Raw genomic sequence first — 57,671 nt, forward strand, 5'->3', positions numbered from 1 at the left:
GATGACCAATACGAATTTCGAAAGTTTAAAAGATTATCAAGATATTGAGTCGCTTAACGCATATCATGAACTGGTAGAACAAACTAAGCTTGTAGATAGTCAAACAATGCTCAGATATCTGCAAGCGCGTTCGCGCGATAACGCTCGGACTCCGATGCAGTGGGACACGAGTATAAATGCAGGCTTCAGTGAGCATACTCCGTGGTTAAAAGTTAACCAAAATTATAAGAAAATCAATGCGGAAGCTGCTTTACAAGATTCAAACTCAGTTTTCTACTTCTATCAACATTTAATTGAATTAAGACATAAGCTGCCCATTATCATAGAAGGTGATTTTGAGTTGATGTCAGGAAATGAAAAAGATGAGGCGGTATTTGCTTACACACGTAAATTAAAAGAACGGACAATATTGGTCATAGCTAACTTCACGGCGCAGAATGTTGAACGTGTTTATGACATACCGAGTTCCAATGAATTATTGGTTAAGAACTATGAGGATGACTGCGGTAAAAAATTGCGGCCTTACGAAGTAAAAGTATATATGTATTAGTAATCTGGGCAGATTGGTGGACAGAAGAAGTTACTGTCCAAAAAGATATGTCTTTTTGGATGTTTTTTGAGGAGGGTTAAAAATGGTAAGAAATGCAAGGACCGAAAGAAAGAAAGCTGCAGCGTACGACTTGGGTTGTGTTTTCAGATCGAGGCTATCAAATGGCAAATATGAATGATGTTTCACGTTTGGCCGGTGTTTCACGGGGGACAGTTTCAAACTATATAAATGGTCTTAAAGTACGCCCAGCGGCCCAAGAAAGAATTGAAAACGCAATTAAGAAATTGAATTATGTGCCGAATGCTGCAGCGCGGACTTTAAAGACAAATCGATCAAGCTATGTTGTGCTTATTATTCCAAGAGTAGACACACCGTTCTTCTCTGAATTGAGTTATTGCATGCAGCAAGTTTTAAAGGAAAATGGCTATAAAATGATTCTTTGTAACTCCAATAGCCGTCCGCAAGAGGAATTTGAGTATATCCAAATGGCAAAAACACAAAAAGTGGCAGGAATCATAACGATGTCGTATGCAGATATTCGAGAATTGGTTCCGCCCGATATTCCCTTAGTAGCACTTGAAAACAAAGTGGCTGATTTTTTTCCATTAATTACATCAGATAATTATCATGGTGGCAGTTTGGCAGCGTCAAAGTTATACAGTTTAGGTGCAAGAAAATTGCTATTTATTTCGAAAGCACCCGTGAAGGATGTTTCCCAGATTAGGGAACAGGGTTTCAGGGATTACTGTGAGGATAATAAAATCGAGCATGATCGTTTTGTTGCGCAAAACAAGGCTAATTTTGTAGATGATTTTCGTTACTTTATTGAAAGTGAAGTGACAGATAAAAAATTCAAATATGATGGTGTTTTTTCAGATTCTGATGAATATGTCAGTGACTTTTGGTATTTGCTGCAGCAAAGGAAGATTGCAGTACCTGAAGAGGTTCAGCTCATTGGTTTTGATGGAGCTAGAGTCTATCCACGGCAGCAGGTTGTGGTCTCATCAATTAAACAGCCTGTCACCGAAATCACAAGACAGGCATTCAAAAGCTTGCAGCAACAGTTGATTGGCAAAAATAATACACAAAATGAGATGTATGAACCTTTAGTATTGCCAGTTTCCTTTATACAGGGGCAAACGACTAAGCAGGCTGAATCCTGATATTTATTTTAGAATACAGATTCGATAAATATAATTGAAGTAAAAATATAACTTAATAACAAGGGAGCTGGGTTAAAAGACAAATTTTAACTTAACTCTTTTTTTATTCCGCATAAACGTGTTTCATAAGTCAAAATCCTCCGTTTTACTCAACTCGCTATATTCATAATTTCGCGTTAGTACTTAATTTTTAAAAAGATCCAGCCTGACAACTTTAATGAAGGTGGGTTGTCGCTGGCCGTTAGGTTTTGAGCACTAACTACACTTTACGAACATGGTCTGATTTTGACTATGCATAATCTTGTGGTTAAGTACTAAAAGGGTAATTGAAACATATAGTATAGGCAGAATTTGACCTTTTTTAAATTTAAAATTTATATATAATTGACATATGAGTCAAGGAGGTCTTTATCTGTATGAAGAAAGTAGAAAAATGTATCAAGAATGGACGCATATTGAATGTTTTTAGTCGTCAATTTGAAAGTAAAACGCTATGGATCGATCATGGAATGATCGTTGCTTCTGGCAATGCTGCATTGGAAGCTGTTGAAATCATTGATGTGCACAATGCCTATATTGTCCCAGGGATGATTGATGCACATGTTCATATCGAAAGTTCAATGGTTGCCCCTAGTGAGTTAGGTAAAGTCCTTCTAAAAAAAGGTATTACAGCAATCGTGACTGATCCGCATGAGATTGCAAATGTTTGCGGTGTTGCTGGAATAAAATATATGCTTGATGACGCGGCACAAACACCGTTAGACATCTTTTTTATGTTACCATCCTCGGTTCCGTGCACACCTTTTGAACATAATGGTGCAACTCTAGAGGCACAGGATTTATACCCTCTTTATCAGTATAAGGAGGTCAATGGATTAGCTGAGGTAATGGACTATCCAGCAGTTGCCAGACGCGACCCCAAGATGATGCGCAAGATTCATGATGCACAACATTTAGGATATCATGTTGATGGGCATGGTTCCGGCTTGAATTCCGCTCAACTAGATGTCTATCGTCAAGTTGGTATTGATACAGATCATGAATGTACGAGTGCTGAGGATGCCCAGCGAAGACTTACGGCAGGGTTTTATGTTTTTCTCAGAGAGGGATCTGTTGAACGCGATCTGCAGCATACGATCGAAATTGTAAACGAGGGAAATGCGCAAAGATTTGCTCTATGTACAGATGACAAATTGATAAACGATATTGTAGCGGAAGGCTCCGTTGATTATTGTGTAAGGCTAGCAATCGCAAAGGGAATCAGGGCCGAAACTGCATATACAATGGCAAGCTACAATGCAGCTTGTGCGCACAAATTGGATACCTTAGGCGCCTTAAGCACCGGATATCAAGCGGATCTTCTTGTTGTTGAGGATTTACAAAAGGCAATCGTGAAGAAGACAATGAAGAAGGGGAGGTGGGTAGCGGAGAGTTCAAGTGCCCCCTTGCCATTTAAACGAAATACGGTACGGCATCATTTAAAATTATCAGATTTAAAACTGCCTCTTTCAAATCCTTACTGCAACGTTATTGGAATAAAGCCTAATCATATTGTAACCGAGCACTTAAAACAAAAGGTTTCTTGTACCAATGGATTTTTTGTAGATGATCCACAGCAAGACATTGCCAAGATGGTCGTGGTTGAACGCCATCATGATTTGGGGACATTTGGGATAGGACTGGTTCGTGGATTCTCACTTCAAAGTGGAGCCATTGCAACTACTGTTGCACATGATTCTCATAACATTGTTGCTGTCGGAACTGATGATGCTTCTATCTATGCTGCTATAGAGGAAATTACCGTTTGTGGTGGCGGGATTGCTGTTGCATCTCAAGGTAGTATTAGTGCCTGTATGCCTTTGAAGCTTGCAGGATTGATGTCCGATAAACCATATACGGAAGCCGCACGTGATCTTGAAAATATCATGAATGCTTACAGAAAGATCAGCAATCCGCAAGCAGTCAGCTTCAATCCTTTTATTACATTGTCTTTTTTAACGCTACCGGTTATTCCTTCCCTAAAGTTGACGGATCAGGGATTATATGACTTTGATCAAGGCAAGTTTATTGATGTTGAAATTGCAGAACATCAGTATTAATGTGACCTAACAGTACACATATTTTAAATATTTTTAAAAGTGTTTTTTATGAGGATTTGAATAAAAGATACCAAAGGTAAAGTGTGAGTAAGTCAGTAAAGGCTGATGTATTTCCCTTCAGAGTTTCAATTGTATTGAGTATAATCAAACAAAAATTGTTAATTTATTTTCACTTTATCAATTGTTGTATGTTATTTTTTGTTCAAGTGATATAATTCAGTAAACGGTGTCAATGAGGAGGAAAAAGCTATGCATTTTGTCGCAATCGTTGGTACGAACGCTAAGTTATCGTACAATCGGATTCTATTACGTTTCATTAAAGATCACTTTTCAGATAAAGCTACTGTTGATATTTGTGAAATAAAAGATATACCGATGTTCAATGAAAACGTTCCAAAAAATGATCCAGAAGCTGTCCAAAAAATAGCAGCTAAGATTGAATCGAGTGATGGAGTGATAATTGGATGCCCTGAGCATAATCATTCGGTCCCGTCACCATTGAAAAGCGTTATTGAATGGTTATCATATCGCGTTCATCCACTCAATGATAAGCCAGTTATGATTGTCGGAGCTTCATACCACCCACAGGGATCTTCGCGGGCTCAGCTCCACCTGCGTCAAATCTTGGATACACCGGGTGTAAATGCCAAAGTACTTCCAGGAAATGAGTTTCTGCTTGGAAATGTTAAGGAAGCTTTTGATGATAATGGCGTTATTAAGGATCAGCAAACAATCAAGTTTTTGGAAGATTGTTTCAACGAGTTTTTGAACTTTGTCGAGATACATCAAAATGCATCAGCTACTAAAAAAGGAACGCAACATGAAAATGGCGGGGTACGCTGGGATAAAGCATATGATGTACTTGTGTTAGGTTTTGGGGCAGCTGGTGCTACTGCAGCTCGTTTTGCGGCTGATAAAGGAGCAAAAGTACTTTTGGTAGATGCGGCCCCAGAAGGACATGAAGGCGGCAATACGCGTTATGCTGGGCAAGTTGTCTTAACGGGTTATGATTACGATAAAATGCTGGCTTACTTTAAACAGTTGTTTGGACCAATTGAAATTGATGAAAAAGTACTTTCAACCTATGTTGATGGAATAGTCCATATGAGGGAATACTTCCAGAATTATTTGGGTGTCGAACATCCAGTTAGCTATAACAAAACACATCGAGATCCAGATTATCAGGCTTTTGCCAATGGATTGTCACCAGAGTATCCAGAGTTTGAAGGAGCGGACACAGTCGATTTGACGACTGTTCATGATGGTTACTTTGATGCTGCATTGTGGAAGAACCTACGGAAGCAAGTCACTGATCGCAGCAATCAAGTGGATGTCTGGTTTGCCTCACCAGCTAAACACCTGGTGCAAGATCCGATTACAAAAGCTGTTTTAGGTGCACAGATTCAGCGTGGTGATAGTTTGGTCAACATTCGTGCTCGCAATGGAGTAGTTTTAGCAACAGGAGGATTTGAAAATAATCAGCAATATATTCAAAACTTCATTGGTGTGCCTAAGCTTAAAGTAATTGGTACCCTGTATAACAAAGGTGATGGGATCCAGATGGCTCAGGAAGCGGGAGCTGCTCTATGGCATATGAAAAGTTACGAAGGTTACGGGTTCAATACAAGTTTTACCTTTGAAAATTCTGAAGAAGAGCGTGGCAAGTTTATACTAGATCCTTGGCCTGAATTATCGCAGGGCAGTATTTTTGTAGCAGCGGACGATGGAAGCCGTTATTTGCGTGAGGATGAACAGGGGCGGCATGGACATGCGTATGAGCATGGCAGCTGGCACAATCCGACAGTATATGAGCATCCACACCTTGTTTTTGATGAAGCACAGTGTAACAAGATCAAATCTCGCAAACTTCCTTATCCGAAGTTCTTCGAGATAACAGTGAAGGCAGAGAACTTGGATGAATTGGCTACTAAGATACACGCTGACCCGCTTGTTTTAGAAAAAACGCTCAAAGACTTTAATGAAGCTGCACGAACTGGTACTGATGCTGCATTTGGACGTTCAGCTGAATCAATGAAGCCATTGACAACAACAGGACCGTTTTATGCAACCCCGCTTGCAACGGCTATGTTGAATACACAAGGCGGGGCACAACGGAATGAAAGAGCAGAAGTTGTGAGTGCGACGGGGACATCAATCCCTCACCTTTACAGTGCGGGTGAATTTGGCGGAATAAATGCTAATCAATATAATGGCGGTGGTAATCTTGCAGAATGCTTAATTTTCGGGAAAATTGCAGGTGAGAATGCAGCTTTACCCAAAGCTGACATAGCTAAAGCCACATTTGAAGATGATGAAAAAACTGCGACTGCTGACTTTGCGATAGCCAGTGATCTGCAGCCTTCTAGTACCGAGATTAAACTTGAGAAAAACCAGTATCTTGGTCGCAGCAATGCGGGAATCGGCGGCGAACTTTTAGTGCGAGTGACCATTGATGAACAGCAAAAGTTGCGAGATGTGGAGATATTAAAGCAGAGCGAAAGCGGAGATGTCAGTGCAGAAGCACTTAAAAGAATCCCTCAGGAAATGGTGACTCGCAACACTTATGAAGTTGATGCAGTCTCGGGTGCTTCCGCAACTAGCAGGGCTTTGAAAGCAGCTGTTAAAGATGCTCTGAGTCAGATTAAAACAGAAAATCAAAAGTAGGATTATGTTAGAAAGGAGTAGACCAAGATGAAATTAGTCGCGATCGTTGGAACAAATGCAGATTTTTCCTATAACCGAATTTTGCTGCATTATATGCGGCAGCATTTTTCAAAAACCGCAGCAATTGAAGTATGTGAAATCAATGAACTACCGCCTTTTTGTGAGGATCTGCCTGTCAAGGAAGAACCTCGAATTATACAGCTGGCTCACAAAATTTCAAGGGCAGATGGTGTGATTTTTGCTTGCCCTGAGTATGATCACTCTATTCCAGCACCCTTAAAAAGTGCAATTGAGTGGCTTTCCTATGAAATTGATCCCCTGAAGCAAAAACCTGTCTTGATAGTGGGAGCCTCTTATGGCCCCCAAGGTTCATCAAGAGCACAGCAGCATCTAAGACAGATTTTAGCTTCACCGGATGTCAATGCCAATGTGTTGCCAGGTAATGAATTTTTGCTAGGCAGTGTTGCCCAAGCTTTCGATAAAGAGGGACAGTTGGGAGACCAACAGGCCATTCAGCTGCTGGACAGTTGTTTTAATGAGTTTTTGAACTATATTAGAGTTCTTAGAGAAGATACCAAGGGTGGTGCGATTTTTGATGCTGAGCAGCGACCTTTTTTTAGTGATGCAACGGTTCAATTCCCAACAGGCAGACTGAAATTGCTTGAGATTCAACAGTTATTCAGTACATTGCCATTTGAGTTGGATTTTATTGATGCAGATGATAATTTTGCGTGGTTTTCCGATAAGCTTCAACGGGAACATGCTCGTTCTGTTGATGATTTAGGAGAACCAGTCAAAGATTGTCATCCACCGCAGGCTGTTCCAGCTGTTTTGAAGATTTTAGCTGATTTTAGATCTGGGACAAAAGATCAGGTTGAACGTTGTTTTGTTGCACAAGGGCATTTGGTTTACACTCAGTATTTGGCCGTGCGCGATAAAAATAATAAATATCTAGGGACCATGGAGCTTACTGGCAATGTGACTCACCTCAAAAACTTACTAGAGACAGGAGCGTTTGAGGGAAAGAGCGATGCTGTTGCGAGTGCTTCACAAAATATTGAAGAGAATAAAGAAGTTGAAACAACAGATGCAGTAACAGGTGCTTCGCAGCATGATGATAGCTGGAATGATGGAAGCAATCATGGATAAGAACCGTTTCACAGCAGGGATAATAGCTGATTTAGCACGACAGAGTGTGGAAAAAACTTTTTATGCCCTTGGTACAACTGTCACGCTGACAGCTTTTGGAACTATTTCTGATCGAATTTTGGATGAGGCTTACCGCTTGATAATGTGCTATGAGGATAAACTGACGGTCAACCGTGATAATTCTGAGATTATGGCAATCAATCATGCAGCAGGAAAAGGACCAGTTCAGGTTTCAACGGGAGTTTACCAGCTTGTGAAAAGGGCGGTAGCAGCTAGTAGGGAAAATAGTGGCTTTAATGTTGCGATTGGGCCACTAGTTAAACTGTGGCAGATCGGTTTTGAAGGAGCAAACATCCCTAGTGAGCAACAAATTCAAAAAAAAATGGTCCTAATTGATCCCACGCGAATAATATTAGATGACAGAAATATGACTGTTTTTTTACCAGATGCTGGAATGGAGCTCGATTTGGGTGGAATCGCCAAGGGCTATATTGCTGATCGTGTTCGCAGTCTATGGGATGCGCATGGAATTACAGCAGGCATCATTAATTTAGGCGGGAACCTTTTGACGGTTGGTACTTGCCCACTGCATGAAGATGCTAAATGGCGTATCGGGGTTCAAAATCCGTGGCAAAAAAGAGGAAAACCGTTGGCAATCGAGAAAATTGGTCCATGTTCAGCAGTTACTTCGGGAATTTATGAGCGTTATTTTGAAACGGCTGGAAAAAATTATCATCACATTTTAGATTCGCGAACAGGGAATCCATTGGAGACTGATTTGGTTGGTGTGACAGTTTTTACACGGGATTCGCTTGTAGGTGAAATTGAATCGACACGTCTTTTCTTTGCGGGAAGTATGCCTGAAGATTGGCAAAAGGAACGACCTGATTTGTACGGGGCAGTTTTTGTTTATCGAGATCACAGAGTACAATGTTGCGGTTTTGGCGACGTAAATGGTTTAGGCGGATAAAATAGCGTAATGTGGGACAAAGGATTGATCCTTCGAATACGTTTATAAGCGATAATAGCAGGGAGTGTGACATAAGTCGGGAAAATTTGAGTAATAACTCGAAATTACGAACATAGCGAGTACTTTGCTATGAGTAATTCGAAGTTAGACTGAGAATTTTGGCTTATGGAACACGTTTATACGGAATGAGAATAAGGGCTGTGCCAAATTTAACTTTTGGCACAGCCCCTCTTCTTTTGAGCTTTAAGTGGATAAAAATAAGAATGATTCTGTTACAGCAGAAAAAATGTTTTTTCCGGATATAGCAGGTATGATGGAAGTATAAAGAAAGGATAGCAACTCAGCTCTGCAAAAAGATGGGGATGGTGAAGAAACATGAAAAAAATCTACATCATTTTAGGCGTAATAGGTGCAGTTCTTGTCGCAGCAGCAGTTACTTTCGTTGTTTGGAATAGAACTAGTGTCAATAATACTAGTAACAAAAAAGAGACGGTTCCTACAAGCGTGCCAGGGCCATATAGAAGGGCTAGATTAGTTGGTAAACCGCGAATGAGAGCTAATAACTTAGAAGCACCGTGGTCGTTAGTATTTTTTAATGATAGCGTTTTAGTGAGCTTGCGAGATAGTGGAGAAGTGCGGGAGATTTTAGATAATGGGAAAAGCCGCATTGTCGGCGAGATTTCTGCGGCTGAACATAATGGAGAAGGTGGCCTATTAGGCATGACAGTCAAGGACGACAGTTTGTATGTCTATTATTCAACGGCTACGGACAACCAAATCGCGCGCTATTCTATAATTGGCAGCAAAGGGGCACTTCAACTGGGTGAAGCGAAAGTGATACTTGATAACATTCCACACGCAGCCAATCATAATGGCGGTCGAATAGCGTTCGGACCTGATGGAATGCTATATGCAACTACCGGAGATGCAGGCGTTCCAAGCAGTGCTCAGTCAAGAAACTCTTTGGGCGGAAAAATTTTACGTATGACTGCCAATGGTGATGTCCCAGAAGATAATCCATTTCAGAATTCACTTGTTTACAGTTACGGTCATCGCAATCCGCAGGGAATTGCATGGTCAGAAGATGGAACGATGTATGCAACTGAATTTGGACAAAATAAATGGGATGAATTGAATAAAATCGAACCAGGACGCAACTATGGCTGGCCGACACATGAAGGAAAGGCAAATGCACAGGGCTTTGTTGATCCAGTGCAGCAGTGGGCTCCCGCAGAAGCAAGTCCCAGCGGCATGACTTTTTATAATGGAATACTGTTTATTGCAAATTTACGTGGCACAGTTCTGCGTGCGGTTGCAACCTCCGCTTTGCAGGGCTCATTTGAGTATTTTTCAGGTCACTATGGGCGTATTCGAGATGTTGCAGTTTCACCCAAAAATGAATTATGGTTCATCACTAATAACACAGATGGTCGCGGAAACCCTGGAGCCAGAGATGATCGAGTGATGTCTGTTTCGATTAAAAAGTAATTTGCCGATAAAAAATTTTTAGAAGGCACATTGGACTCAGAAGCAGAAGTCTTTATGACATAAAAAAGAGCTTGCCACACAAAGGTGGAAGGCTCTTTTTTCGTGAATAGCACAGTTGGACTAATAGTCATTCATCAAATAAAATGAATTCTTTATATTTTCTGCTTAAGATAGATAAGATCAGATTTAAACAAGTCATTGAGTAGATCGGATCTTGCCCATTAACATTAGGCAATAGACCTGCTTCATAATATAAAGAATAATCAGCGTGTTCGGTTAGATAGTTGGTTCCGAACGAGCTGACCGAACATAAGGGCACATGGTTTATGTTCAAGGTTTTTATAGCATCCTGTATTCCAGGGGTATTTCCGCTCAAGGAAGTGACTATTACTAGGTCTTGTGGTACAAGCTTATTTGAAATGATTTTGAAATTAGACTCGCCCTCAATCAAAAAATTGGGTCGCCCAGAAATGAATAGGTCGTTTGCAAACTCCTTGGTCGCATTGTTTTGCGAAAAACCGGTCGCATATAAAACTAATGTGTCCGCTTCTTTCATTTTGTCTAGCAATAGCTGGAAGTTAGCCTGCCTGACGTATTGAAAGGTTCTCTGAATATCATTTTGCAGCTCAGCCACTAGGTCGGCAGGTTCGAAGTTATTAGAGGCGAGGGACTGCTTCAAAATGAATTTGAGTTCTGAATAACCACGGAAACCCAGTTTCTTCGACAAACGTAGGACCGAACTTTTGGACGAAAGGGTCTTTTCGCCTAAGGCAGTGATTGAGTAATTAGCAACTTCAGCAGCATGGTTTTGGATAAACTTAACCATTTCCTTCTCGTTATCTGATAGCGAATCATAATGCAATCGTAAGCGTTGGTCAAAGTTCATCAAACATACCCCCTAAACTACCAATAGTGTAACATGAATAGTCAAGCAGCAAGATAATCACAGCTTTTGGTGATAAATTAATGCTTCATAAGGACGCAAAACAACTTTTGTGATCAATTCTTTAGGCGAATCTGAATAGTTGCTCAACAACAATTGACTATTTTCCCCCAGCACTGCAGTGGGGACCTTAAAGTTAACGTTAAAGCTAGAGAAAGAACAGATAACGATGATCCTTTCACTTTTACTGGTACGCGTGTAGCTGTATACTGCTGAGTCGTTGGGGTCTAATAACGCGTAGCTGCCGTTAATTATCACAGGATACTTCTTACGAAGTGCTATAAGTTTTTTGTAGTGATAGTAAACGGAGTTCTCATCTGCAAGAGTTTGGTTAACATTTATTTTTTGATTGTCTGGAGAAAAGTCCAGCCAAGGTTTGCCAGTCGTAAAACCGGCTGCATTCGTTGCATCCCAAGGGATTGGCGTTCGGGCATTATCACGTGATTTTAAGAAAACAACACGTTTGATGTAGTCTTCACTCATCTTAGCAGCACGTAGTGTTTTGATCATGTTCACCGTCTCGATATCCTGATATTGATTAAGGGATTTAAATGGGACATTACGCATCCCTAGTTCTTCACCTTGAAAGATATAAGGTGTCCCTTTCATCATATGCAACAATGTTCCCAGCATTTTAGCAGATTCGACTCGATATTCCTGATCATTTCCAAATCGTGTAACAGCTCGTGGCTGATCATGATTGCTCCAGTATAGTGAGTTCCAGCCTTTTTCTAACTTAGACTGCCACTCACTTAAAACTTGTCTAAGATCACTCATTTTGAAGCGGACGTTAGAAAATTTGCCGAAGCGCCCGTAGTCAAGGTGCATATGATCGAAATGAAAAACCATATTTAGTTCCTGACGTTCGGGATCAGTATAAAGAAGTGCTTGCTTGCTGTTAGTATTTGCAGTTTCGCCAACAGTCAAACTTGGGTAGTGGCTAAGCACCTGCTGATTCATCTCGTGCAAGAATTCATGTACGCGCGGACCATTTGAAGCCCCAGCATAATAATTTTTAGTGTAGGGAAGGTCAGCAGGGGCATCTGGATATTGCTGCTTTTTACTGATCAAACTGATGACATCCATCCGAAAACCGTCAATTCCGAGCTCAAACCAGTAGCGCATCATCTTATAAATCGCAGCACGAACTTCGGGGTTTTCCCAATTTAAATCAGGTTGCTGTTTTGCGAAGAGATGCAAGTAATACTGCTTTCTTGCTGGTACGTATTCCCAAGCGGAGCCACCGAAAGTTGAACCCCAGTTATTAGGGGGATCCCCGTTGGGTTGGGGATCCTTCCAAATATAGAAATCAGCATACTTGCCAGAGCGGTTTTGTTTCGAATTTTGGAACCAGCTGTGTTGGTCGCTTGTATGATTAACAACGAGATCCATAATTATTTTTATTCCCAATTGATGTGCTTTTTCTAGAAGTTCTTTGAAGTCATCTAAAGTTCCATAAATTGAATTTATCTGATAATAATCAGCGATATCATACCCATTATCGACAAGCGGGGATGAATAGATAGGATTTAACCAGATTACATCGATTCCAAGATCAGCCAGATACGGCAGCTTAGAAATTATACCTTTTAAGTCACCAATTCCATCTCCGTTGCTATCTTTAAAACTTTGAGGATAGATTTGATAGACAACACTTTTTTTCCACCAGTCTTTGTTCATTACTCATCATCCTCATCTTGTGCTTGAGCTGTCAAATAATCATTAACATAAATCAATTGTGTTTTAGCATCTGTAAGGGCGTTCCTTATTGCTTCAGGTGCTAAATAATCTTCTTTGGGCAATGACAGTAAAATTGTAAGTATCACGGGCAGATTAACACCTGTAATTAAATGAGTGTGTGGATGAGCGAGATATTTTACAAACGCTTGATTTACAGAACCGCCCAGAAGATCTGTAAAGATGATCACCTCATCTTGTACGGCGACATCTTCCCAAAGCCCATTGACCTGCTCTTCGATAGATTTGTTATCCATATAAGCATCCACTGTGATGATTTCAGCTACATGGGGAGCAATGTAGTTAAATGTGTCCTTCAATCCAGAAGCCATCCGGTGGTGAGTAGCAAAAATTATTTTACGCATATTTTATCTCCTTAAACTAAACGGTTAAAATTCCAAAGTACGATAGCACCAAAGCTAAAATAATAATCAAAAAGATAATTTTGATAACGCTCAGTTTTTTAGATGCGATCAGACGATAAACAATAAAGGTCAAAAGTGCGGGCAGGAGAGCCGGCATTATCTGATCTAGGATCTCCTTTTGAATCGGTAACTTAACCTTTCCTGTTTGGAATACCAGACCGACTTTCATCTTGACTACCGAAGGGATCAACGCTCCAACAACGGTCAAGCCCATAATCGAGGCCGCTTCGGTAAAGACCGACAGTTTATCGCCTAATGCTGTTACCAGCTTCAGACCAGAATTATAGCCGATTGAGAATAATTTGAAACGAAAGAATAGAAAGAAGATATTTAGACACAACCAGATAATTGCGCCTGTTGGGTTTCCTTGCAGGCCCATATAAGCAGAAATCGAACCCATAATAGTTGGATATAAGACCCAGATTAATGTATCACCGATTCCAGCTAAGGGTCCCATCATCCCAGTCTTGAAGTTTTGGACAGTATCAAGTGATTTAACACCATCTTTTTCCTCCATTGCCAAGCTGGCGCCTAATAGCAGGTTGGCCATCCAAGTAGTAGTATTGAAATATTTGAAATGATTGTTCAAGGAAGCCTTGTAGTCTTCATCCTTAGGATAGATTTTACGTAAAGACTTTTCCAGACCATAGACAACAGCAGGTCCTTGCTGGTTTTCGTAGTTGAAAATATTGCAGGCCATGAACATATAACGAAAAGCGGCTTTGTTGATGTCTTTTTTATTCAGAATCTTACTCATCGAAGTCATCTCCTTCATCTTCAGTGGTGTTGCCACTGACTGTAGCTGTGGTTGGGGCATTCATTTTAGTATTGAAGAAATAGTAAGCAATTGCGAATCCAATAATTGAAATGCCTAAAATTGGAATATTCAAATAACCAGCTAGAACAAATCCGATTAACAGCATCGAAAGATACTTTTTGGCAGGCATGACCTGCAGTAAAAGTGCAATACCAACTACCGGCAGCATACTCCCAGCAATAGAGAGACCGTTGGTGAACCATTTTGGTAAGAATGTCAGGATAGTTTTAACGATTTGTTCACCGAAGATAACACATAAAGCAGTTGGAAGGGCAGTTGAAAGTCCAAATATCAGAGGCCCGATCCAAAAAATCCGATTCATTTTTTTGAAGTTTCCTAAATTAGCAGCTTTTTGTGCAGCATGTGTAACGTAAGTATTGAGCAATTTAGCGATTACATCTAGCTGAATGCCTAGCATACCAACCGGGACCCCGACTGCTAAAGCGACAGCCTTGGCATCCTCAATGTTATGTGTTGTTTTTATTGCAACGTAGATCCCGACCAGAGCGGCTAGTCCCCAATTAGGCACTGAAGAACCACCGATGTTTGCAACACCAAGAGCCATTAATTGGAATGTTCCGCCAATAACCATCGCTGTTTGCATATCGCCCATGATGACTCCCAAGAAAAGAGCAATCATGATGGGAAACCAGGTAGTGATGACAAGCCCCTGCTGGTCTAAGACCATCCAGAAGGATAATAGAATAACCAATGCACCTTGTATAATAGCCATGTTCTCATCTCCTATTTGATATAAGTCTCTAACGGTTCCTCAGAATCACTTGGAACGAAGTGAAAAGTCACGGGAACACCAAGTGCTTGGATTTTCTTAAGATCAGCAACTTCTTTGTCATCGACCGAAACCATTTTTTTGACAGTCTTTTTGCCTGCACCATCAAACATAATGCCAATGTTGACTTTAGGAACTTTCACGCCTCCTTCAATTAAGCGTACGATTGTTTCAGGTTCTTTCACGATTAGAAAAACATTGTGGTTGTCGTATTTTCCGTTGTTGAAGTTCGTGATGGCCTTTTGAGTATCAATAATTGACATGCCTGTACCGGCAGGTTTGCTCATACGCATAGCCGCTTTTTGATTTTCATCTTTGCTGACCAAGTCGTCGACCACCATTAAGCGCTTGGCCTTTGTATGTCCGGCCCACTGTGTAACAACAATTCCATGGATTAAACGTTGATCAATACGTGCTAATACTAAACTCATAATAATCTCTCCTTGTTAGTTGATATCAAAAGTATACGGTCACAATAAAACGTTTACAATAGTTAGCAAGGCTTTAGGGAAGTACTGCGCCGTTCTTGGGAAAAGCGTCATAAACATGGGAAAGTTCCCTGATCTTAAATGGATTAGCAAGACAATACTTGACGAAAAACGGTGGAGTTTGAGTACTAACTTGAAATTATTAAGATAGACAAAAGTTTTTGACTTCTAGCGCGCATTTGTACAGGACAAATAAGGAGATTAGATCAAAAACTTACTTTTGACCTATCTCCTTAATTTTAAATCTGTTTAATTGAAAATAGCTTAGAAACTATTTATGCAGTTCATGCTTACGCAGTATAGGCATAACAAAACCAAGACCGAATAAAACAAATACGGTGATAATATTAAGCAGTAGCTGGTGATCAAACGAACGAGTGCCGAATTCAGCCTCCTGTGGGATAAACCCAAGCGTTGCACAAACGAAAGTAAAGACTAGGCACCATCCACCTACAAGTAAGGCACCAATTCGATTTTTGATGAAGATATAATCGGATTGGAATTTGTTTTGCTGCCAGCGAACAGCAACAAAAGCAAAAAAGACCCAGCAGGTTTTGTAAGGTGAAACGATGCCGTTGATATTTAACAGCCAGTTGTAGATAGTATTGATGTTTGGCAGGGTTCCAGTCAGCAAAAGTAAAAACAAGCTTAGACCGGTCGTCATCATATATGAATGAATAGGTCGACCGTTTTTATTCTTTTTGGTCATCCAGCGCGGCATGAATTTGTCGGCAACATCTCCTGCAAAGACCCGGCTGGAGGCATCAAGCAGGACAGCCAACTGTGCCATCATGAAAATCGCTTGTACAACTGCAAAGAGGTACATTAGAATCTTGCCAAGTCCCAATTCTTGTCCCAGCATGTGAAATGCATAGTAAGGCCCGTTCATTTTGAAGTCATGCGGAATATTATTAGCATCAAAGAAGACAGCTAATGATAGAGTACCTAAAACAGTTAAGATTGCGGTCATAATGGCAAGCAACCACATTGCTTTAGGAAATTCATGCTTAGGATCACGCATTTGAACGAGATACGGAGCTGCTAATTCAGCTCCAGACATAGCAAAAATCAATAAACCAGTCGTTGAAAAGTATTTAAGGCTGAAGTTGGGCATGAAAGCATGAAAATTGAATGGCTGAGTTGCCATATGTGTTCCATGCAGTACTGAGTAGCCGGCAAGCAAGATGAAAAGTGCAGACATGATAAACATCGCACCACCACCAATAAGAGAAAGAATCTCAAGCGAGTTTTTGAAAACATTTTCAAGTAGAATGAAAGCTAAAATAATGCAAAAAGTTAGCAAACCAAATTGAAATGTTGACATTCTTGAGCCAAGCGAGTTGTCTCCAAGAATCATCCAACTGAAAGAGACAATAACAGAATTTGAAACATCAACGATATAGGGGACACTTTGAATCCAATACATCCAAGATGTCCAATAGCCTAGCGTATCGTTGCTACTACGTCTGACCCATGAAGCTAAACCGCCGCTTTGGGTTTCAAAAGTCAGCCCCATTTGGCTGACAATCATTTCATAAGGAATAACATAGGCAAAAAGCAAGAAAATCCAGGAAATAACAACTGATAATCCTTGGTTTTGAAAAGGATAGAAAATATTTTCAAAACTGATAATTGTGACAAAGTCCAGTAAAGCAATAACTGGCCACCGCATATAATGTTTTCTAGGTTCTAATTCGTTCATTTTTTCTCCCTCATTAATTAAAGATAGTATTTAAAATATAGTAAACACTAAATTAGGGGGCTTATGAATGAATCCTAAGTTTAACCGTTTCACTTGTCGCGTACCTCAGCATATAATAAAATACGTGGAAGAATTGATTTGAGTCATAAGGTTTTAAACTGAATAGTAACTTAAAAAAAGAACTTCAATTTTTTTCATCCACCAGCTAATTGTAAGACAAAATACGTGCATTTCCTAGAGTTAATTTGAAAATTGAAAAGGGTTAGGATATATTAAAATGAAAATATTGAAAATAGCACTTCCGCAGGCTTTATTTACATATCTTCCGCAAGATTGGACATCTGTGGTTTTAAATAGTACCTTGCAAGGGGCAGAGTTAGCGGCAATTGTAATTAGAGAAAAAGAGCGTACAGATAGAGAATTAGCTGCTAAGCTGCTTGTTGATTCAGGGCTTGATATTCCGGTGGTCACAGTTGCTGAAGGAGATGAGGCAACTGTTGTCAGAAAAAAGATCAAGGAAAAAGCACAAGCATATATAACTAAAAATGTTCCGCCTTTTTTAACGGATCTGATTGCATTTGCTAATGACCGCCCTGTGAGCTTTACGACTCCTGGACATCATAATGGACAATATTATGAAAAGCATCCAGCTGGGGTGGTTTTCAACCGTTTTTTCGGAGAAAACATGCTGTATGCGGATACAAGTGATACTGTAGCTGAACTTGGAGATACAATGACGCATGCGGGAACGCCTTTGGCAGCTGAAAAGCGGGCTGCTGCAGTCTATAATGCAGATAAAGCTTATTTTTGCACGAATGGAACAACTAGTGCTAATACTATTTGTGCTAGTGCAGTGCTGACACCTGATGATCTTGTCTTATTTGATCGCAATAACCATAAGTCACTTTATAATAGTGCTCTCGTTATGAACGGAGCAAAACCGGTTTATATTCCGACAGATCGCAATGCATTAGGCTGATCGGCGAAATGGATCCTGAAGCTTTTGAAGAGAAAAAATTACGCAAGGAGGTTGCTAAAGTTTCACCGGAAAAGGCACATGCAGCTCGGCCATTTCGATTGGCAATCGTTCAACTAGAAACCTATGATGGAGTTTTTTACAACGCAAAATGGATATTGGATAAGATAGGCAGACTTTGCGATTATGTTTTATTTGATTGTGCTTGGGGAGGATATGAGCAGTTTATTCCCTTGATGCGTGAACTTTCACCATTATCATATACTTACCAAAAGGATGATCCCGGAATTCTTGTTACTCAATCAGTTCATAAGCAGCAGGCGGGTCTAGGACAGACATCGCAGATATTGAAGAAAGATAAGCATATAAGCGGGCAGAAACGGTATGTCGACCATAAACATTTTAACAATGCATATCTGAAGTACGTTACTTCCAGCTATTCTTACCCGTTGTACGCGTCTTTGACAGTAAATGCTTACTTGGCTTCTGGCGATGGGAAGATGCGGTGGTGGCAGAAATTACTTGAACGCAGTATTGACTGGCGAAAGAAGCTTTTACAAAACTCTAAGCTTTTTAGACCATTGGTTCCACCGAAATTCGGCGAGACCTTATGGCAAGATATCGCAACCAACGATTTGGCTACTGAGCTTAAATACTGGAGATTGACTCCAGAAGACAAGTGGCATGGATTTAACAAGGTTGCTGCACATCAGGTCATGCTTGATCCTTTTAAATTAACGATTGTTACTCCAGGCGTTGACCTGAAAAATGGAAAGTATACTTCGAATGGAATACCCGGACCGATAGTAGCAGAATTTCTAACAGAAAGGCGGATCATTCGGGGCAAAGCTGATCTGAACTCCTTGTTGTTTTTGCTGACCCCTGGAGACACTGATGCCGATTTGCAGGCTTTATTGGACGCTTTACTGGATTTTGAAAGCTATTATGATGCGGATGCGCCTTTGAGTCAGGTGCTGCCACGCTTGTACCAGCAATACAAAAAACGTTATTATGGTTATACTATCAAGCAGCTTTGTCAGGAGATGCACCTGTACTACAAAAAGCGACAGACTTTTGGATTACAGCAGAAATTGTTTGAGAAGAAAGGTTTACAGTCCTATGAATGTACACCACAGGAAGCTGACCTGGCTTTTCGCCGCAATCAAGGCGAGCTCTGCAGTTTAGATGACATTGTCGGAAAAGTTGCATTAGAAGGTGCTTTGCCGTATCCACCGGGAATTTTCATTGTTGCTCCTGGTGAACGATGGCGTGGGATTGATCGTGCTTATTTCAAAGTATTGATTGGCGCGATTGAACGTTTCGCAGGTTTTGTTCCAGAGATCCAGGGAGTGTACTATCAAGAAAATACCGCACATAAGCTTAAAGTTGCAGGAGAGGTTTTGGCTTCTCAAAATAAATAAACAGCGATATCAAAGAAGGGGACTGGGTCGAAGTGAAGTGCTCTATAATAGTTAGACAAAAATCTAATTATTATAGAGCACTTCACTTTGATCCAGTCCCTCAGTTATTCCAAATAAACTTGTTTCGCAAATTAAAATTTTACGTCACTTTCGTATACCCATATGCAAAATCTGTTATCTCATAACTTAAAATACGTTGCGTTTTGCAGGCTTAGATTTTAGCTCGTTAAAATCATACGCAACTAATTCTTTTAGGCCGTTCTGACTTGCATCAAAATAAGCGGTTAGACTTTGCGCTATCATCAAGTTCAACTCTTTTTTAGGGTCGAATTGGATAATTGCAATAGGAGTGTTGGACTGAAAGGCAGCGCCAATTTCAAACATTGTGCCAGAGTCAGGTTCATTGTCGCTTTCTTCAGCTTTGTAGTCCAAAATTGCTACCAGGATGTCCGCACGGTTTACTTGGCGCATATCCGACGCGAATACATATTGCTGCCATGCACGGCTACCAAATTCTTCTTCTTCAAATTGGTGCTCTTGGGGCAAAAAGATGTTTTTCGAGTCAATTGTACTGTTCGAAAGCAGTGCGTCCTTAACTTCCTGAATGCGGGCTTTTTGCTGGTCGCTAAAAAAGGGTGCTGCAAGATAGACTTTGTTCAATTGTTTAACCTCGCTTTTTATAGTATATACAGATACAATATACAGTAGTTAACTACATAGTATACACTATATTGTGTAAAAGCAATGCTTTATTTTTAAGACGATACCGAGTATGATGGTTGTTGGTCACTAAAATGACACGACTAATAAATTGATTGGAAGAGAAAGGGTGTATCGATCATTTTGATTACATTATCAGGAATTATCGGTTCTGGCAAATCGAGTTTAACTGCAATCTTGGCAAATGAGTTAGGAACCAAAGCATTTTTTGAACCAGTTGAAGATAACCCTGTCCTACCGCTTTTTTACAAAGGCAACGAAATTGCGGCAAATAAAAGAGCGGCAGGAGATAAGGAAGCGACAAATCCTTATGCCTACTTGCTGCAAACATATTTCTTAAATCGTCGTTTTAAGATGATAAAGGAAGCAATGCAAGATGATAATAATATTCTAGACCGCTCAATCTATGAAGATGAACTATTCATGAAGATGAACACCGACATGGGGAATGCGACTCAAGTAGAGTATCAGATATACAAAAGTTTATTAAAGAATATGATGGAGGAGCTTCCCTACGCTGCTAAGAAAAAGTCGCCGGATTTAATGATCACGATTAAAGTTTCATATGAAACAATGATTAAAAGGATTACCAAACGTGGTCGTAAATTTGAACTTATTCAAAATGATCCATCATTGGCAGAATACTACAAACAGCTCTTAGGCTACTATGATGATTGGATGAATCAGTATAATGTCTCCCCACTGTTGGTTATTGACGGTGACAAATATGATTTTGTCGGTAATGATAATGATCGAGTTGCGGTTTTAGAGACAATTGAAGAAAGATTGTTGGAATTGAACAAGCTGACACCTGAGATGGTTGCTAAAATGAACAAGAGACATACAGGCTCGTTGTAATTAAGCTATGAGCACGAGCCCTTTTCCCGACTATTTATTTACAAGGTTGTTTCAAACGACGTATACTTGAGAAAACAGCTCTGAGGTGAAATGTGTGAATCCATTCAATAGGAAAAAGAAGAAAATAAGCGAGAGAAAGAAAGTAAACCAAAAAATTGGTAAGATTCTGTTGATAACAGCTATTTATTTTATAGTCTTTCAAGTGACAGCGTTGTTTGCTGGAATAGTGATGATGAACGGAAACGGTTCAAATGCGTCTATTGCAGCTATTGAGAAAAGCGGGGTGCCATACTTCATTGCAGTTGCCTGTGGTCTGTTGGTTGTGATCGCAGTTTCTTCACCTCGACTAAGAAGAAAGATTTTTACAGAAACGAATGTTAAAATGACCCCAATTGCCTTTGTGTGTCTGTTGGCGGTTATGATGAGTGGTCAAGTAGTTGCAAGCTTGTATGGTTCTCTGCTTGAAAGACTTGTCAATTTAATTGGGTATAGTGTGACCGCACAAATGCAAGCAGCAAGTGCACACAGCCAGACATTTTCAATGCTAGTATATGCGAGTCTTATTGGCCCTTTAAGTGAAGAAATTGTTTTTCGAGGTTTTTTACTGCGGACCCTTGAGCCGTATGGGCAGAAGTTTGCAATCATTGTTTCGGCGTACATGTTTGGTTTGTATCATGCTAATCTTTTCCAAAGCCCATTCGCTTTTTTGCTAGGCCTCATACTTGGATATACAGCGCAAACATATGGTCTAAAGTGGTCATTTGCGCTGCATGTTTTTAATAATTTCGTTTTAGGAGATTTCATGCTCTTTATTTTGCGCAATGTGCCGACGCACCAAGCTGAAACTATTAGCGGAATGATCCTTTTGTTCGGCGGATTGTTAGGTATTTCGTTTCTGTGGAACAAACGAGATGAGATCAAGGATTGGTTGGAAAAGCATCGCATAAAAAAAACATATCTAAAAGATACTTTTTTAGGCAGATACAATGTCATAATAACGATTGCGGTCTTTATTTTAGCTTGTATGGGGTTAGAAAAACTGTGAAGCATGCTATAATATAAGCAAACGGAAACGCTGTTTATTGGGTCTTGTTTGTCTTAAGATGAGACTTGGCGTGGAGGTGCGTAATTGTAAAGGATGGGGTGATCAGGATGGCTCATAAGTATGAACGTGTTTTGGCGGCGGTAGATGGATCCAAAGGTGCTGAAGTTGCATTGAAGAAAGCTGTTGAAATAGTTAAGCGAAACCATACCAAATTAGATGTATTGAGAGTTTTAGATTTGAACTCGCTGGAGTACGGCGGGGCAGGAATTGCGTTGGATGGTGAGCGTGTCTATAAGATAGAACAGGCTAATGAAGAGTATATGCAGAAGTTAAAACAAAAGTTGATTGCTGATGGTTTAACGGCAGAACAGGTGAATGTCCATCTGCGCTTTGGAAATCCCAAGATTGTGGTCGTTGACGATTTTCAGCCCGAGTATCAAAGCGATTTGATTGTCGTCGGTTCAACTGGCAAAAACTTCATTGAACGGCTAGTCGTTGGGTCTGTAGCTTCTTATATTACACGTAACGCGGCTTGTGATGTTTTGATGGCCCGTCCAGACAAAAATAGCAAATAATGTGATGTTTATTGAATAGAAAAAAACTGCAGCCGGAAAGTAATTTGTGGGGAAGATAATTCTGCACAAATCACTGAAGGCAGCAGTTCTTTTTTGTTATTTTTCGGCGAGCTTTTTCTCAATCAATTTTGAAAACCAAGTTAAAATAGTAATGAGAAGCAGGTAAATAACAGCAACAATTGTCCAGATTCTGAACCCTTCAAGGTTGCGTGCAATGATTATTTTGCCTGTCTGCGTCAATTCGAGAAGGCCGATTATTGAGAGAATTGAAGTATCTTTAAGTGTAATGATGAATTGATTTATAAAAGATGGGACCATGATTTTGAGCCCTTGAGGCAAAATAATCTTGCGCATGGCTTTGCTGAAAGGTAGGCCGAGACTTCGTGCCGCTTCCATTTGACCAGTATCCACGGCTTCAATTCCGCCTCTGACAAACGCGGCAGTATACGCACCTTCATTTAGTGATAAAGTGATAACGCCAGCTGCGAAAGCAGAAATTTTTGTTCCTGTTAGACTAGGAATTCCATTATAGATAAACAGTGCCAGAACCAACAAGGGCAATCCACGTAAAATATAAATGAGTGTAACCGAGATGCTTTGGGCGAACTTATTGGGAAGGACACCTAAAAGTCCAAGGAAGATTCCAAAGATAGTTGCACAGATAATTGAAACAAGTGTTAGCTCAATGGTTTTGCCGAGGCCCTTCAACAATGCGTCTTTGTTTTGCCGTAATAGACCAATGAAAGTATGATTGTTCTTCTGAGTTGTTGAGTTCAGTTCTTGCTGCTGTTTTGTGGCAGAGTTGTCTAAATATGTATTGACAATTTTATTATATTGACCGTTTTTCTTTATTTTTCTTAATCCTGCATTGAATTTAGTCAGTAGTTCTTGATTCTGTCCTTTCATAACAGCAAATCCATAATGGCCCCCCTGAGCGGGCTTAGTAACGATTTTTAGTTTGAGACCGGTTTTAATGGCATATTGCATGACAGGGTTATCTTCAAAGCAAGCAATAGAATTACCGGTAGTAACATCATTATACATGTTGTCGGAATCATCAAAGATAACCGTTCTAAAGCCGTATTTTGCCTTCAATGATTCGGCGTAAGCAGCAGCGGCAGTGCCAGTTTTTAATGCAACTCTTTTTCCACGTAATTGTTTAAAATTGCGGATATGGCTGTTTTTAGCTACAGCCATCACAAACCCTGTTTTGTAGTAAGGATCTGAAAAGTCGAATTTTTCTTGCCGTTCAGGTGTGATGGCCATTCCCGCCATTACGCCATCTATTTGTCCAGATTGTAGTGCTTGGACAGCTGCATTGAAGCCGATTGCTTTAATATTGACTTTGAAATTTTCGGTTTTGGCAATGGCGTTCATCAGATCGATATCGATTCCGACGTACTTATTGTTTGAATTTGCGAATTCAAATGGAGGATATGTAACATCTGTTCCGATCTGATATGTCTTCTCTGCAGCGTGAGCAGGCATAACTGCAAGGTGGGCGAAGGTTAGCAGACTGAGAAAAAATAGTAGAACTGATAGGTATATCTTGCGCAAGAAAAAAACCTCACTCTCATTTTTATGGTGATGCTAAGAATACTATTCAAAAATTATACCGCCTTTATGATAACATAAGAAACGTCTTCTTTTGATAAGAGGGTTAAGTAAAAATGTAAACACGAAATGCGTATTTTATGTTGAAAGCGTTTTATTTATGTAGTAAGATTTTCTGTTAGGGAGGGCGACCAAAGTATGAAAATATTGACGCTGAATTGTCATACTACAACTGAATGTGATTCCAAGAAGCAGATGGCGGCGATTGTCGATGTTATCGTTAGTGAAAAAATCACTTCTTTTTGTCTTCAGGAAGTCAAACAAGAGCGCACCGGCAGAATAGTTGACCATTCTGTCTTAAAAAAGTTGAGTTTTATTGAAGCCCAAGAAGGTGAAGTGCAGATTAGAGAAAGTAATTTTGCTTTTCTTCTCCAGAAAGAATTACGAAAAGTAAAAAGCAACTTTTCGTGGACTTGGGCTGATTCATATGAAGAAGACGAAGCTAATATCGGTTTGGCTATTTTTTCAAAAATTAGTTTTTCTGCTGTTAAAACCAAAATGTTGACGAGAGACCTTGTTCACAAGGGACGATGTAAAAGAAGAAGTGTAGCAGTTTGTTTGGAAAATAGTCAGGTGCTCGTGAATGTCCACTTTAGCGAGCAGTACAATCAGTTTTTACTTGAGTGGGGTAACTTGATTAAATGGATCAAAGAAATAAAAAAAGAAAATGTGCTTTTTGTGATGGGGGATTTTAATATTGATGCAGAAAGCAACAGGATAGGCTACAAAAAATTATGCGAATATTTTCAAGATACTTATATGGCTGCTCTTTCGCGCGGAGATGGGCTAACTGTTCGTGGGGCAGTCAAGGGTGGCAGGATAGTAAGATAGGCAAACGAATTGATTATATTTTAGCTCAACCTGCCCAGTCGATTATCTCTAGCCGTATTTACTTCGAGGGAGATTTGACTCCAAGAATTTCAAGTCATGCCGGAGTAGTTATTGAAACGGACGATGTGCACTGCAATGAGGGCTTCGCAAATGCCGCTTCTATGTCTATGTGGAATTAAGCTAAACAAATACACCGTATCAATCAAAGAAATTCTGCCTTTCAAGCTTCTTTGATTGATACGGTGTATTCGTGGTGCAAAAAATCTTAGATAACCTTTTGTGCCGTTTCGGTTAAGAATAAACCTGATAAATTTTAGTGGTAATTAGTGAATTAACATGAAGTACCCGATAACGATGATTCCTAAAATTATGCGATACCATCCGAAAGCTTTGAAATCATTTTTCTTAACATAGTTCAATAAGAAACGAATTGATATGTATGCGACAACAAAGGAAACTAAAACGCCGACTGCTAGGACGACTCCTGGCAAGCCAGCGAGGGACCCACCATGTTTAAAGAACTTATAGAGTTTAAGCAAAGAAGCGCCGAACATAGTTGGAATCGCAAGGAAAAATGAAAACTCAGTTGCGACATACCGTGAAGTACCAATCGCGATACCACCTAGGATAGTTGAACCAGAACGTGATGTTCCAGGTACGAGTGAAAGTATTTGGAAGATACCGATTGCGATTGCTGTTTTGTAAGATAGAGTATTCAGATCAGCATAGCGGGGTTCAATGTCACGATTACGATTCTCGATGACAATGAACAAGATACCATAGACAATAAGTGCCATTGAGACGACAAGCCAGTTCATCAAATGTTCATCCATCCAGTCATTTAGCGGCAGACCTATGATTGCGGATGGAAGGACAGCAATGATTACTTTCTTCCATAGGGTCCAAGTGTTCTTCTTTTCAACTGAACTTTTCCGAGGCGACCATGGATTTAACTTGTGGAAGTAAATAACAACAACTGCCATGATAGCTCCAAGTTGAATTACAACGTTGAACATATCAATAAATTGTGATGTTTGTCCCAATTTTATGAACTGATCGACCAACACCAGATGCCCAGTTGAACTAATAGGCAGAAATTCTGTGACACCTTCGACTATTCCTAATATTATGGCTTTGATAATATCAAACATAAAGATTCTCCTTCATACATTAAAAATTAATTTCACTGTATCATCATACTTCATTTGAACCTGATAAACAATTTTAGTTAGTTGTTTTAGGCTCGCTTAAAGGAAAATTAACTTAGCGCCTAGCTTTTTTTGATTCAGATCAGTAAATTGAGATTGCACCACAAAAAATGAACTTGCAAAACAAGTAAGTTTGGTCTGCAAGTTCATTTAAATAGATTGATATAATTCAGTTATTTAGTAACTTTGAGTTCAACGGTACCTAACCCATGGCTGAAAGATACATCCCATTTTCCAGCAGTTAGTTTCGGTGGCAGAACGAATGTCCCAGAAGAAACCATTTGGTCAGCTTTGAACTTCTTGCCTTGAGATTCAAGTTTTTCTACAAGCCAGTGGAGTGATTTTAGTGGATTCCCCAATACTTCAGAAGAAACTCCATCTTTGACCTTTCTACTATCGTGGTGTAACTCGCATTTTACTTCTGCAACTTCTTCAACGGTAGAGAAGACTTCATTTGTGTCATGTTCTTGACCGTAGACAACTAAACCACCTACCGCTGCATCTGACATCACCATGTATTTAGAGAGTGTTGGAAACCAGTCTTTAAAACGTGAGTCCGGAACTTCCAGCCCACCTGCAACTGTCGTCTTATTCATTAAGTCTTCGAGTGAATCAGATGCCGAGAGATCTTCTTTTGCACGAAATTCTAGTTCAACTTCGACTAACGGTTCCATGAGTTCCTGTAAGCTCACAACAGTGGGGGCTTTTAGAAAATGACTGGTTACTTGTGCACCGTATAGTGGAGAGTCTGAATCGAACATTTTCTGGGTCTCAGCACTTGTCAATGACACTTTATAACCGCCAACTTGTTCATTTTTTAATTCCGTCAGACGTTCTTGGACTTTGTAAGCTGTGGTAGCATCTGTTACTTGATCTTTCCAATCAGTTTCCTTGAGTGGTTTCTTTGAAGCATAAGCATTAAAAAGTTCTTGTGCAAATTTTTCTTCAGTTTTTGATAATGTAGTAGTTTGTTGTGTCATGATGAATCTACCTCCGTTTATTGTGTTTTTTATTTGTGACAATTGAGATAGTCCTCACGGCTTATTTATTAATCATGCCCATAAAAGTGAGGACCAAAGATGTTTTCTTGGAAATGCCTAGATAAATTACTAATCTGAATATCACTTTTATCAGAGCTTTTAATGCCGCTTTCGCCTTTCATACGTCCTCACCTCACTTTTGATTTAAAATCGAATAAAAAACGCCCTCTGATTCAAAAATATACTTCTTTGAATCGGAGGACGTCAAAAACGCGTTACCACCTCTTTTTGCATTTTCATTACTGAAAATACCTTAAGCAAACTACTAATTGTCAATTTGCTGGCCAGATAATGGTGGCAACCAGTGCAAACTACTAAGTAACAAAGGTTCGATGCACAACTCCCAGGTGATTTTCACTTATCTTCTTCAGTCTGTCTTGCACCAAATGACAGATCTCTAAGCTGATTCACATAAACTACTTTCCTGATCGGCGTTTTTCTCACTCGAATTTAATTATTGACTGTATCTTAAACTGTAAAAATCATCTTGTCAAGCTTTTTTAGTTATTTTTTTTATTGCTGTAGGAAGTGCTAAGAAATGTACAAATTTTCTGAAGTTAAGCCAGTTATTATTTGTTAGTAGTAACTGAAGTGTAGTACGCTTACGGTGAATAGGAAACCTGAGGGGGCTTGATTATGAAAAAGTATGGTTTGATCATACTTGCCGTAGGCAGCATATTACTTGCGGGATGTACCTCACAGTCAAAAAAAGCAGATGATCGCAACACTACAAAAGTAGAAATGAAAAAAGGGCAGAAGGGAAAAGGCGGCGCACAAGAAGGTGCTCAAAAAGCAGCTGACGAAACTCACTCTAATGCAGCTTGTGCAAAGCAACAGGCGAGGATTTCTATGTTTAATAAGAAATTACGTGAAAAATTGGGTGATGTATTACTGCCTGCTGCGGATGGACTTACAAGTGGAAATAATAGACTAAATGTTAGTTATAGTGGTGATAATGATGAATACACTATTTCTTACAGTGTTGGTAAAAAGGCAAAGCCCCTCAATGAAGATTCAGCAACTCAAGCGGCACCATATGCGGAATTTACTAAAAAAAAGTATGATACTACGGAGGAGGCAGCACGACAAATAGATCATCGAACAGTTACTGATTTTGGAGGATTACCAACTGTAGATCTAGGACATAATATCCAGGGATATATAGAAACAGGTGCAGGACAGCGTTACCTTTACTGGAATGAGGGGAACTGGTCGCTTGTTGTGCATGCGACAGTTGACCAAGAGCAAGATCCAAAGCAGTTGGCAAAGCAAACGGTCAGTTTATTAGAAGAATACGCCTTACCTTTGCCACGTCTGTATGGGCAGGTTTCTTTTGAGGCTGGGAGTCAGAGTGAACAATGCAATCAGGTTATAAGTTGGCAAGATGAAAAAACTGTTTTTAAACTAAGTGCACGTGATTTTACAACGGCAGTCAAAATGGCAGCAAGCGTTAATTGATTAAGAAGATGTCAAGCTCTGTTCTAGCGATTCCTTAGGATACTTACTTGAGTTAGGCTTACTTTTTTTATTTTAAGAAATTCATGAACTTTGAAATTTTAAAAATGTTTTGCAAAATGTATTTGCATTTACACTTAAATGAATTATAATAGTTATGGTTTTAGAATTATTCTAAACAATAAAAAGGAGGAGTTTTATGAATTTCATCAATCAAAAATTAGTAGATTTTAAGGTCAATGCTTATCAGCAAGGGGAGACAAAAGAAGTTTCAACAGCGGACGTGTTAGGAAAATGGGCAGTTTTCTTCTTCTATCCAGCAGATTTTTCGTTCGTTTGCCCGACAGAACTAGGCGACTTGCAAGATCATTATGGGGAATTTAAAAAGGCTAATGCGGAAATCTATTCTGTTTCTGAGGACAGCGAATTTGTCCATAAGGCTTGGGCCGAAGCAACAGATACGATAGGTAAAGTTCAATATCCGATGCTGGCTGATCCGGCTGGCAAGTTAGCTCGTTTCTTTGGTGTATTGGATGAAGAAGCAGGTCAGGCTTTTCGTGGAGTATTTATTGTCGATCCTGAAGGTAAGATAAAATCTTATACGATTAACGATATGGGAATTGGACGCAACGCAAGCGAGATATTAAGAACACTTGAAGCAGCTCAGTTTGTTGCAGAACATGGGGACAAGGTTTGCCCAGCTAATTGGCATCCAGGTGAAGACACGATTACGCCAAGTCTTGATTTAGTTGGAAAAATATAGTAAAGCGAGACGATAAGGATGACAGAAAAACACATTTATGACACGATTATCATAGGAGCCGGACCAGCAGGATTATCCGCAGGAATCTATGCTGGAAGAGCGACCTTAGATACACTTATCATTGAGAACGATCAAGTAGGCGGGCAGGTTACAACAACTTCGGTTGTGTGGAACTATCCTGCAGTTGAAAAAATTGATGGGACAGCATTAATGAACAAAATGCAGCATCAAGCTGTACATTTTGGCGCTGAAATAACGCGTGACAATGTGGAATCATATGATTTCGACGGCGATGTTAAAATAGTCCATGGCGCTAAGCAGGATTACTATTGTCGCAGTGTTATTTTAGCGACTGGTGCTAAACCTAGAAAGTTAGGTTTTCAAGGCGAAGAAGAATTTAAGGGTCGCGGAGTCGCATATTGCTCAACTTGTGATGGTGAACTGTTTAGCGGTATGCAGGTTTTCGTTGTCGGTGGTGGTTATGCTGCGGCAGAGGAGGCTGATTACTTAACTCGTTATGCACGGCATGTAACAGTCCTTGTCCGAGAACCAGAATTTACCTGTGCACCTTTGACTGCGGCACGGGCTTTGAACAATCCTAAAGTGGATGTTAAATTCAATACGGAGTTGGCAGCTGTTCAAGGGAAAAACTATTTGACGAGTGCACGGCTTGTTAACAATAAGACCGGTAAAGAGACTAGTTATCATGTTCCAGAAGGTGAGCAGACTTTTGGGGTATTTGTTTATGTAGGGACACAGCCGGCTACCGCAGAGTTAGCAGACACTATCAAATGTGATGAACATGGGTATATTAAGGTTGACGACTGTCAGTCAACTAATAAAGAAGGAGTGTTTGCAGCAGGGGATGTTGTCGCTAAACCATTACGCCAAATTGTCACAGCTGCTTCTGATGGAGCAAGCGCGGCCACAGCTGCGGAACATTACGTCACTGTGCAGAAACAGCGGCTTAATATTCCAATTCATCCTGCAGCCGCTACACAAGAGCAAAGTGCCAAAACATTTGGACAAACGACAGATTTAGAGACGAAGGCGAAAAAACAACCGGTGCACGAAGGTCAATGGTTTAATGCCGAGTTGCAGACACAACTGCAGGGGGTTTTTAGCAAGCTTGAATCAGATATTACCTTGTTACACTTGGATGATGGCAGTGCAAAGAGTCAAGAACTTGGAGCATTTGCCAAGGAATTTGCAGCAATGGATAAGCATGTGCATTATGAACTTAAACACGCTGTTTCAGATGAACAACGGCTGCCGGCGTTGAGTATTTTGGACGCCGAAGAGAATACATTGGGAATCAGGTTCAGTGGAATCCCAACTGGACATGAACTTAACTCATTAGTGCTGGCTCTTTATAATGCTGCAGGGCCAGGGCAGGCAATTGAGCCTGCGTTAGAAGAACGAATCAAAGCACTGCCGAAAACTAAGATCGAGATAGGAATTGCATTGACCTGTCATTTTTGCCCAGATGTTGTAGCGGCTTGTCAGCATATGGCCATCCTTAATCCTGCTGTTTCTGCTGAAATGATTGATTTGCAAATGTTTCCAGAATTGAGAAATGAAAAGCATATCATGAGTGTCCCAGCAACTATTATTAATGATGGTGATGTTATTTTTGGAAGTCAGACATTGGAACAGTTAGTTACTGCGTGCGAAAAAATAGCAGCAGTTTAGCAAAAACGATACAGTTTTTATTATAAAGTTAACACACAATAAAAGAAGGACTGGTCAAAATTTAAACTTGATCCGGTCCTTCTTTTATTGTGTATTAACTTGGTTTAATAGTCAGTTTTTTTGTTTGAACACGAATTATGCAAGGTTTACCGCCGACTGCCATCTGACTATCTACCCATTTTGAAACTTATTCTCGCAGCTGCCTTTAATTCAAAATGGGCTTTGTCACACAATCATTTGAAGTGTATGATAGAGGATATTCATAGGCAAAGAAGTGGTCATGCAAAATGAAAAAAGGAAAACGAATTCTCAAATTCGGCTCTGTTGTATTTGCAGTAATCCTGATTTTAGGCGGTGTGTGGTGGTATCGGCAGTCTAAGTTTCTTCACAATGTCAACGTGAAGAAAAGTGAAGTTCCGACACTTTTTATTCCAGGTTATATGGGCAATCGACTATCCTTTGGCGGAATGATTTTTAGATTGGATCACTACGGGATGGGGACTAGTGCAATGACGATCCGTGTCAGTGCTAAGGGCGAGATCACTTTTGCTCAAAAAACGTCATTGAAAACAAAAAATCCACTGATTCAGGTTCTATTTGAAAACAATCGGAATGAACGGCTTCAAGCGGCTCAATTGAGTAAAGTTTTGATTCAGCTGAAAAGAAATTATCACATAAATAAAGTGAACTTGGTGGGGCATTCTAGTGGTGGCAACATTGTTTTTGATTATTTGATTAGTAAAGATGCAAAAAATTCGTGGGCTCCGCAAGTCGTCAAGTATGTCAATATTGCAACGACTTTTCCAGGACGGGAAAAAAGTGGTAAGAATTTGAATCCGAATTTGAGAGTCCTGAATATTGCAGGTAACATCTGGAATTTGAAAACAGATGGCGGTATTCCACTGAAAGAGGATCTTTATTTGAAGAAAATCGTCAAACCTTATGTTAAGGATTATCGTGCTGAAGTGATCAATGGAAGTCCGTTGACAGCATATCATAGTATGCTACACGAGAATGGTGAGGTTGACCGTGATGTAGCACGTTTTTTATTCAGTGGTAAAGATTAATAAAACGGCTCTAATACAGTAGATAATTAAAATTTGAAATTAGATGCACAAAATTGTTATGATATGCTTATCCGTAATTTGGCTAAATAAAAATTAATTGTCTATAATTCATGTGAAAGAGGTGCTTGTAAAATGCTATTAGGCAGTATTGAAGCAGGCGGTACTAAATTTGTTTGTGCAGTCGGCAATGAAGATTACCGCATTAAAAATAGTATTAAATTCCCAACTACGACTCCAGAAGAAACACTGGGTCAAGCAATTGAATATTTTAAGAAATTTAAAATCGAGGCTTTATCCATCGCGTCTTTTGGGCCAATTGACGTGCAGTACACAAGTAAAACATATGGGTTCATTACCAACACACCCAAACCTGGTTGGAAAAATGTTGATTTTGTAGGACTGCTCAAAAAAGAATTGAACATTCCTATCTTTTTTACAACAGATGTTAATGGGTCAGCCTTTGGTGAATATACGGTGGCGCAGCTTTTTAATGAAAAAATAAAATCACTGGTTTATTTGACGATAGGAACTGGTGTTGGTGGCGGTGCAATTATTGATGGGGAGATAGTTGGTACTAAAGGTCACCCCGAAATGGGACATGTTTACTTAAAGAGGCATCCTGCTGATACAGGTTTTGAGGGAATTTGTCCATTCCACAAGGATTGTCTGGAAGGCTTGGCAGCAGGTCCATCTATCAAAGCCAGAACAGGAATCGCCGGTGAAAAAGTCGCTGTAGATGACAACATTTGGGATATATTAGCATACTACATTGCGCAAGCTGCTATACAACAGACGTTGATTCTTCGTCCGGATAATATTATTTTCGGTGGTGGTGTCATCAGTGAAAGATTACTTAAAAAGGTAAGGCGTGACTTTGAAAAATTAAATAATGGGTACATTGAGATTGATGATTTGGAGAATTATATCCGGATGCCACGAGTTGAGAACAACGGTTCGGCTACACTGGGCAATTTTGCATTAGCTTTTAATGAGTTGCAAAAGTAACCGTTTATTGCAGTTTCTAGAAAACATTATTATGCGGGTTTGCAGTTAAGCGGAAAAGGCTGGCTTATGGAACACGTTTAGACGGAATAGAAAGAGGGGCTGTGCCAAAATTAACTTTTGGCACAGCTCCTTATTTAGTTCATAAAAAAATGGTCCGTTAGTCAAAATTCACCGTCTATCTTAATTTTACAGACCTATGTCACACTTCCCTTGATGTTTACAGGTAAAAAGTTACATAATTAATTTAAAATTGTCTTAGCATTGACAAACTCACGTATCCCCATGTCGCTCAACTCTCGGCCGTACCCAGAGTTCTTAACACCTCCAAATGGCAACTCGGGATAAGATGTCAGTGGTTGATTAATTGCCACCTGACCTGTTTCAATATGCGAAGCGAGTGCTTTAGCGTGTGCAATATCTTTTGAATAAACTGCTCCGCCTAGGCCATAATTGGAATGGTTAGCAATTTTTATGATGTCCTCTTCAGTATCAGCTTTGTAAATTTGTGCGACAGGCCCGAATAGTTCAGTGTCATACATTGGATTATCAAGTGTCATTCCTGAAATGATAAGCGGGTTAAACAAAGCCCCAGGACCTTGCGGTAATTCTGGATCACCCCAGAGAACTTTTGCTCCTCCTGCAAGAATTTTTTTAACCTGTTGGTGTAGATTCTCCTGTGCGCTTTTGGAGGATAGCGGACCTAATGTTGTATGTTCATCAAGAGGGTCACCCAATTTGCGTTTCGAGAACTCGTCGATAATACCTGCAAGAAAATCATCATAGATCTCACTTTGAACAATATAACGTTTAGCAGCCGTACATACTTGACCTGAGTTGTTCAAACGTGCCGCGGCGGCACCTTCGATTGCATTTTCAAGGTCTGCATCGTCTAAAACAACGCAGACATCTGTTCCACCAAGCTCCATTGTTGATTTCTTGAGGTTCTTGCCGGCTTCGGCAGCAATTTTGCGACCAGCACCCTCAGAACCAGTTAGAGCAACCCCTTGAACACGTGGGTCTGCGATTATGTGGTTGACCTGTTCATAGTTAACAAAGAGATTCTTAAAAGCACCTTCTGGAATTTTTGCGGCAATACAGGCCTCTTCAAAAGCTTGTGCGCATTCTGGAACGATACTGGCATGTTTTAAGATGACTGGATTACCAATAATAAAATTAGGAGCGAAAACACGCATAATCTGGGTGTAAGGAAAGTTCCATGGTTCAACAGACATGATTGTTCCAATTGAACTGAATTCGACATGGGCATTTTTATCGGGAATATTATTGTAAGGGATTGGCTGAAGAATCTGCGCACCATTTTTGACGTAATACATTGCAAATTCAACGTTTTTCTTTACTTCAGAACGCGCCTGCCCGATCAGTTTGCCCATATTGGTTGTTAAGAGTCGCGCGTACTTTTCATTATGTGCTGTAAACTCGTGTGCGAGTCTTTCTAGCTGGGCCGTTCTTTCAGATACTGGTTGTTTTTTAGCTGCATGATAAAAGGCATTGGCTTTTTTTAAAGCTTGCTCAACTTCTGCATCTGTTGCATCTGCAAATTCACGAATTGTTTTTCCGTTAAAAGGATTTACTGCTTTGTAGGACATATAATTAGTTCTCCTTTCCATAACCTAACTTCATAATGACTTTTCTGCGCTGCAATTACAAACCATTTGCTTGTTTAGCGGATATATGATCCTGATCCGTAATGAATATGGTAAAATAATTGGCAAAAAACATACTGCTTACTCATCATTTTAATATTTGCGGGGAGGACATTGGTTGCGGAAATGGCGCACGCATGTAAATTATATGCTCAGGCAGTCTTTATGAAAGGATGGTAAGATGCATGAAAACTAAGACAGTTCAAATTAGAAAGCTCGTTTTAGGCGAAGGCAGGCCTAAGATTGCAGTACCAATCACAGGGAAAAACCTGCTAGAAGTTGCAGACCAAGCTCAAAAAATCATCAACCAAAGACCAGATATGATTGAATGGCGGTTGGATTTTTTTACTGATGTTACAAACAGTGAGAAAGTGCAGATAGGGGCAAGGACACTGCGCAAAATTATAGGGGAGACAGCACTACTGCTTACTTTTAGGACTCAAGCTGAGGGGGGCAGGATGGCACTGAATGAGGATGATTACTTTAGAATAATGGGAGAAGTCATCCGGCAAAAGTTAGGTGATGCACTTGATTTGGAACTATACCATGATGAACATAGACTAGAAGAAACATTGGAACATGCTCATAAGAATGGGATAGTTGTGATTATGAGCAGCCATAATTTTGCAAAAACTCCTAGTAAGGATAAAATAATAGCAAAATTGAGCAGTATGAGCTCAATGGGGGGCGATATTGCTAAAGTAGCAGTTATGCCAAATTCAAGCGACGATGTCTTGACTTTGCTGCAGGCAACGAGAGAAGCAGCTGCAAAATTATCACAGCCCGTGATTACAATGTCGATGGGAGAACTGGGGAAGATATCGCGAATAGCAGGTGAAACCTTTGGATCGGTTGTGAGCTTTGCCGCGGGAACACAGCCATCAGCTCCAGGCCAGATTGAGCTGAAACATTTGAGACAAATACTTGAAGATTTGAAATTAAACTAGAAGGCAGTACAAAGTCGGGAAAATTTGAGTACTAACTCGAAATTACGAACATAGCGAGTGCTTTGCTATGAGTAATTCGAAGTTAGACGGAGAATTTTGGCTTATGAAACACGTTTATACGGAATAAAAGAGGGGCTGTGCCAAAAGTTAACTTTTGGCACAGCCCCCACCGCAAGTCGGATTACTGTGGATGAGTCTGAGGGTGATTTTTGCCTTATCTTTTTTTATAAGAATTAATGAGTTTAAATATTCAAGTTTTTTCTTACAAACAGGAGTCGTTTACAGTTAGACGGTGACTGGAAGTGTAATTCAATTTTTACTCCAAAAATAACTTTAATGTCATATCTTTCTTTTTGTTTTGACAATACTATTCAAGAGTTTGTGAATTCATTCATTAATTATGGCACACGGTCCCGTGCCGAAATGTTGTTTACTAAGTATTGTAAACACTTACATTAATTTCTATAATTAAAAGTGAAATAAAGGGAGGTTACTCAAATGGAAGCTACAAAAACAGTTCCTAAAAAGTCTTCATTGAAGACTAAGATTCAAAAACTAGGAACCAGTCTTAGTGGAATGATTATGCCCAACATCGCCGCAGTTATTGCTTGGGGCTTAGTCACAGCTATATTTATGGCACAAGGATGGTTCCCAAATGCACAGATTGCTAAAATGATAAGCCCAATGCTTAATTACTTGATACCATTGCTGATTGCTTATGTCGGCGGACGAATGGTGTATGAAGAACGTGGTGCAGTAGTTGGTGCAGTTGCTGCCATGGGTGTAATTGTTGGATCAAGTGTTCCAATGTTTATTGGTGCAATGATCATGGGACCTTTGGGTGGCTGGTGCATCAAGAAATTCGATCAGCTTTTTCAAGATAAAATTAAATCCGGTTTTGAAATGATATACAATAACTTTTCGAGCGGTATTCTCGGAATGGTTTTAGCAATTTTTGGAGTTTTTGTTGTAAACCCGCTTGTGACAGCCGGAAGTAATTTTATGAGTCGTGGAGTTGACTGGATTATTTCAATTCATATGCTGCCATTAGCTAATATTTTTATTGAACCTGCTAAAATTCTCTTCTTAAACAATGCTATTGGGAATGGGATTTTAGTACCATTAGGAATACAACAAGCATCCACTGCTGGCAAGTCAGTGTTGTTCTTGCTTGAATCCAACCCTGGACCAGGGATTGGAATTCTTATAGCATTCATGATTTTTGGTAAGGGCACTGCTAAAGCATCAGCTCCAGGTGCTGCTATTATCCAGTTCTTCGGTGGTATCCATGAAATTTATTTCCCATATGTTTTAATGAAGCCGGCGCTGATTTTAGCTGCTATCGCTGGTGGTGTTAGCGGAACATTCACATTTTCACTATTGAATACAGGAATCAAGGCTGCAGCTTCACCAGGTTCAATCATCGCTATTTTACTGATGACGCCGAAGGGCAACTACTTGCAAATCCTAACTGGTGTCGCGGTTGCAGCAATTGTTTCATTCGTTGTTGCTGCTGTTATCTTAAAAGCAGATAAATCTGATGGTACTGACTTGGCAGAAAAACAAGCACAGATGGACCAAATGAAAGCAGAATCAAAAGGTGGGGTACCATCAGCTGAAGATGCAGAACGTTCGGTTCAAGATTATGCAGATGTTAAGAAGGTTATCTTTGCATGTGATGCCGGTATGGGATCTTCTGCGATGGGCGCTTCACTGTTGCGTGACAAGGTTAAAAAAGCTGGTATTAAGGATATTCCTGTTACAAATATTGCAATTAGCAGATTAAAAGATGAACAAGGATTATTAGTTGTAACACAAGATGAGTTAGCTGATCGGGCTTTACAAAAGACGCCAAACGCTATGCATATCTCTGTTGGTAATTTTTTAAGCAGTCCAAAATATGATGAGGTTGTTATTAATTTGAAAACCGTCAAACAGATTGCACCTGCAGACACTCAAGCCAAAGCAGCTGCTAAAGAGGCTGAAAAAGCGAGTGATAACGTTGGTTCAATTGATTATACAGCTGTTAAAGAAGTTGATTTTATCCATCATGATCAAAAGATTGGTTCTGCAACAATGGCAACTTCGCTGTTTAAGGATCGTTTAAAGAAAGAGGGGAAGAAAACACCCGTTAAGAATCTCGGCATTGATGAATTAGAGGATAGCAAGGCACACCTCGTTATTGTGACACCGGAAGCAGAAAAAAATCTGAAACTGCGGTATACTGAGGTTCAGATAGTAAGTGTTGAGGATTTGTTAAACTCTAAAGACTACGACTATATTGTTGAACATCTAAGCTAAGCTGAAGTTAAGGGAATGATTTAGTTGATTTTGTTATCAGACCGTCAAAGAAAAATTTTAATGAGACTCTGTGAATCTGATAACGGGATAGCTATGTCTGTTATTGAGAACTCACTGCATATCAGTCGAAGGACGATTTACCGTGAATTTTCGGAATTAAAATTGTACTTGCAACAGCATGGATTGAGTGTTCGAAATGCCGATGGACTTTATCGTTTGGATGGCTCGGCGGCAGCATTGAGCAGACTGAGAACTGAATTACAGGGACAAAACGAAAGAATGGATTTGACTGCTAAACAGCGTCAAGACGCGCTTGCGTGTTTGTTACTGATGAATGATGGGCCATTGAAAATTTTTTCTTTAGCAGTTTCGTTAGATGTCAGTGAAGGAACCATTCAACGAGACTTAAAAGTTGTGACAGCGGCGCTAAAGGAATACCAAGTTAAGGTCGTGGCGAAGAAGGCGGTTGGAATTGAGGCAGTTGGTCAAGAAACTCAGATTAGATTGATTCTCTGCGGAATTTTGACAAGTGAAATCAATGAGTATGAATTTTTTGAATATTTAAATTCAAAAGATGATTATCAACCGCATAATTTCTTCTTGAAATTGTTTCCCAAAGATATCTTGTTAGCTTGTGCGCAGGCTTTAAAACAGGCTACAGGTGCTAAATTAGCACACAATTCTGATGTTCAAGAAGTGCAGTTAATCTTAATAATTGCAATTTCTGTAATAAGAATGGCTAATAATACGATTAAGAAATACAAGGTTATCGATGTGGGAGATCTTTTCAAGTACAGGCAGCGGGCGTTGGAAATCTTAGGTAATTTCGATAACAGAATCAAAGAAAAGATTACAACAAGCGAAATAGATTTTATTGCAATTCAGATAAAGGGTTTGGATTATAAGCTGGTGAAGGGTGATTGGGCGCATAACTATGATTTCCAGATTTCCTTTAATGTAAAACAATTGATCCAGGAGGTTTCAGAAACATTTCACTGGAATTTCAGTCGTGATACTGAGCTGTTTGCACGATTAGTTAGGCACATGACATTTTTGTTGCACAATGAAGGTGTAAAACTGCCTAATACGCGTATCAAGGTCCTAAATAACGTGAGCATTCAATATGCAGAACTTTATCAAATATTGCGTAGGGCGTTGGCGAAAGTTTTTACAAGTTACGGTTTTACTGAGACAGAAGAGCAGCTTATTCTCTTATACTTCGCTAATAGTTATGCTAGCACGAAAAGTAATTATTTGTCGGCTTTGGTTATTTGCCCGAATGGCGTTGGAACAGCAAGTATTTTAAAAAGTAGGTTGCGCAGAGAGATCCCAGAACTTGCTGAGATAAAAATTGCTAAGGTCTCGCAATTAAATGAAATTCACCCCAATCACTACGATGTCATTCTTTCGACCTTGAATCTGCCAGGTTTTGATTGGGACTACCATATTGTCAGTCCGCTATTGGTGGGCGATGAGATAGCAAGAATAAAAAGTTTCATCAATAAATTCGATGTGAAGTATAAGCATAAGAGAGTTATAGAAAGAAAAGCAGTCAGTCTTGATGAAGGGCAAGAACGGCTAACCGCATTGTTCGAAATGGCAAGTGAGAGCAAGGCTTTAGTTGACCGCATTGGTTTAGAGAGGTTGACTAACAATGGTGAAAGTTTGAAAGAACTACTTGTGCAGATTTTGAACAAAATTCCGACGGCGATTGCAGGAGATAGAAAGCAGATTGTACATGAGATGTTGAAACGTGTTGCGGTTGCTCCAGTGGGAATCCCGAACGCAAGTATCTCGCTTGTTCATGCGACGGATAAAAGCGTTTTGAAACCGTTTTTCTCAGTCTATGAGCTGCAATCACCAATCATAATGAAGGCGATGGATCAAACACCTATTCAGGTTAAACGTATCTTACTAATGATAGGACCAGCTCCAATGTCGGATTTCCAAAATGGTCTGATGGGTACCATTAGTGGGGCGATTGTCATGAATAATCGCTACACAGCGATTTTTGAAAATGGTACGGAAGACAAGATAAAAAACTTAGTAGCTGCACAGTTTATGGAACAGCTTGACTTTAAGAGAAAGAGATGATGAATTATGGATCTGCAGGAAAATATGGTATTACTTGATCAGCATGTGGCGACAAAAGAAGAAGCTATTCGACTGGCGGGTAAATTACTAGTGGATAATGGTTACGCGGAACCAGAGTATATCGATTCAATGCTGGCACGCAATGCAGATGTTTCAACCTACATGGGTAATTTTATTGCAATTCCACATGGAACTGACAGTGGCAAGCAATATATTAAAAAAACGGGAATCTCTGTCGTTCAGGTTCCAATGGGTGTTGATTTTTCAAGTAACGGTGATGAAAACATCGTAACGATCGTTTTTGGAATAGCTGGCTTGAACGGCGAACATTTAGAGTTACTATCGCAGATAGCTCTATTCTGCAGTGATGTGAATAATGTTGTTAAACTTGCTGACGCGCAATCAGCAGGAGAAATAATCAAATTACTGAAAGAAGTTGACAAATAATGAAAGATGTACATTTTGGAGCAGGCAATATTGGACGCGGATTTATTGGTGAAACTTTAGCAGCGAATGGATTTGAAATTACTTTTGTTGATGTGAACGAACAAATCATTGATGCATTGAACGATAAAGGAATCTATACGATCGAGCTTGCGGATGAATCGCATAAAAAAATTCAGGTAAGCAATGTTCGCGGCATTAATAATGGTCAGGACCCGAAGGCAGTGATTGAAGCAATAAAGGAGGCAGATTTAGTTACTACGGCAATTGGACCGAAGATTTTGAAGTTTATTGCGCCATTGATTGCTGATGGGATCAAGGCACGTCAAGAAACAGGAAAAAATGCTAAACTTGATGTGATTGCCTGTGAGAATATGATCGGTGGTAGTCAATCTTTGAAGAAAGACGTGTATAGTCACTTGGACACAGAAAGTCAAAAGTATGCGGATGAGTACATTGGGTTCCCTAACGCTGCTGTTGACCGGATTGTTCCTTTGCAAAAACATGAGGACCCCCTCTTTGTTTCTGTTGAACCCTTTAAAGAGTGGGTTGTCGATGAACATCAGATGGCAAACCCAGATTTGAAATTAACAAGTGTTGAGTATGCACCTGATTTGCAACCTTATATTGAACGGAAATTATTCTCTGTAAATACAGGGCATGCAACAGTGGCATACACAGGTAAGTATCGCGGATACGAAGATATTGGTTCAGCAATTAAGGACACTGCTGTACTGACGCAGTTGAAGAAGGTGTTAAAGGAAACTGGAGATCTTTTGATTAATAAGTGGGGGTTCGAGCGGGACAAACATGAGGCTTACCAACAAAAAATTATCGGACGATTCCAGAATCCATATCTTTCGGATGATATCGCACGTGTTGGGCGCACACCGATTAGAAAACTCGGTTTCGATGAACGCTTTATCCGCCCAATTAGAGAAGCCAAGGAACGTGGCCTTTCTTATACAGCGCTTTTGGAAACAGTTGGAATGATTTATACTTTTGACGAACCAAAAGACGATGAAAGTCAAAAACTGCAAAAATTATTGAAGGAACATTCGTTAGTTAATGTTGTACAAGAAACAACGGGTTTGAAGGATGAAGGTTTGGTTCAAGAAGTGGTGGCCTCTGCTAAAAAAGCAGCCAAAGAATACCAAGTTTAGAGAAGAAGTTAGACTGGATAGGTTGAACCATTAGCAATAGAATAGCAATATATGAAATACTCCGTAAAAGCTGTGAAAAGCCGACGGGGTATTTTTTATGCTCGTGACAAGTGGATCTATTCTTCTTTGGCGATAAATGATAAATAAAAGCTATTGGACCCAGGAACTCAAGCATGTAAAAGACAAAAAGATTTCCGTCTATACCATTTTAAGTTATTCTTGACACATACAAGTTGCTAGGTTATATTTATTGGTGGTTAGTGGAAGGGATGTTGTTTTTTAAACATCTATACCAATTTTAAATAAAATGTGAAAATTATGATATTAAATGTGAAAGGTCGGTTCTTCTTATGTGCGGTATAGTTGGGATTACAGGAAAAGAGAATGCAGTTGATATTCTGCTGAATGGATTAGAGCGTCTGGAGTATCGTGGATACGATTCTGCTGGTATTTATGTCAATGACCAAAACGGTAAAGAGTATTTGGTTAAAGAAAAGGGTCGGATTGCAGATCTTAAAAAAGAAATAACCTCTGATGTTCATGGAACAACGGGGATCGGTCATACACGATGGGCAACTCATGGTATTCCCAGCAAAGAAAATGCACATCCGCATGTTTCTGCCGATGGTCGCTATTATCTTGTTCACAACGGGGTTATTGGTAATTTTGCACAGTTGAAGGAAGAATATCTGCAAGATGTAAACTTTGTTAGTGATACAGATACTGAAGTTATCGTTCAGCTGATTGCTAAGTTCGCACAAAAAGGACTTTCGACTAAAGAGGCCTTTAAGAAAACCTTGACTTTAATTGATGACAGTTCCTCATACTCATTTTTATTAGTCGATCATGAAGAACCCGACACTTTATATGTGGCTAAGAATAAAAGCCCACTGCTAATTGGAATTGGTGCTGGTTTTAATGTGGTTTGCAGCGACGCAATTGCGATGCTTGATCAGACGCATGATTTTGTTGAACTGGTAGATGGGGAAATAGTAGTTGTTAAACCACAAAGCGTTACGATCGAGAACATGGAAGGCAACCAGATTAACCGCAAGCCGTTCCATGTTGACACAGATGCTTCTGAAGCTGAAAAGGGTGCATACCCTTATTACATGTTGAAGGAAATCGATGAACAGCCGGGTGTAATGCGTAATTTAATAGAGCATTATATTGCTGAAGATGGTTCAATCAAAATTGATGAAAAGTTGCTTGCAGCACTTAATCAGGCCCAACGACTATATATTGTTGCAGCCGGTACAAGCTACCATGCAGGTTTAGTCGGTAAAGAACTGTTCGAAAGACTTACCAATATTCCAACAGAAGTGCATGTCGCTTCGGAATTTGCATACAATCCGCCATTGCTAGCTGAGCACCCATTCTTTATTTTCCTGACTCAGAGTGGTGAAACGGCTGACAGTCGCCAAGTGCTTGCACAAGTTAATGAATGGGACTACCCAAGCTTAACGATAACGAATGTTGCCAATTCGACGTTATCGCGTGAGGCTACACATACGTTACTGTTGTACGCGGGACCTGAAATCGCAGTTGCATCGACGAAGGCCTATACGGGTCAGATCGCACTTGAAGCTATCTTAGCTAAAGCAATGGGTCAAAAGAAGGGTATTAAGAAGGCAACTGAGTTTGATGTTGCCAAAGAATTGACATTCGTGGCCAACGGTATGCAGGCGTTGGTTGATGGCAAAGCTCAGATTGAAGAAATTGCTAAGGATGTTTTGGCAACGACGCGCAATGCATTCTACATTGGCCGTTCAATTGACTATGATATTGCGCAAGAGGCTGCACTTAAGCTTAAGGAAGTTTCTTATGTGCAGACAGAAGGATTCGCTTCAGGTGAATTGAAGCATGGAACGATTGCTTTAATTGAAAAGGACACACCGGTTATTGCAATCATCACTGATGAGAAAACTGCTAAGCATACGCGCAGCAATACGCAAGAGGTGCTCGCCCGTGGAGCACGTGTTATTTATATTGCGAGTCGTCAGTTAGCAACTGCTGGGGATCAGATTATCTTGCCAGAAGTACATCCTCTATTGACACCATTGCTTGCAATCATTCCGTGTCAGTTATTGGCGTACTACACAAGTTTGCAGCGTGGTTACGATGTTGATAAGCCACGTAACCTTGCTAAAAGTGTAACGGTTGAATAATAGAGTTTTATTGAGAAGAAAATAAATGCAGTGGAGTGTGACATAAGTCGGCAAGTTCGAGTATTAATGCGAAGTTATGAATATAGCAAGTAGTTTGTTATGGGGAATTCGAATTAGACGGAGAATTTTGGCTTATGGAACACATTTATACGAAATAAATAGAGGAGCTGGCCAAAAGTAAAATTTTGGATCAGCTCCTGTTTTTATGCACATAAACATGTTAAATAGCTGTTTTTGGGGGATTAATGATGCAATGCTCATGTTCAAGTTATGGCTATGTTCTTGATTCACAAGATTAGGTGAGCATGTGGACGTCGTTTTTGTATTAGAGTTGCAAATCCTATTGATTAAAAAAGAATAAAAAAATAGGTTTTTCACAATATTTATTAGATCGTACGATTGGTTTTTTACTATGGTAGTAGTATATTTAGAGTCGAGAGAAGGTTTTTTGAGTTGTAAGAATTTTAAATGGTGAACTTTTGTTACATATCAGGTATTGAGGGGGAGGTAAAAATGAGTATTGTTACACTAGCTCGTTTTCAGTTTGCGATGACGACTATTTTTCATTTCTTTTTCGTTCCATTCTCAATCGGAATGGCATTAGTTGTTGCAATTATGGAAACAATGTATGTTGTTACCAAGAAGGAAGAGTATCTCAGGATGACAAAGTTTTGGGGGAATATCTTCTTGCTGAGTTTTGCAGTCGGAGTTGTAACAGGAATCATTCAAGAATTCCAGTTGGAATGAACTGGTCTGATTATTCACGTTTTGTTGGCGATATTTTTGGTGCTCCATTAGCAGTTGAAGCATTATTGGCTTTTTTTATGGAATCTACTTTTCTAGGGTTATGGATCTTTACTTGGAAGATGGTTAGTCCAAAACTGCATGTGGTTTTTATTTGGTTGGTGACGTTTGCCTCATCAATTTCCGCCTTCTGGATATTGGCCGCGAATAGTTTTATGCAGCATCCTACTGGCTACACTATCAAAAATGGACGTGCAATAATGAATAATTTTGGTGCCTTGCTGACTAATGCCCAGTTGTGGTATGAGTTTTCACATGTTATTGCCGGGGCCATCACAATGGGAGGGATGATCCTAGCTGGTTTGTCAGCCTTTCAGCTACTAAAGCGTAAAAACAGTGAGACAAGCTTTTACAAGAAGTCGATAAAAATCGGGCTTGTTATAACTTTGTTCGGTTCGTTGGCAGTTCTCATGGCTGGCGACTTGCAGATGAAGGCCTTGGTCAAAGAGCAGCCGATGAAGTTCGCGGCTGCTGAGGGAGAATATGATGATACAACAGATCCCGCCGCGCTGACCTTGGTAGCATGGGCAAACGAAAATCAGCATAAGCGTGTCTTCGGTGTCGAAATGCCTTATGTATTGAGTATTTTGGCTTATGATAAACTTTCTGGTTCAATTCAAGGAATGAATCATATTAATAAACAATTAGTTAAGAGGTACGGTCAGCGAAATTATTATCCACCAGTGAATACGCTATTTTGGAGTTTCAGAATCATGGCCGGGTTTGGAATGTTGATGTTGCTGGTTGCCATTCTTGGGCTGTTCTTTACACGTAAAAAGAATCAGCTGCTATATCGCCAGAAGTGGATGCTGTGGGTGTTAGGGCTATGTACTTTTGCGCCTTTTTTGGCCAATACTGCTGGTTGGCTAGTGACTGAACTTGGAAGATACCCGTGGACTGTGTACGGCTTGTTTACCATTAAGCAAAGTGTCTCACCAAATGTTTCTGTGACATCACTTTTAATCTCAAACATTGTCTACTTCTTGCTGTTTTCTGGTTTGGCAGTTACGATGATCGGTTTAGTAATCCGTGAATTGAAAAAAGGCCCGGATTATGAAGAAAAACGGCTGCAGGAAGAACAGCGGTCATCGGCGGATCCATTTGATAAGGGGGCGTTTGAATAATGAGCTCATTACAGCTTCTTTGGTTTATTCTTATTGGGGTCTTATTTGCAGGTTTCTTTTTTTTAGAGGGTTTTGATTTTGGCGTTGGAATGTCACTTCAGACTTTGGCACATAATGAAAAGGAGAAAGACCAGTTGGTTGCAACAATCGGACCTGTCTGGGATGGTAACGAGGTTTGGTTGATAACAGCTGGCGGAGCAATGTTCGCATCTTATCCGTTTTGGTATTCTGCTTTATTCAGTGGATATTACTTAGTCTTATTTATCATCTTGATTGGTTTGATTGTTCGCGGTGTCTCCTTTGAATTTAGACAAAAAGTTGCACCTGAGCGAAAGAATTTTTGGAATTGGATGCTTGCAAGCGGCAGTTTCATCGTGCCGTTCTTCTTTGGAATCTTATTCATCAGTATGATCCAAGGAATGCCACTCGATGCAAAAGGAAACATGTCTGCTGGTTTTACGGATTACATTAACTTATTTTCGCTTGTCGGCGGGATTGCGCTGACACTATTGAGTTATTTACATGGTTTGAACTATATTGCTTTGAAAACGATTGGACCGATTAGGGAAAGGGCTAAAAATTATGCGAAGTTCTTGTATGGTATCTTGTACGTTGGCTTGGTCGCGTTTGCAGTCTTGCTCTACTTCAGGACTGACTTCTTTAAGCTGCATTTGCTATCGACGCTATTATTGCTAATCGTAATAGTCATTTTAACGGTGATTGCCAATGTTGGCGTAATAAAAAATATGGAGCTGTTAGCCTTTTCAGCGAGCGGATTGACTCTTATTTCACTAGTCACATTGCTGTTCACTGGCTTGTTCCCACGTTTGATGATTAGTTCAATTACTACAAAATATGATTTACTGATAACGAATGCCTCTTCTAGTCCATATACATTGCGGGTAATGAGTTACATTGCGCTAACTTTTCTGCCTTTTGTTTTGGCTTATATTGCATGGACATATTATATTTTTCGAAAACGGATTAGACATGACCGGTTTACGGAGTATTAAGAATGATTGACAAAAGTATTCTTAAGTTTCCCAATATAAGGAAGTTAATGACGCTGTTAACTGGTATGGCTTTTTTGCAGTCTTGCGCGATCGTGGGGCAAGCAGGCTTCTTGGCTACAGCCATTGTTGGACTTTGGAACGGAGAAGGCCTGCACAGTCAAGTAACAGAGATACTTCTTTTTGCAGTCTGTTTTTGTGTACGCCATTGTGTTATTTTCTGCAGAGAACGGATGCTCGACAGATATGCGGCTGCACAAGCCAGTTCTTTGCGGCAACAATTATTAACGAAGGTTTTTCGTGTTGGGCCGCAAGTCGTTCAGCAAAACGGGACAGGTAATGTAACAACGATGGTACTTGAGGGAATTGATCAAGTTGAGAACTATCTTCACCTTATTTTGTCTAAAATTATCAGTATGATGATAATTCCATGGGTTATTTTAGCTGCGATCTTCTTTTTTGATTGGAAAGCAGCGGCATTTTTACTGATTATTTTCCCTGTTATTATCATTTTCATGATTGTTTTAGGGTATGCTGCCCAGTCTAAAGCTGCCCAGCAGTACAAAACATACCAGATTTTGTCTAATCATTTCGTTGATTCTCTGAGGGGAATTGACACCTTGAAATTCTTTGGACTAAGCAAAAAGTACGGTAAAAGTATTTTTAAGACTAGCGAACGTTTTCGCAAGGCAACGCTTAATACACTGAAAATAGCTATTCTGTCAACATTTGCGTTGGATTTTTTTACAACGCTGTCAATTGCAGTTGTAGCTGTTATGCTGGGGCTAAGGTTGATTGATGGGCACATGCTGCTCTATCCGGCGCTAACAATTTTAATCTTGAGCCAGAATATTTTTTACCTATTCGTGATTTTTCAAGTGACTATCATGCTACTCTTAATGGAAAAAATTCATTGAAAGCAATCAGGAAGATCTTAGAGCTCGAAGAAATTCAGATAAAGCAGCAGGCTTTACCGAGTTGGAGTGAAGGAAGCAGTTTAAGGGTTAATGACCTGACTTTTAGATATGAAAAAGAGCAGCCACTAACTAAAATCGCATTGAATGTGAAGGGGTATCAAAAAATTGGCATTATTGGACTAAGTGGATCAGGGAAGTCGACATTGATTAATCTTTTGAGCGGCTTTTTAAGTCCTATAGCTGGAAAGATAAGCATTGATGGAACGGAGATTACTTCTTTTGCGCAGCATGACTGGCAAAAGCAAATAATTTATATTCCACAAAATCCGTATATTTTTAAGGCGACATTGCGTGATAATATTGCCTTTTATCAACCGCAAGCAACAGTTGAGCAGGTAGGTGAGGCAATTAAAGTCGTAGGCCTTGAAGAGCTTGTAAGTGAACTTCCTCAGGGACTGGAAACAATTGTAGGAGAAGGCTCGCGTTCTTTAAGCGGTGGTCAGGCGCAAAGAATTGCGTTAGCACGTGCATTTCTCGACAAAAAACGTAAAATTTTGCTTTTTGATGAACCAACAGCACATTTGGATATTGAAACTGAGATTGAGCTAAAAGAAAGAATGCTTCCGTTGATGAAAGAGCGTCTTGTCTTTTTTGCAACTCATAGGCTACATTGGATGCAGGAAATGGATCAAATCATCGTGATGGAAGATGGCATAGTGGCTGAACAGGGGACACTTGAGGAGCTAAAACGAAGAAATGGGTCTTTTGTACATCTAAGCAGTTCAGTTGGGAGGCTTTGAGGTGAAGATATTTAAGGCATTTAAAAATGACAGCTGGATAAAACCTTTTTTAGGCAAGTACCGCAATTCTTTGTTTTGGGCACTTATCTTGGGAGTTAGCACTTTTTTTTTGTGCAGGTGCGTTGATGTTTAATTCGGGCTACCTGATCAGTCGATCCGCCTCGCTTCCTGAGAATATTTTGCTAGTTTATGTACCAATAGTTTTGACGCGTGCTTTTGGGATCAGCAGACCAGTTTTCAAATATTTGGAACGTTTGACTAGTCATAACTGGGTACTTAAGTTGACGTCTGAATTAAGATTGAAGTTATATAAAGTTTTGGAAAAAGATGCTGCATTTTTTAAAAATGATTATCAGACAGGAAACATCCTGGGATTGCTGTCGGAAGATATTAACCACATCCAGAACCTGTATTTGAGAACGGTGTTTCCAACTGTTATTGCGTGGCTTTTGTACATTTTCATTGTTGTTGCATTGGGTTACTTTTCATTATGGTTTGCTCTTGTGATGCTGTTGTTATTTGCTGTTTTGTTAATCTTGTTACCTCTTTGGTCTATCGTTGTCAACGGCGTAAGGCAAGAAAAGCAAAAACAGATGCGGCACCAATTATATACTGAACTGACAGATAACGTGTTAGGTATCTCTGATTGGATTTTCAGCCAACGAAGTCTAAGCTATGCTAGAAGGCATGAAGATTTTGAGCGGAAATTGCAAGAGACAACTCAGAAAATCAAGAATTTCAACCATAAACGAGATTTTTTAGCGCAACTAGTTTTTTGTCTTATCGCGATTGCACTGTTGATTTGGACCAGCGGCTATTTTCCGGGCAATCATGGTGGACAGGCGAATTGGATTGCTGCTTTTGTGTTAGCAATATTTCCTTTGATTGATGCATTTGCCCCACTTTCTGATGCGGCACAAGAAACAAATGTATATCAAGACTCTATCGTGCGTCTCAACCAACTGCAGGATGGACGAAAAGAGCAGTTGAGCAGCTTAAGACCAGCTCTCAAAGTAACAGCCCCTTTCACAGTAGAAATCAAGCACTTGGATTTTCACTACGCAGATAGCAATAAGCAGATTATCAAGGGTCTTGATTTAAAAATCGTAAACGGTGAAAAAATTGCGATCTTGGGTAGGAGCGGTTCTGGTAAAAGTACACTGGCTAGTTTGATTCGGGGTGATCTGCGGCCATCTGGCGGAATAGTAAGCCTGAATCATAAAAAACGTATTTATTCGGGGATACCATTAGTGATTACATTGGTGTGATTCACCAAGCCCCCTATCTATTCAACACGACAATTAGAAATAATCTTAGCATTGGCAATGAAAAAGCTTCTGAACAAGATCTGTGGGATGTTCTGGATCGTGTCGGTTTGAAGAAAATGATTTTAGACTTGCCAGAAAAGATGGATACACTTGTCGATGAGGCAGGGCTGCGGTTTTCCGGCGGTGAGAGACATCGATTAGCGCTTGCTCGGATTCTCTTGAAGAATGTACCGATCATCATTTTAGATGAGCCGACAGTTAGTTTGGACCCAGTGACAGAACAGAAACTAATTGAGACTTTTATCACGGAACTGCAAGGTAAAACTTTGATTTGGATAACGCATCACTTGCAGGGCTTGTCGCTAATGGATCAGGTAATCTTCCTCGAGGACGGGAAACTGCAGATGAGCGGAAACCCACAGGAATTGGTGCAGAGTAATGGGCATTATCGCAAACTATTAGCGATTGACCAAGGCCTTTAACAGAGAAAGCGCAAAAGACATTCAGGCAGCTTCACCTTTGAGATGAGTTGCTAGCAGTCGTTAGGCTTGAGTATTGTACTAACTTTAGATTACGAACATAGTTTGGCTGTTTAATCTAGTGACTAGGCAGAAAAGTCTGACTATTAAAACACGTTAACTCGTATGATTCAACTTAAAATAGATGGAACTAGGTCAAAAATTATTTTTGACCCAGTCCCTGGATTGTTTGATAAGTGAATGTTTTTGTTAGTAGCTTCTTTTGAGTAGTGTCAGTGCAATTTTGCGGATTTTAGTAGTTGTTTCAACCTGCGGAAGTTGATCAATATCAGCTAATGCCTTCTCAGTGTAAGTCTGTGCTAATTGTTTAGCCTGCTTGACACCGCCGTATCTGTGTACTAACTTTGCAACTTGCTTTATCTCCTGCGAAGTAATGCTTTGTCTTTTGTCAAGATAAGGCGCGAACTCTTCGGGGTGTATGGCAGCTGCAAAAAGCAAGGGAGACGTGTAAACTCCTTGGCTGATGTCTTCTAGAACCGGTTTTTGCAGGATTTTTGTATTTGAGGCGTAATCTAGGATATCGTCGAATATTTGGAAAGAAATGCCAATATTTTCACCTATTCTAGAAGCTAATGCAATGGTTTCCTTGTTGGCATGCCCAAAGTATGCTCCTTCCGTGCAGGCGAGTTTGAACAGTGCAGCTGTTTTGCCTTTGATGTTTTCCAAATACTCATCAATGGTCTGTGACTTGTTGAAACGCGCATGCATTTGACTTAGTTCACCCAGCAGCAGCTTCTTCATTGAAGACGCGTTATATTCCATATAGGGAGTTCCGTTCATTGTTTCGATCAGTATCTGAAAAAAAACAGTGAACAACAGATCGCCAGCGTAAACAGCTACGTCTTTACCATAGTCCGCTTGGATAGTGATGGTTCCATGCCGTAACGGTGAATCATCAATGATATCATCATGGATTAACGAGGCACGATGCAATAATTCAAGTGAAGCTGCTATTTTGAATAACTGTTTTTCATCCTGTTGCTGCTGGTCACCCAGCTGTGAAAATAATAGAAACAGGCCAGGGCGAAGCAGCTTGCCTTGTTCCTGCGCACAAGCTGCAAGTAAGTCTTGAACTGCTGTGTTGGGGGTACTGAGCCGCTTGCTTATCAGCTCGTTCACGGCCTCGAGCTTATGTGCGATTATTGGGTAGTGTTTCCATAGATCTAGCATAGTATATTCCTTTCCGGTTCCTAATAGACATGATACATTTTACACCATATTAAACCATATTTTCTAGTTTATGCTTTGAGTACAAAAGAAAGGAGGAAACGAATATTGACGATTCCTGTATTTTTAGAACTGGTTGAAATTAAGGCTAAAACAGCAAGCATTTTTCCATTTTTACTGGGGGCCTGTTACAGTTGGTTTAATTATCGTTCGGTTCATCTGGGACTGTTGTTCTTGTTTTTTGTCGCGATGTTCATTTTCAATATGTCAGTCGATATTTTGGATAATTACAATGACTATCGGCATGCTACAGAAGTGCATGACTATAAACAAAAAACAAACATTATTGGACGTGAACACTTGTCGCTCAAGTTAGTTTCTAGACTAATGATGGGTATGATCGTCGTTTCTGTAGCAATTGGTTTCGGATTGGCTTATGTTGTCGGCTGGCCATTACTTGTCATGGGAGGATTATGCTACTTAGTCGGAATTTTCTATTCTTCGGGACCGCGCCCCCTCTCTAGTCTACCACTAGGTGAGCTTTTTTCTGGGCCAACCATGGGATTTATGATAACTTTGATATGTGTTTATATCAATACATATCAGCTTTTTTCTTGGGATGCTGCAACGCTTGGAGGAATCTTGCTGGTTTCTTTGCCCAATACGTTATGGATATCCAACTTAATGCTGGCAAATAACATCTGTGATCTTGACGAAGATGAGAAGAACAAGCGTTACACACTTGTTCATTATTTAGGAAAAGAGCGCTCAGTAAGACTATTCATAGTGATGAATGTTATAGCTATAATTGCACTTGTTGCTGCTGTTGGTTTTAAGATCACACCGTGGACAGTGCTGCTTTCGTTGTTGGCACTACCTATAATCATCAAACAGGTAAGTATTTTTTGGAAAAGACAGGTCAAGAAAGAAACTTTTATCTGTGCTGTTCGTATATTGGCAGTTGGAGCATTGAGTCAGACAGTATCGTTTATGATTTATATACCATTTGTTTAATTATCTAAGGAGATGTATTAGCAATGAAGGAAATTGTTATTTTAGGTGCAGGATATGCGGGTTTGAAGGCTTTGCGCCGTTTGCAGGCTAGTAAGGGTGACTTCCATATCACGTTGGTGGATCGGAACGATTATCATTATGAAGCGACAGATCTTCATGAAGTCGCAGCTGGAACGCAACCAAAAGAAAAAATAACATTTGCGATCGCAGATGTTGTCAAAGGTTCAACCACTTTTGAACAGTCTGAAGTCAAGGCGATTGATCGTAAGGATCAAAAGGTTCAATTAAGCAATGGAAAAAGTCTATCATATGACTACTTGATAGTCTCGTTAGGATTTCGATCAGAATCTTTCGGGATTGCAGGAGTAGCTGATAATGCCTTGGAAATGGTTGATGTCAAAACGGCTGAAAATGTTTATCAGCATATCATTGATCGAATGAAGGATTATGCCAGCACTAAAAATCAAGACGATTTAAAGATAGTTGTCTGCGGCGCGGGATTCACAGGAATTGAGCTTCTGGGTGCTTTGGAAGATAATCGCAAAAAATTTGCTTCAATCGCAGGAGTTGAGCCGCAAGAGATCCAACTGTATTGTGTAGAAGCTGTTACACGTCTGCTACCGATGTTTGATGAAAAACTTGCGGATTATGGAATATCAACATTGAAGAATTGGGGCATTAATTTCCTGACAGGGAAACCGATCAAAGAAATTAAACCGGATACTGTTGTTTACCAAGACAACAAGGAGACAGGTGCAACTAAAGAACTGACGGCAAAAACCATTATTTGGACAACTGGTGTTAGCGGCAGTAATGTTATGGAAGCATCAGGTTTCTCGCAGCGCCGCGGACGTGTAATGGTTGCAGCAGATTTAACAGATCCAGATTTCAGTAATGTTTATATTATCGGGGATGTTTCAGCTGTTATGGATGCCAAAAGCGGGCGTCCCTATCCAACGACAGCACAAATTGCACTTAGCATGGGTGAACATGCTGCTAAGAATATTCTGGCACAACTTAAGGGAGATACAACAACTCCGTTTACCTTCAAATCATTGGGGTCAGTGGCTTCAATTGGAAATACACATGCTTTTGGATTGGTCGGCAAATCAGCAGTTAAGGGTTATCCAGCTTCATTTGTCAAAAAAATGATTATGGATAAGTCATTATTGGAAACTGGTGGTATCAAAGAGATGCTGTCCAAGGGACGGTTTGATTTGTATCATTAAAAATAGACGCAAAATAATGACTAGTTGGTCTTAACTATGTGGTAAATAAGAAGATGACCGTGAATTACGCGTATATAGAATAGAGAGTGTGACATAAGTCGGGAAAATTTGACTTATGGAACACGTTTAGACGGAATAAAAGAGGGGCTGTGCCAAAAGTGAAATTTTGGCACAGCTCCTTTTAGTGTAATATAAAGTTTTTTTGCTGGAAATATTAGTATATGTTGATCAAACCTTGGGTACCTTGAGCGCCTAATCCTTTGACATCTACCATAATTTCATAAAGTCGTTTAGCTTCATTGGTTGCTCTTAAATCCAGTCCCATTTGGTCTGCTTCCGCGAGTGCAATGCGCAGATCTTTTAAAAAATGCCGTGCAAAGAAACCTGGCGTGTAATCATTTTTTAAAATGCGTGGCACATAATTATCCATGCTCCAGTTGTCTGCTCCGCCGCTTGATAATGTTTCTAGGATCTTTTTCTCATTAAGGCCAGCTTTTCGAGTGTAGAGAAGCATCTCTGTTAAGCCTGTCATTGTACCTGCAATCATGATTTGATTTGCCATCTTAGCATGTTGACCTGCACCAGCAGATCCAAAATAATTTGCTTTTTTTCCGATAGCTTTAAAAAGCGGTAATACTTTATTATAGGTTTCTTCATCACCGCCAACCATAATAGTCAAAGACCCCTGTTTTGCACCGATATCGCCACCCGATACTGGGGCATCAAGTACGTTAAACCCGTGTTCGTTGCCATAAGTGGCTAGTTTTGCTGCTAGGCTGGGTTGGCTTGTCGTCATATCAATCGCGGTCGCACCTTCTGTTAAGCCAGCAAAAATTCCTTCTTTTTCAAAGTAAACTTGTTCCACATCTTGTGGAAACCCGACCATTGTGAAAACAATATCGCTTTGAGCTGCAACTTCTCGTGGTGTGGGTGCCCATGTCGCACCGACAGCTATAAGTGGTTCAGCTTTGGTCTTGGTGCGGTTAAAAACTGTCAATTTATGACCAGCAGCCATAAGATTTTTGATGATGCTGCGCCCATGACGCCGGTTCCAATAAAGCCAATTTTCATTTAAATCATCCCTTCTTAAAAAGCTAAACTAAGCACTGCTAGAGTAACTTGATCATGCTGACCCCAGTGATCATGATAACGATCCCGATAACTTGCAGCAAGTTAACAGGATTTTTTTTCGAAGCGAATAGGCCAAAGTGATCAACTAGGAGGCTGCCAGCAATTGTTCCAATCAATAGGATTACAACTACCATACCAGTTCCAATAATTGGAACGAGGTAGGCGTTGACGCAGACGAAAAATGCTCCCAGTACTCCACCACACCAGTTCCACCAAACTGTATTTTTGAGGTGTAATCGTCTGAAGGATATTTTTCGTTCTTTTATTATGACAATCAACCACAAGGTAAGCGTACCAACAAGAAACGAGATGAAAGCAGCTTTGATAGCTGAATGAATAATAACACTGAGATGCCCATTTATCGCAGTTTGAACAGCACTCAGGCTCCCGTTAGGATACCAGTCATGCGCCATAACCAGTTCGCCCCAGTTGGCTGTACTTTAACGGGCGAATCTTTGAATTTAGTTGTTTGGAGCAGTTTAGGCAATGCGACAGCAAATAAGACACCCACAAAAACTAGTATGGCACCAATTACTCGGGTCACGGTCAATGAATGTGTAGGTGATGCAAACCAACCGTAATTATCAATTAACATACTCATTATTATTTGACCCAGCACGGGAATTATGACAGTCTGGACACTTCCTAAGTATGGAAACAATATGATGTTGCCAGTAAGATATATAACGCCGAGCAAACCGCCAATCCAGATCCACCAAGGCTGATGAACAATCACATTTTTTGAAACAGTTAGGGAACCAGCGGTAATAAATGAGCCGAAAATTAAAAAAATAGTACCGACAGTAAATGATATCATTGATGAAATGAACGCGGAGTCGACAACCATACGCAAACGTGAATTAATCGCAGTTTGCATGGGAAGTATAATTCCGACTCCGACACCCAGCATGAGTGACAACATGGCAACAACTTCCTTCGCTAGCCAATAGATTAATTGTAAAACCCATTAATTCAGTAGCTATAACTTATTTTGTGCCCTTGGTTTCTGTTTGTAAAGTAAGGTGTTCTGGGAGAAGTAATATGAACCATACAGGTAGAAACTGAGCAACGCGTAAAATTTATTATTTAGGCTTTGTTTTCTTCTGGTCTGTGTACGTTGACGAAACCACGCTGAATCCAGAATGAAACCAATAATGCTAATAAGTCAATCAAAATAAATACGATTAACGTTAAAGTATAATTATGGAATAATTCATGTGTTAACGAAAGTAATAGCGGACCAACGACTCCGGCCGCTGCCCATGCTGTTAGAACATAACCATGGATAGCCCCTAATTCTTTAGTACCAAAAACATCACCCAGGTAGGCAGGTATGACAGAAAAACCGGCACCATAACAAGACATAAGCAGACATAATGCGATCACAAATAAAAGTGGTAGTTTGAAGATTAGCATTGCTAACAGCATTACGATATCAAGAATGAAAATGGTACTAAAAGTAGCAGGACGGCCAATGTAATCAGATAAGGTTGCCCACAGCAATCGACCGAAACCGTTAAAAAGACCGATGACACCAACCATGACTGCAGCCGACTGGGCGGACATCCCAGTCATACTTTGGGCCATCGGGGATGCCGCTGAAACAAGACCAATACCACACGTAATATTAATGAAAAACATTATCCACAAGAAAGAGAAGGATTTCGTTTTAAGTGCTTGATTAGCGGTCAATTCGGGACCAGTTGTCAAGCGGGTACCAATTTTTTTCAAGGATTGGCCCATATTATCAACTAGCAGTTTTTTCGGACGGACGATAAACTGCGCGGTCAGTAGCATAACGACAAAATAGAAGATTCCTAGCAGATAAAATGTCCGCTCAAGCCCAACAACAGCCATCAACCGCTGAGCAATGGGGCCAGTCAACATAGCTGCGAAACCGAATCCCATAATTGCCAGGCCAGTTGCTAAGCCCCGTCTGTCTGGAAACCATTTGATAATTGTTGACACAGGAGTAACATATCCCGCTCCTAGACCTAATCCACCAATGACACCATATGCGAGATAAAGCAACCAGATTGAGTGCTGATGAATAGCCCAACCAGTCATCAATGTGCCAGTTCCATAAAGAAAGCTGGCGATCGTACCAGTTAACCTAGGACCGATCTTCTCAACGGCTTTGCCCATAAAAGCGGCCGACATTCCCAAGAAAAAAATAGCAATACTAAAGGCAAGTGCAACTGAAGATTCTGTCCAACCCGTTTGTTTTGCGATGGGATTGGTGAAAACACTCCAAGCGTAGACGGAACCGATCATTAGATGGAACAGAACACCTGCAAATGCGACGATATAGCGATTTATTTTCAATACAAATTCCTCCAATAATATTTTAACGAACAATAAAATATTTTGCACGATGATTGTTAGCTTATAAAGATAATATCATGTTAAATATGATATTTAAATAACTATATTGGATATATTGCGAACTTTATGACGTGAGGAGCAGGCTGGAAGCTGAATTTGACCTAGCGCTTCTATTTATTTTTTTATGAATGTGTTTCATAAGCTAAAATGCCCTAGCTACCTCTACTCATAATAAAGTACTCGCTATGTGCACATTTTTTTGTTAGTATTCGATTTTTATCGATTTGTGTCGTACTCTCTTTTCCTA

General features: G+C 40.0%; 38 protein-coding genes, 7 pseudogenes and 1 other annotated feature (1 of these 46 only partly in view). Of the genes and pseudogenes, 29 read left to right on the forward strand and 16 right to left on the reverse strand.

Annotated elements, in window-relative coordinates:
* The 7 genes and pseudogenes from JCM15457_RS09470 to JCM15457_RS09500 all read left to right on the forward strand — a co-directional run.
* A pseudogene (locus JCM15457_RS09470) lies at positions 1-550 on the forward strand (glycoside hydrolase family 13 protein); it begins 1,131 nt to the left of the window's first position.
* Between the two features lie 170 nt (positions 551-720).
* Positions 721-1,713 carry a LacI family DNA-binding transcriptional regulator gene (locus JCM15457_RS09475; protein ID WP_034989681.1) on the forward strand — a complete coding sequence of 331 codons (993 nt, stop codon included), beginning with the start codon at positions 721-723 and terminating at the stop codon, positions 1,711-1,713.
* Positions 1,714-2,129: 416 nt separating this feature from the next.
* Positions 2,130-3,812 carry an adenine deaminase gene (ade, locus tag JCM15457_RS09480; RefSeq protein ID WP_034989607.1) on the forward strand — a complete coding sequence of 561 codons (1,683 nt, stop codon included), beginning with the start codon at positions 2,130-2,132 and terminating at the stop codon, positions 3,810-3,812.
* Between the two features lie 249 nt (positions 3,813-4,061).
* Positions 4,062-6,476, forward strand: coding sequence for an NAD(P)H-dependent oxidoreductase (locus JCM15457_RS09485; RefSeq protein WP_034989609.1), 2,415 nt, complete (start codon positions 4,062-4,064; stop codon positions 6,474-6,476).
* Positions 6,477-6,503: 27 nt separating this feature from the next.
* Complete coding sequence (locus tag JCM15457_RS12185; RefSeq protein WP_051993443.1) at positions 6,504-7,625, forward strand: NAD(P)H-dependent oxidoreductase; 1,122 nt, start codon at positions 6,504-6,506, stop codon at positions 7,623-7,625.
* A complete protein-coding gene (locus JCM15457_RS09495; protein ID WP_051993447.1) occupies positions 7,618-8,595 on the forward strand; it encodes an FAD:protein FMN transferase in 978 nt (325 codons plus the stop codon). Before JCM15457_RS12185 ends, JCM15457_RS09495 begins: the two co-directional genes overlap by 8 nt.
* Before the next feature lie 375 nt (positions 8,596-8,970).
* Complete coding sequence (locus JCM15457_RS09500; protein WP_034989610.1) at positions 8,971-10,083, forward strand: PQQ-dependent sugar dehydrogenase; 1,113 nt, start codon at positions 8,971-8,973, stop codon at positions 10,081-10,083.
* A gap of 127 nt (positions 10,084-10,210) precedes the next feature.
* Here the strand turns inward: JCM15457_RS09500 and JCM15457_RS09505 are convergent, their stop codons facing one another.
* From JCM15457_RS09505 to JCM15457_RS09535, 7 genes are all read right to left on the reverse strand, one after another.
* Entirely contained in the window at positions 10,211-10,969 is a 759-nt protein-coding gene (locus tag JCM15457_RS09505; RefSeq protein ID WP_034989612.1) for a MurR/RpiR family transcriptional regulator, read from the reverse strand.
* A 57-nt stretch (positions 10,970-11,026) separates the two neighbouring features.
* Positions 11,027-12,706, reverse strand: coding sequence for a glycoside hydrolase family 13 protein (locus tag JCM15457_RS09510; RefSeq protein ID WP_034989614.1), 1,680 nt, complete (start codon positions 12,704-12,706; stop codon positions 11,027-11,029).
* Positions 12,706-13,128, reverse strand: coding sequence for a PTS sugar transporter subunit IIA (locus JCM15457_RS09515; protein WP_034989616.1), 423 nt, complete (start codon positions 13,126-13,128; stop codon positions 12,706-12,708). The genes JCM15457_RS09510 and JCM15457_RS09515 overlap by 1 nt, the downstream gene beginning before the upstream one ends.
* A gap of 16 nt (positions 13,129-13,144) precedes the next feature.
* Positions 13,145-13,954, reverse strand: coding sequence for a PTS system mannose/fructose/sorbose family transporter subunit IID (locus tag JCM15457_RS09520; RefSeq protein WP_034989617.1), 810 nt, complete (start codon positions 13,952-13,954; stop codon positions 13,145-13,147).
* Positions 13,938-14,738 (reverse strand): PTS mannose/fructose/sorbose/N-acetylgalactosamine transporter subunit IIC, encoded by an 801-nt coding sequence (locus JCM15457_RS09525; protein WP_034989619.1) that lies wholly within the window; start codon positions 14,736-14,738, stop codon positions 13,938-13,940. Before JCM15457_RS09525 ends, JCM15457_RS09520 begins: the two co-directional genes overlap by 17 nt.
* An 11-nt stretch (positions 14,739-14,749) precedes the next feature.
* Positions 14,750-15,226 (reverse strand): PTS sugar transporter subunit IIB, encoded by a 477-nt coding sequence (locus tag JCM15457_RS09530; protein ID WP_034989623.1) that lies wholly within the window; start codon positions 15,224-15,226, stop codon positions 14,750-14,752.
* A 328-nt stretch (positions 15,227-15,554) separates the two neighbouring features.
* Positions 15,555-16,985 carry an APC family permease gene (locus JCM15457_RS09535; protein WP_034989624.1) on the reverse strand — a complete coding sequence of 477 codons (1,431 nt, stop codon included), beginning with the start codon at positions 16,983-16,985 and terminating at the stop codon, positions 15,555-15,557.
* 277 nt (positions 16,986-17,262) lie between these two features.
* Here JCM15457_RS09535 and JCM15457_RS09540 point away from each other — a divergent pair.
* Positions 17,263-19,382 (forward strand): annotated as a pseudogene (locus JCM15457_RS09540) (putative ornithine decarboxylase).
* 186 nt (positions 19,383-19,568) lie between these two features.
* Here JCM15457_RS09540 and JCM15457_RS09545 read toward each other — a convergent pair.
* Complete coding sequence (locus tag JCM15457_RS09545) at positions 19,569-20,042, reverse strand: nucleoside 2-deoxyribosyltransferase (protein ID WP_034989625.1); 474 nt, start codon at positions 20,040-20,042, stop codon at positions 19,569-19,571.
* Positions 20,043-20,225: 183 nt separating this feature from the next.
* On the opposite strand from JCM15457_RS09545, the gene JCM15457_RS09550 reads away from it, so the two are divergent.
* From JCM15457_RS09550 to JCM15457_RS09560, 3 genes are all read left to right on the forward strand, one after another.
* On the forward strand, positions 20,226-20,960 hold the full coding sequence (locus tag JCM15457_RS09550) for a deoxynucleoside kinase (RefSeq protein WP_034989626.1): 735 nt from the start codon (positions 20,226-20,228) through the stop codon (positions 20,958-20,960).
* Between the two features lie 94 nt (positions 20,961-21,054).
* A complete protein-coding gene (locus tag JCM15457_RS09555) occupies positions 21,055-22,005 on the forward strand; it encodes a CPBP family intramembrane glutamic endopeptidase (RefSeq protein ID WP_034989627.1) in 951 nt (316 codons plus the stop codon).
* Positions 22,006-22,112: 107 nt separating this feature from the next.
* A complete protein-coding gene (locus JCM15457_RS09560) occupies positions 22,113-22,580 on the forward strand; it encodes a universal stress protein (RefSeq protein ID WP_034989628.1) in 468 nt (155 codons plus the stop codon).
* 96 nt (positions 22,581-22,676) lie between these two features.
* On the opposite strand, the gene JCM15457_RS09565 is transcribed toward JCM15457_RS09560, so the two are convergent.
* Complete coding sequence (locus JCM15457_RS09565; RefSeq protein WP_081778249.1) at positions 22,677-24,068, reverse strand: amino acid ABC transporter substrate-binding protein/permease; 1,392 nt, start codon at positions 24,066-24,068, stop codon at positions 22,677-22,679.
* Positions 24,069-24,332: 264 nt separating this feature from the next.
* Between JCM15457_RS09565 and JCM15457_RS09570 the strand changes: the two genes are divergently transcribed.
* Positions 24,333-25,025: an endonuclease/exonuclease/phosphatase family protein gene (locus JCM15457_RS09570; protein WP_034989630.1), complete on the forward strand. Its 693-nt coding sequence runs from the start codon at positions 24,333-24,335 to the stop codon at positions 25,023-25,025.
* 323 nt (positions 25,026-25,348) lie between these two features.
* Here JCM15457_RS09570 and JCM15457_RS09575 read toward each other — a convergent pair whose 3' ends face one another.
* Both JCM15457_RS09575 and JCM15457_RS09580 read right to left on the reverse strand, forming a co-directional pair.
* A complete protein-coding gene (locus JCM15457_RS09575; protein WP_034989631.1) occupies positions 25,349-26,176 on the reverse strand; it encodes an undecaprenyl-diphosphate phosphatase in 828 nt (275 codons plus the stop codon).
* A gap of 230 nt (positions 26,177-26,406) precedes the next feature.
* A complete protein-coding gene (locus JCM15457_RS09580; RefSeq protein WP_420836004.1) occupies positions 26,407-27,216 on the reverse strand; it encodes a 2-keto-4-pentenoate hydratase in 810 nt (269 codons plus the stop codon).
* Between the two features lie 251 nt (positions 27,217-27,467).
* Positions 27,468-27,714 (reverse strand) — a binding site (T-box leader).
* Positions 27,715-27,909: 195 nt separating this feature from the next.
* On the opposite strand from JCM15457_RS09580, the gene JCM15457_RS09585 reads away from it, so the two are divergent.
* The 5 genes from JCM15457_RS09585 (at position 27,910) to scrK (ending at position 33,255) form a co-directional block, all read left to right on the forward strand.
* Positions 27,910-28,731, forward strand: coding sequence for a hypothetical protein (locus JCM15457_RS09585; protein WP_034989633.1), 822 nt, complete (start codon positions 27,910-27,912; stop codon positions 28,729-28,731).
* Between the two features lie 196 nt (positions 28,732-28,927).
* Positions 28,928-29,491 carry an alkyl hydroperoxide reductase subunit C gene (gene ahpC / locus JCM15457_RS09590; RefSeq protein ID WP_034989634.1) on the forward strand — a complete coding sequence of 188 codons (564 nt, stop codon included), beginning with the start codon at positions 28,928-28,930 and terminating at the stop codon, positions 29,489-29,491.
* Between the two features lie 18 nt (positions 29,492-29,509).
* Entirely contained in the window at positions 29,510-31,183 is a 1,674-nt protein-coding gene (locus tag JCM15457_RS09595) for an FAD-dependent oxidoreductase (RefSeq protein WP_034989635.1), read from the forward strand.
* Positions 31,184-31,470: 287 nt separating this feature from the next.
* Entirely contained in the window at positions 31,471-32,250 is a 780-nt protein-coding gene (locus JCM15457_RS09600) for an alpha/beta hydrolase (protein WP_051993445.1), read from the forward strand.
* Positions 32,251-32,382: 132 nt separating this feature from the next.
* Entirely contained in the window at positions 32,383-33,255 is an 873-nt protein-coding gene (scrK, locus tag JCM15457_RS09605; protein ID WP_034989637.1) for a fructokinase ScrK, read from the forward strand.
* A 239-nt stretch (positions 33,256-33,494) separates the two neighbouring features.
* Here scrK and JCM15457_RS09610 read toward each other — a convergent pair whose 3' ends face one another.
* Positions 33,495-34,862 (reverse strand): NAD-dependent succinate-semialdehyde dehydrogenase, encoded by a 1,368-nt coding sequence (locus JCM15457_RS09610; RefSeq protein ID WP_034989639.1) that lies wholly within the window; start codon positions 34,860-34,862, stop codon positions 33,495-33,497.
* A 242-nt stretch (positions 34,863-35,104) separates the two neighbouring features.
* Here JCM15457_RS09610 and aroD point away from each other — a divergent pair, with 242 nt between their 5' ends.
* The 10 genes and pseudogenes from aroD (at position 35,105) to cydC (ending at position 50,441) form a co-directional block, all read left to right on the forward strand.
* Positions 35,105-35,866 carry a type I 3-dehydroquinate dehydratase gene (gene aroD, locus JCM15457_RS09615; protein WP_034989640.1) on the forward strand — a complete coding sequence of 254 codons (762 nt, stop codon included), beginning with the start codon at positions 35,105-35,107 and terminating at the stop codon, positions 35,864-35,866.
* A 498-nt stretch (positions 35,867-36,364) separates the two neighbouring features.
* Complete coding sequence (locus JCM15457_RS09620; RefSeq protein WP_034989641.1) at positions 36,365-38,167, forward strand: PTS mannitol transporter subunit IIBC; 1,803 nt, start codon at positions 36,365-36,367, stop codon at positions 38,165-38,167.
* A gap of 93 nt (positions 38,168-38,260) precedes the next feature.
* A complete protein-coding gene (locus tag JCM15457_RS09625) occupies positions 38,261-40,261 on the forward strand; it encodes a BglG family transcription antiterminator (protein ID WP_235725669.1) in 2,001 nt (666 codons plus the stop codon).
* A gap of 6 nt (positions 40,262-40,267) precedes the next feature.
* Entirely contained in the window at positions 40,268-40,708 is a 441-nt protein-coding gene (locus tag JCM15457_RS09630) for a PTS mannitol transporter subunit IIA (RefSeq protein ID WP_034989643.1), read from the forward strand.
* Entirely contained in the window at positions 40,708-41,868 is a 1,161-nt protein-coding gene (locus tag JCM15457_RS09635) for a mannitol-1-phosphate 5-dehydrogenase (protein ID WP_034989644.1), read from the forward strand. Before JCM15457_RS09630 ends, JCM15457_RS09635 begins: the two co-directional genes overlap by 1 nt.
* A 350-nt stretch (positions 41,869-42,218) precedes the next feature.
* On the forward strand, positions 42,219-44,036 hold the full coding sequence (glmS, locus tag JCM15457_RS09640) for a glutamine--fructose-6-phosphate transaminase (isomerizing) (protein WP_034989646.1): 1,818 nt from the start codon (positions 42,219-42,221) through the stop codon (positions 44,034-44,036).
* Between the two features lie 513 nt (positions 44,037-44,549).
* Positions 44,550-45,964, forward strand: a pseudogene (locus JCM15457_RS09645) (cytochrome ubiquinol oxidase subunit I).
* The gene (gene cydB, locus JCM15457_RS09650) at positions 45,964-46,977 is read left to right on the forward strand and encodes a cytochrome d ubiquinol oxidase subunit II (RefSeq protein WP_034989648.1); all 1,014 of its coding nucleotides are present in this window, start codon (positions 45,964-45,966) and stop codon (positions 46,975-46,977) included. Before JCM15457_RS09645 ends, cydB begins: the two are co-directional and overlap by 1 nt.
* 2 nt (positions 46,978-46,979) lie before the next feature.
* Positions 46,980-48,691, forward strand: a pseudogene (gene cydD, locus JCM15457_RS09655) (thiol reductant ABC exporter subunit CydD).
* 1 nt (position 48,692) lies between these two features.
* Positions 48,693-50,441, forward strand: a pseudogene (gene cydC / locus JCM15457_RS09660) (thiol reductant ABC exporter subunit CydC).
* Positions 50,442-50,687: 246 nt separating this feature from the next.
* Here the strand turns inward: cydC and JCM15457_RS09665 are convergent.
* Complete coding sequence (locus JCM15457_RS09665) at positions 50,688-51,668, reverse strand: polyprenyl synthetase family protein (RefSeq protein WP_034989649.1); 981 nt, start codon at positions 51,666-51,668, stop codon at positions 50,688-50,690.
* Positions 51,669-51,773: 105 nt separating this feature from the next.
* On the opposite strand from JCM15457_RS09665, the gene JCM15457_RS09670 reads away from it, so the two are divergent.
* Both JCM15457_RS09670 and JCM15457_RS09675 read left to right on the forward strand, forming a co-directional pair.
* Positions 51,774-52,679 carry a prenyltransferase gene (locus JCM15457_RS09670; RefSeq protein ID WP_034989651.1) on the forward strand — a complete coding sequence of 302 codons (906 nt, stop codon included), beginning with the start codon at positions 51,774-51,776 and terminating at the stop codon, positions 52,677-52,679.
* Positions 52,680-52,702: 23 nt separating this feature from the next.
* Positions 52,703-53,908: an NAD(P)/FAD-dependent oxidoreductase gene (locus JCM15457_RS09675; protein ID WP_034989653.1), complete on the forward strand. Its 1,206-nt coding sequence runs from the start codon at positions 52,703-52,705 to the stop codon at positions 53,906-53,908.
* A 214-nt stretch (positions 53,909-54,122) separates the two neighbouring features.
* Here JCM15457_RS09675 and JCM15457_RS09680 read toward each other — a convergent pair.
* The 3 genes and pseudogenes from JCM15457_RS09680 to JCM15457_RS09690 form a co-directional block, all read right to left on the reverse strand.
* Positions 54,123-54,979 (reverse strand): annotated as a pseudogene (locus tag JCM15457_RS09680) (NAD(P)-dependent oxidoreductase).
* Between the two features lie 38 nt (positions 54,980-55,017).
* Positions 55,018-55,961 (reverse strand): annotated as a pseudogene (locus JCM15457_RS09685) (DMT family transporter).
* A 164-nt stretch (positions 55,962-56,125) separates the two neighbouring features.
* Positions 56,126-57,364, reverse strand: coding sequence for an L-lactate MFS transporter (locus JCM15457_RS09690; protein WP_034989655.1), 1,239 nt, complete (start codon positions 57,362-57,364; stop codon positions 56,126-56,128).
* Positions 57,365-57,671 lie beyond the last annotated feature (307 nt).

It is taken from the genome of Liquorilactobacillus sucicola DSM 21376 = JCM 15457, assembly GCF_000612445.1.
GTDB classification, from domain to species: Bacteria; Bacillota; Bacilli; order Lactobacillales; family Lactobacillaceae; genus Liquorilactobacillus; species Liquorilactobacillus sucicola.

Excerpts from the sequence above, each read along its gene's own strand:
- cydB (WP_034989648.1), top strand. The coding sequence starts at position 45,964 with ATGAGCTCATTACAGCTTCTTTGGTTTATTCTTATTGGGGTCTTATTT.
- JCM15457_RS09530 (WP_034989623.1), bottom strand. The coding sequence starts at position 15,226 with ATGAGTTTAGTATTAGCACGTATTGATCAACGTTTAATCCATGGAATT.
- scrK (WP_034989637.1), top strand. The coding sequence starts at position 32,383 with ATGCTATTAGGCAGTATTGAAGCAGGCGGTACTAAATTTGTTTGTGCA.
- JCM15457_RS09520 (WP_034989617.1), bottom strand. The coding sequence starts at position 13,954 with ATGACTTCGATGAGTAAGATTCTGAATAAAAAAGACATCAACAAAGCC.
- JCM15457_RS09560 (WP_034989628.1), top strand. The coding sequence starts at position 22,113 with ATGGCTCATAAGTATGAACGTGTTTTGGCGGCGGTAGATGGATCCAAA.
- JCM15457_RS09495 (WP_051993447.1), top strand. The coding sequence starts at position 7,618 with ATGGATAAGAACCGTTTCACAGCAGGGATAATAGCTGATTTAGCACGA.
- JCM15457_RS09600 (WP_051993445.1), top strand. The coding sequence starts at position 31,471 with ATGAAAAAAGGAAAACGAATTCTCAAATTCGGCTCTGTTGTATTTGCA.
- ade (WP_034989607.1), top strand. The coding sequence starts at position 2,130 with ATGAAGAAAGTAGAAAAATGTATCAAGAATGGACGCATATTGAATGTT.
- JCM15457_RS09510 (WP_034989614.1), bottom strand. The coding sequence starts at position 12,706 with ATGAACAAAGACTGGTGGAAAAAAAGTGTTGTCTATCAAATCTATCCT.
- JCM15457_RS09505 (WP_034989612.1), bottom strand. The coding sequence starts at position 10,969 with ATGAACTTTGACCAACGCTTACGATTGCATTATGATTCGCTATCAGAT.
- JCM15457_RS09565 (WP_081778249.1), bottom strand. The coding sequence starts at position 24,068 with ATGCCTGCTCACGCTGCAGAGAAGACATATCAGATCGGAACAGATGTT.
- JCM15457_RS09570 (WP_034989630.1), top strand. The coding sequence starts at position 24,333 with ATGAAAATATTGACGCTGAATTGTCATACTACAACTGAATGTGATTCC.
- JCM15457_RS09630 (WP_034989643.1), top strand. The coding sequence starts at position 40,268 with ATGGATCTGCAGGAAAATATGGTATTACTTGATCAGCATGTGGCGACA.
- JCM15457_RS09485 (WP_034989609.1), top strand. The coding sequence starts at position 4,062 with ATGCATTTTGTCGCAATCGTTGGTACGAACGCTAAGTTATCGTACAAT.
- JCM15457_RS09515 (WP_034989616.1), bottom strand. The coding sequence starts at position 13,128 with ATGCGTAAAATAATTTTTGCTACTCACCACCGGATGGCTTCTGGATTG.
- JCM15457_RS09635 (WP_034989644.1), top strand. The coding sequence starts at position 40,708 with ATGAAAGATGTACATTTTGGAGCAGGCAATATTGGACGCGGATTTATT.
- glmS (WP_034989646.1), top strand. The coding sequence starts at position 42,219 with ATGTGCGGTATAGTTGGGATTACAGGAAAAGAGAATGCAGTTGATATT.
- JCM15457_RS09625 (WP_235725669.1), top strand. The coding sequence starts at position 38,261 with ATGTCTGTTATTGAGAACTCACTGCATATCAGTCGAAGGACGATTTAC.
- JCM15457_RS09610 (WP_034989639.1), bottom strand. The coding sequence starts at position 34,862 with ATGTCCTACAAAGCAGTAAATCCTTTTAACGGAAAAACAATTCGTGAA.
- JCM15457_RS12185 (WP_051993443.1), top strand. The coding sequence starts at position 6,504 with ATGAAATTAGTCGCGATCGTTGGAACAAATGCAGATTTTTCCTATAAC.
- JCM15457_RS09620 (WP_034989641.1), top strand. The coding sequence starts at position 36,365 with ATGGAAGCTACAAAAACAGTTCCTAAAAAGTCTTCATTGAAGACTAAG.
- JCM15457_RS09675 (WP_034989653.1), top strand. The coding sequence starts at position 52,703 with ATGAAGGAAATTGTTATTTTAGGTGCAGGATATGCGGGTTTGAAGGCT.
- JCM15457_RS09525 (WP_034989619.1), bottom strand. The coding sequence starts at position 14,738 with ATGGCTATTATACAAGGTGCATTGGTTATTCTATTATCCTTCTGGATG.
- JCM15457_RS09575 (WP_034989631.1), bottom strand. The coding sequence starts at position 26,176 with ATGTTTGATATTATCAAAGCCATAATATTAGGAATAGTCGAAGGTGTC.
- JCM15457_RS09585 (WP_034989633.1), top strand. The coding sequence starts at position 27,910 with ATGAAAAAGTATGGTTTGATCATACTTGCCGTAGGCAGCATATTACTT.
- JCM15457_RS09475 (WP_034989681.1), top strand. The coding sequence starts at position 721 with ATGAATGATGTTTCACGTTTGGCCGGTGTTTCACGGGGGACAGTTTCA.
- JCM15457_RS09665 (WP_034989649.1), bottom strand. The coding sequence starts at position 51,668 with ATGCTAGATCTATGGAAACACTACCCAATAATCGCACATAAGCTCGAG.
- ahpC (WP_034989634.1), top strand. The coding sequence starts at position 28,928 with ATGAATTTCATCAATCAAAAATTAGTAGATTTTAAGGTCAATGCTTAT.
- JCM15457_RS09535 (WP_034989624.1), bottom strand. The coding sequence starts at position 16,985 with ATGAACGAATTAGAACCTAGAAAACATTATATGCGGTGGCCAGTTATT.
- JCM15457_RS09595 (WP_034989635.1), top strand. The coding sequence starts at position 29,510 with ATGACAGAAAAACACATTTATGACACGATTATCATAGGAGCCGGACCA.
- JCM15457_RS09500 (WP_034989610.1), top strand. The coding sequence starts at position 8,971 with ATGAAAAAAATCTACATCATTTTAGGCGTAATAGGTGCAGTTCTTGTC.
- aroD (WP_034989640.1), top strand. The coding sequence starts at position 35,105 with ATGAAAACTAAGACAGTTCAAATTAGAAAGCTCGTTTTAGGCGAAGGC.